45 protein-coding genes (1 of these 45 running past the window's edge) are annotated in these 47,220 nt (G+C 63.9%); 25 read left to right on the forward strand and 20 right to left on the reverse strand.

The genetic code is table 11. From position 1 onward, the window contains the following. Both AC5E6W_RS06635 and AC5E6W_RS06640 read left to right on the forward strand, forming a co-directional pair. A protein-coding gene (locus AC5E6W_RS06635; RefSeq protein WP_491751480.1) for an iron-containing alcohol dehydrogenase crosses the window boundary here: on the forward strand, nt 1-275 show its final stretch. 877 nt of this gene lie to the left of the window's left edge; the window shows 275 of its 1,152 coding nt (coding positions 878-1,152); the start codon falls outside the window, past its left edge; it ends in the stop codon at nt 273-275. 57 nt (nt 276-332) lie between these two features. Then, on the forward strand, nt 333-881 hold the full coding sequence (locus AC5E6W_RS06640) for an adenine phosphoribosyltransferase (RefSeq protein WP_491751481.1): 549 nt from the start codon (nt 333-335) through the stop codon (nt 879-881). A gap of 74 nt (nt 882-955) precedes the next feature. Here AC5E6W_RS06640 and AC5E6W_RS06645 read toward each other — a convergent pair whose 3' ends face one another. Further along, nucleotides 956-2,230, reverse strand: a complete 1,275-nt coding sequence (locus AC5E6W_RS06645) for a GGDEF domain-containing protein (RefSeq protein ID WP_491751482.1) — start codon at nt 2,228-2,230, stop codon at nt 956-958. 220 nt (nt 2,231-2,450) lie between these two features. On the opposite strand from AC5E6W_RS06645, the gene AC5E6W_RS06650 reads away from it, so the two are divergent. Continuing rightward, entirely contained in the window at nt 2,451-3,155 is a 705-nt protein-coding gene (locus AC5E6W_RS06650; RefSeq protein WP_491751483.1) for an anthranilate synthase component II, read from the forward strand. Nucleotides 3,156-3,308: 153 nt separating this feature from the next. Here the strand turns inward: AC5E6W_RS06650 and AC5E6W_RS06655 are convergent, their stop codons facing one another. From AC5E6W_RS06655 to AC5E6W_RS06685, 7 genes are all read right to left on the reverse strand, one after another. Then, nucleotides 3,309-4,526, reverse strand: coding sequence for an MFS transporter (locus tag AC5E6W_RS06655; RefSeq protein WP_491751484.1), 1,218 nt, complete (start codon nt 4,524-4,526; stop codon nt 3,309-3,311). Nucleotides 4,527-4,637: 111 nt separating this feature from the next. Continuing rightward, nucleotides 4,638-5,021: a VOC family protein gene (locus tag AC5E6W_RS06660; protein WP_491751526.1), complete on the reverse strand. Its 384-nt coding sequence runs from the start codon at nt 5,019-5,021 to the stop codon at nt 4,638-4,640. 81 nt (nt 5,022-5,102) lie between these two features. After that, complete coding sequence (locus tag AC5E6W_RS06665) at nt 5,103-6,083, reverse strand: type II secretion system protein (RefSeq protein ID WP_491751485.1); 981 nt, start codon at nt 6,081-6,083, stop codon at nt 5,103-5,105. 24 nt (nt 6,084-6,107) lie between these two features. Further along, nucleotides 6,108-6,803, reverse strand: coding sequence for a hypothetical protein (locus AC5E6W_RS06670; protein ID WP_491751486.1), 696 nt, complete (start codon nt 6,801-6,803; stop codon nt 6,108-6,110). Next, the gene (locus tag AC5E6W_RS06675; protein WP_491751487.1) at nt 6,800-7,486 is read right to left on the reverse strand and encodes a hypothetical protein; all 687 of its coding nucleotides are present in this window, start codon (nt 7,484-7,486) and stop codon (nt 6,800-6,802) included. The genes AC5E6W_RS06670 and AC5E6W_RS06675 overlap by 4 nt, the downstream gene beginning before the upstream one ends. Continuing rightward, nucleotides 7,483-8,244, reverse strand: a complete 762-nt coding sequence (locus AC5E6W_RS06680; RefSeq protein WP_491751488.1) for a PilN domain-containing protein — start codon at nt 8,242-8,244, stop codon at nt 7,483-7,485. The genes AC5E6W_RS06675 and AC5E6W_RS06680 overlap by 4 nt, the downstream gene beginning before the upstream one ends. Continuing rightward, the gene (locus tag AC5E6W_RS06685; RefSeq protein ID WP_491751527.1) at nt 8,244-9,455 is read right to left on the reverse strand and encodes a hypothetical protein; all 1,212 of its coding nucleotides are present in this window, start codon (nt 9,453-9,455) and stop codon (nt 8,244-8,246) included. Before AC5E6W_RS06685 ends, AC5E6W_RS06680 begins: the two co-directional genes overlap by 1 nt. 282 nt (nt 9,456-9,737) lie before the next feature. On the opposite strand from AC5E6W_RS06685, the gene AC5E6W_RS06690 reads away from it, so the two are divergent. Then, complete coding sequence (locus AC5E6W_RS06690) at nt 9,738-9,866, forward strand: hypothetical protein (RefSeq protein ID WP_491751489.1); 129 nt, start codon at nt 9,738-9,740, stop codon at nt 9,864-9,866. Next, nucleotides 9,863-10,186, forward strand: coding sequence for a type II toxin-antitoxin system HicB family antitoxin (locus AC5E6W_RS06695; RefSeq protein ID WP_491751490.1), 324 nt, complete (start codon nt 9,863-9,865; stop codon nt 10,184-10,186). Before AC5E6W_RS06690 ends, AC5E6W_RS06695 begins: the two co-directional genes overlap by 4 nt. Nucleotides 10,187-10,189: 3 nt before the next feature. On the opposite strand, the gene AC5E6W_RS06700 is transcribed toward AC5E6W_RS06695, so the two are convergent. Further along, the gene (locus AC5E6W_RS06700) at nt 10,190-11,824 is read right to left on the reverse strand and encodes a GspE/PulE family protein (protein ID WP_491751491.1); all 1,635 of its coding nucleotides are present in this window, start codon (nt 11,822-11,824) and stop codon (nt 10,190-10,192) included. Nucleotides 11,825-11,979: 155 nt separating this feature from the next. Here AC5E6W_RS06700 and AC5E6W_RS06705 point away from each other — a divergent pair, with 155 nt between their 5' ends. Continuing rightward, nucleotides 11,980-13,167: a glycosyltransferase gene (locus AC5E6W_RS06705; RefSeq protein ID WP_491751492.1), complete on the forward strand. Its 1,188-nt coding sequence runs from the start codon at nt 11,980-11,982 to the stop codon at nt 13,165-13,167. A 46-nt stretch (nt 13,168-13,213) separates the two neighbouring features. Here AC5E6W_RS06705 and AC5E6W_RS06710 read toward each other — a convergent pair whose 3' ends face one another. Next, nucleotides 13,214-14,404, reverse strand: a complete 1,191-nt coding sequence (locus tag AC5E6W_RS06710; RefSeq protein WP_491751493.1) for a type II secretion system F family protein — start codon at nt 14,402-14,404, stop codon at nt 13,214-13,216. A gap of 311 nt (nt 14,405-14,715) precedes the next feature. Between AC5E6W_RS06710 and AC5E6W_RS06715 the strand changes: the two genes are divergently transcribed. Further along, a complete protein-coding gene (locus AC5E6W_RS06715) occupies nt 14,716-15,081 on the forward strand; it encodes an ArsR/SmtB family transcription factor (protein ID WP_491751494.1) in 366 nt (121 codons plus the stop codon). After that, a complete protein-coding gene (locus AC5E6W_RS06720; protein ID WP_491751495.1) occupies nt 15,081-15,557 on the forward strand; it encodes an SRPBCC family protein in 477 nt (158 codons plus the stop codon). Before AC5E6W_RS06715 ends, AC5E6W_RS06720 begins: the two co-directional genes overlap by 1 nt. A 64-nt stretch (nt 15,558-15,621) precedes the next feature. Here the strand turns inward: AC5E6W_RS06720 and AC5E6W_RS06725 are convergent, their stop codons facing one another. Both AC5E6W_RS06725 and AC5E6W_RS06730 read right to left on the reverse strand, forming a co-directional pair. Beyond that, nucleotides 15,622-17,292, reverse strand: coding sequence for a hypothetical protein (locus AC5E6W_RS06725; RefSeq protein WP_491751496.1), 1,671 nt, complete (start codon nt 17,290-17,292; stop codon nt 15,622-15,624). Nucleotides 17,293-17,394: 102 nt separating this feature from the next. Further along, complete coding sequence (locus AC5E6W_RS06730; RefSeq protein WP_491751497.1) at nt 17,395-17,772, reverse strand: HesB/IscA family protein; 378 nt, start codon at nt 17,770-17,772, stop codon at nt 17,395-17,397. A 274-nt stretch (nt 17,773-18,046) separates the two neighbouring features. On the opposite strand from AC5E6W_RS06730, the gene AC5E6W_RS06735 reads away from it, so the two are divergent. Both AC5E6W_RS06735 and AC5E6W_RS06740 read left to right on the forward strand, forming a co-directional pair. Continuing rightward, nucleotides 18,047-18,217, forward strand: a complete 171-nt coding sequence (locus AC5E6W_RS06735; protein ID WP_491751498.1) for a hypothetical protein — start codon at nt 18,047-18,049, stop codon at nt 18,215-18,217. A gap of 312 nt (nt 18,218-18,529) precedes the next feature. After that, a complete protein-coding gene (locus AC5E6W_RS06740) occupies nt 18,530-18,814 on the forward strand; it encodes a hypothetical protein (protein WP_491751499.1) in 285 nt (94 codons plus the stop codon). Nucleotides 18,815-19,078: 264 nt separating this feature from the next. On the opposite strand, the gene gnd is transcribed toward AC5E6W_RS06740, so the two are convergent. After that, nucleotides 19,079-20,539, reverse strand: a complete 1,461-nt coding sequence (gene gnd, locus AC5E6W_RS06745) for a decarboxylating NADP(+)-dependent phosphogluconate dehydrogenase (RefSeq protein WP_491751500.1) — start codon at nt 20,537-20,539, stop codon at nt 19,079-19,081. Between the two features lie 332 nt (nt 20,540-20,871). Between gnd and AC5E6W_RS06750 the strand changes: the two genes are divergently transcribed. After that, nucleotides 20,872-21,663, forward strand: a complete 792-nt coding sequence (locus tag AC5E6W_RS06750; RefSeq protein ID WP_491751501.1) for a hypothetical protein — start codon at nt 20,872-20,874, stop codon at nt 21,661-21,663. A 49-nt stretch (nt 21,664-21,712) separates the two neighbouring features. Here AC5E6W_RS06750 and AC5E6W_RS06755 read toward each other — a convergent pair whose 3' ends face one another. Further along, nucleotides 21,713-22,594: a prephenate dehydratase gene (locus tag AC5E6W_RS06755; RefSeq protein ID WP_491751502.1), complete on the reverse strand. Its 882-nt coding sequence runs from the start codon at nt 22,592-22,594 to the stop codon at nt 21,713-21,715. 191 nt (nt 22,595-22,785) lie between these two features. On the opposite strand from AC5E6W_RS06755, the gene AC5E6W_RS06760 reads away from it, so the two are divergent. Then, nucleotides 22,786-22,935, forward strand: a complete 150-nt coding sequence (locus tag AC5E6W_RS06760) for a lmo0937 family membrane protein (protein WP_491751503.1) — start codon at nt 22,786-22,788, stop codon at nt 22,933-22,935. A gap of 180 nt (nt 22,936-23,115) precedes the next feature. Further along, a complete protein-coding gene (locus AC5E6W_RS06765) occupies nt 23,116-23,424 on the forward strand; it encodes a CsbD family protein (protein ID WP_491751504.1) in 309 nt (102 codons plus the stop codon). 136 nt (nt 23,425-23,560) lie between these two features. Here AC5E6W_RS06765 and AC5E6W_RS06770 read toward each other — a convergent pair whose 3' ends face one another. The 5 genes from AC5E6W_RS06770 to AC5E6W_RS06790 all read right to left on the reverse strand — a co-directional run bounded on the left by AC5E6W_RS06770 (nt 23,561) and on the right by AC5E6W_RS06790 (nt 34,410). Beyond that, the gene (locus tag AC5E6W_RS06770; RefSeq protein WP_491751505.1) at nt 23,561-24,427 is read right to left on the reverse strand and encodes a UbiA-like polyprenyltransferase; all 867 of its coding nucleotides are present in this window, start codon (nt 24,425-24,427) and stop codon (nt 23,561-23,563) included. Between the two features lie 121 nt (nt 24,428-24,548). Continuing rightward, a complete protein-coding gene (locus AC5E6W_RS06775) occupies nt 24,549-25,316 on the reverse strand; it encodes a BON domain-containing protein (RefSeq protein WP_491751506.1) in 768 nt (255 codons plus the stop codon). Nucleotides 25,317-25,630: 314 nt separating this feature from the next. After that, nucleotides 25,631-30,169: a translocation/assembly module TamB domain-containing protein gene (locus AC5E6W_RS06780; RefSeq protein WP_491751507.1), complete on the reverse strand. Its 4,539-nt coding sequence runs from the start codon at nt 30,167-30,169 to the stop codon at nt 25,631-25,633. Continuing rightward, nucleotides 30,166-30,918 carry a peptidylprolyl isomerase gene (locus AC5E6W_RS06785; protein WP_491751508.1) on the reverse strand — a complete coding sequence of 251 codons (753 nt, stop codon included), beginning with the start codon at nt 30,916-30,918 and terminating at the stop codon, nt 30,166-30,168. The genes AC5E6W_RS06780 and AC5E6W_RS06785 overlap by 4 nt, the downstream gene beginning before the upstream one ends. A gap of 42 nt (nt 30,919-30,960) precedes the next feature. Next, a complete protein-coding gene (locus tag AC5E6W_RS06790) occupies nt 30,961-34,410 on the reverse strand; it encodes a BamA/OMP85 family outer membrane protein (RefSeq protein WP_491751509.1) in 3,450 nt (1,149 codons plus the stop codon). A 361-nt stretch (nt 34,411-34,771) separates the two neighbouring features. Between AC5E6W_RS06790 and AC5E6W_RS06795 the strand changes: the two genes are divergently transcribed. From AC5E6W_RS06795 to AC5E6W_RS06830, 8 genes are all read left to right on the forward strand, one after another. Next, nucleotides 34,772-35,971, forward strand: a complete 1,200-nt coding sequence (locus AC5E6W_RS06795) for a ThiF family adenylyltransferase (protein ID WP_491751528.1) — start codon at nt 34,772-34,774, stop codon at nt 35,969-35,971. Between the two features lie 230 nt (nt 35,972-36,201). Next, nucleotides 36,202-36,846, forward strand: a complete 645-nt coding sequence (locus AC5E6W_RS06800) for an RNA polymerase sigma factor (protein ID WP_491751510.1) — start codon at nt 36,202-36,204, stop codon at nt 36,844-36,846. After that, nucleotides 36,843-37,151, forward strand: a complete 309-nt coding sequence (locus AC5E6W_RS06805; protein ID WP_491751511.1) for a hypothetical protein — start codon at nt 36,843-36,845, stop codon at nt 37,149-37,151. Before AC5E6W_RS06800 ends, AC5E6W_RS06805 begins: the two co-directional genes overlap by 4 nt. 335 nt (nt 37,152-37,486) lie before the next feature. Further along, a complete protein-coding gene (locus AC5E6W_RS06810; RefSeq protein WP_491751512.1) occupies nt 37,487-38,110 on the forward strand; it encodes a shikimate kinase in 624 nt (207 codons plus the stop codon). Nucleotides 38,111-38,269: 159 nt separating this feature from the next. Further along, complete coding sequence (locus tag AC5E6W_RS06815; RefSeq protein WP_491751513.1) at nt 38,270-39,430, forward strand: AI-2E family transporter; 1,161 nt, start codon at nt 38,270-38,272, stop codon at nt 39,428-39,430. A gap of 141 nt (nt 39,431-39,571) precedes the next feature. Next, on the forward strand, nt 39,572-40,201 hold the full coding sequence (locus AC5E6W_RS06820; protein WP_491751514.1) for an RNA polymerase sigma factor: 630 nt from the start codon (nt 39,572-39,574) through the stop codon (nt 40,199-40,201). After that, complete coding sequence (locus tag AC5E6W_RS06825; RefSeq protein WP_491751515.1) at nt 40,198-40,845, forward strand: hypothetical protein; 648 nt, start codon at nt 40,198-40,200, stop codon at nt 40,843-40,845. Before AC5E6W_RS06820 ends, AC5E6W_RS06825 begins: the two co-directional genes overlap by 4 nt. A 160-nt stretch (nt 40,846-41,005) precedes the next feature. Further along, nucleotides 41,006-41,566 (forward strand): hypothetical protein, encoded by a 561-nt coding sequence (locus AC5E6W_RS06830; protein WP_491751516.1) that lies wholly within the window; start codon nt 41,006-41,008, stop codon nt 41,564-41,566. 14 nt (nt 41,567-41,580) lie between these two features. Here AC5E6W_RS06830 and AC5E6W_RS06835 read toward each other — a convergent pair whose 3' ends face one another. After that, the gene (locus AC5E6W_RS06835; protein ID WP_491751517.1) at nt 41,581-42,639 is read right to left on the reverse strand and encodes an aldose epimerase family protein; all 1,059 of its coding nucleotides are present in this window, start codon (nt 42,637-42,639) and stop codon (nt 41,581-41,583) included. 128 nt (nt 42,640-42,767) lie between these two features. On the opposite strand from AC5E6W_RS06835, the gene AC5E6W_RS06840 reads away from it, so the two are divergent. The 4 genes from AC5E6W_RS06840 to AC5E6W_RS06855 all read left to right on the forward strand — a co-directional run bounded on the left by AC5E6W_RS06840 (nt 42,768) and on the right by AC5E6W_RS06855 (nt 47,027). Continuing rightward, a complete protein-coding gene (locus tag AC5E6W_RS06840) occupies nt 42,768-44,006 on the forward strand; it encodes an SGNH/GDSL hydrolase family protein (RefSeq protein WP_491751518.1) in 1,239 nt (412 codons plus the stop codon). Between the two features lie 69 nt (nt 44,007-44,075). Next, nucleotides 44,076-45,896 carry an alpha-amylase family glycosyl hydrolase gene (locus AC5E6W_RS06845; protein ID WP_491751519.1) on the forward strand — a complete coding sequence of 607 codons (1,821 nt, stop codon included), beginning with the start codon at nt 44,076-44,078 and terminating at the stop codon, nt 45,894-45,896. A gap of 184 nt (nt 45,897-46,080) precedes the next feature. Then, the gene (locus tag AC5E6W_RS06850) at nt 46,081-46,452 is read left to right on the forward strand and encodes a hypothetical protein (protein WP_491751520.1); all 372 of its coding nucleotides are present in this window, start codon (nt 46,081-46,083) and stop codon (nt 46,450-46,452) included. 140 nt (nt 46,453-46,592) lie between these two features. Next, complete coding sequence (locus tag AC5E6W_RS06855) at nt 46,593-47,027, forward strand: hypothetical protein (protein WP_491751521.1); 435 nt, start codon at nt 46,593-46,595, stop codon at nt 47,025-47,027. Nucleotides 47,028-47,220 lie beyond the last annotated feature (193 nt).

Consider the following 47,220-nt stretch of genomic DNA (forward strand, 5'->3'; position numbering starts at 1 on the left):
CCACTCCCGCGCGCCATGCGGAGGTCGCGATAGCGCTGGGAGCGGAGCACCAGCGGACCGACCTTGAGACGGCCTACGAAGGCGCACGCAAGCTTGAGGAACTGTCGCGAGCCTGCGGCCTCTCCACGGATCTCTCCGCCTATGGCATCGAGCCAGGCAAGATTCCGCAGATGGCGCGAGCCGCTCTCACCGTGCAGCGCTTGCTCAAGAACAATCCTCGCGAACTCACGCAGTCCGACGCGGAGCGGATCTACACGGAGGCGCTCTTCACGTAGCGGCTCTACAATAGAAGGGTTGCGCTGAATCAACGCCAAGGAGTACGTACAACCCTCATGTCCAACGAGCCGAAGGTCATCAACTGCGAGCCGCTCAAGAGCCTCATCCGTTCCGTTCCTGACTTTCCAAAGCCCGGGATTCTCTTCTACGACATCACCACCGTGCTCAAGGACAAGACCGGCTTCGCCGAGCTCATCGACGCATTCGCGCAGTACTACATCGGCAAGCACATCGACCTGGTGCTTGGCATCGAGGCGCGCGGCTTCATCTTCGGCCCCGCGCTCGCCTACCGCCTCAACGCCGGCTTCGTGCCAGTGCGCAAGCCGGGCAAGCTGCCCGCCGAGACCATCACGGTCAAGTACGACCTCGAGTACGGCTCCGACTCCCTGCAGATCCACAAGGACGCCATCGTTCCCGGACAGCGCGTCATCATCGTCGACGATCTGCTCGCCACCGGCGGCACCATGCAGGCCACCATCGACCTCGTAAAGCAGATGGGCGGCGACGTCGCAGGCATCGCCGTCGCGATCGAGCTCGACTTCCTCAAGGGCCGCAACCGCTTCCCCGAATACGACGTCTTCTCGCTGCTGCACTACAACGATTAGCTGCCCAGCGACAGCACAAGAAATGCAAGAGGGGTGATCTCAACGAGATCACCCCTCAATGTTTCTATGCCCGCTTAGCGTGCGATATGCCGAGGGAAGACCCTGACATCCCGAGGGTCGCTCTTGACCGGCAGCGGCGTTGGTAGCGGCGTTGCCGCACGCAGTTCATGCGGCTTCTGGAACAGCGTGATCACGCGATTGCGTCCCTGAGCCTTGGCCTGGTACAGGCAAGCGTCCGCGCGCTCCACCATGGACTGAACGTTATCCACGGCGCCTGTATAGGTGGCCACGCCGATACTCGCCGTGACGCGGACGGCCTCGAAAGCTTCTTCTTTACGCGTCTCTCGCGCCGGCAGCAGGATGCGTGCAATGCTCGCGCGAACGCGCTCGGCGACCAGCAAAGCAGCCTCAGCCGAAGCATGCGGCAACAGCACCGCGAACTCTTCACCACCCCAGCGCCCAAGCACATCGATGCCTCGAACCGAGTCCTGCATCTTCTCTACCGCCGCGCACAACGCTTCATCGCCGGTCTGGTGCCCATAGCGATCGTTGATGTGCTTGAAGCGGTCAAGGTCGACCATCAGGATGGAGAACGGGCTCTCGTTGCGGCGGCTGCGTTCCAACTCGCGCTCACACCACATCAGGAAGACGCGGCGGTTATAGATGCGCGTTAGCGGATCGGTCGAGGCCATCTGTTCCAGGCCGGAAGTCAGGATGGTGGTTGCCATCCAGAACAACCCGAAGCCGACAGCCAGAACCATGCCGACGTGGGCAAGAATCGTGGCTAAAATGGCGGCCCGGCCGAATGAGCTTTGGCCAAACATGCCGACCACGATCGACATGCTGCGCAGAGCCACGAGCGTTGCGAACAGATAGAGCGTCACCGCGACATAGCGTGCCGGCAAGCGGGTCTCGCGGCTCGCCTGGCCGTAGAGAAGAGTCGCCGTCTGGCAGGCCTGGATGACCTCGAGCAGCCGCAGGGTCGAAGCGATGAGATCCGTGCTGTGCCACCACATCAGCGAGAGGCCCATCACAAGGACCAGCACGCACATCAGCGTCACCCCAAGCTTGGGGATCCGCACCTTGCTGTCGATCATCTCCAGCACGGCAATCTGCAGCAGCACCAGCGTACTCAGGCTGAGCAAGCTGCACGCTGCGGCATCGAACTTCACGGGGAGATAGCTGGCCAGCAGAAGCGCAGAACATGCGCCGCTGCCCGAGGCGAATGCGGCTCCCACCCAACCCATGCCGCGCAGCAGAGGGTTGCTGATGCGCACCGCCAGCAGGCCCGCGCTGCCACCTGCGAGAAGTACGGCTCCGAGAATGAGAACAACTTCCAGTGCGGACATCGGAACAATCTGCTCGAAAGCCAAGGATGGTGTTGCTCAGAGGGTGGAAAGTGCTAATGGGCCTTCCATTGTTATCAATTGTTTCGACCTTAACCACCACAACACGGAAGTGGTACCCCGTGCCACGGGTGGCGGATGTTTTGTGTGTCGCCGTTCAAGATCTATGCAGTCTTGTTTCAAAGCGGGACATACCGGCGGTGCGGGGATATCCTAGAGCAGTATGGTCTTCGTTCTCGACAACTACGATTCCTTCACCTACAACCTCGTTCAGTACATCGGCGAGTTTGGGACAGAAGTGTCCCCGGATGCGGCAGAAAATAAACGCAAGGGAAGTGCTCTCTCCGGTTTCGGGAATGCGAATCGCGGCAATCTGGCTCAGATCTGCCGCGAAATCATCGTCAAGCGCAACGACGAGGTCACCCCGGAGCAGATCGTCGCCATGCGCCCCGACCGCATCCTTCTCTCGCCCGGCCCCTGCACCCCAAAGGACGCCGGCATCCTCATCCCGCTGATCGAACACCTTGCCACGCTGCCTGCCGAGGACCAGATTCCTCTGCTGGGCGTTTGCCTCGGCCACCAGGCCATCGGCGCAGCCTTCGGTGGCGATGTCATCCGCGCGCCGAAACTAATGCACGGAAAGACCAGCCCGGTCATCCACGACAACCGCTCGGTTTTCCACGGCCTTCCCCAGCCCATGACCTGCACCCGCTACCACTCGCTCATTGTGGCCGAGGGATCGCTGCCGGAAGAGCTTGAGGTCTCCGCCTGGACCGAGACGACCGTAGACGCCTCAGGCAGGGAAGAGGAACCCATCATCATGGGGCTCCGCCACCGCACGCTCCCCATCGAAGGCGTCCAGTTCCACCCCGAAAGCGTCCTCACCGACCACGGCAAACGCCTCATCGAAAACTTCCTGAGGCAATAACCGTCGTTCGGCCCTACGACCGTCATTCCGAGCGGAGCGAGCAACCCTTGTATCTCGCCAGCAGCGGCAGGAATTTTTCCTAGCGTTCAGCGTCAGCGTCCTGAGTCCTGAGTCAGAGATCCTTTGCTTTTTCTTGAGGGCCAAAGGCCCGATCTAGCGCTGCACAGATGCGCTAGGTCGCCCTTCGTACCCCATCCCCCGCATCACCACAAACATCACCACACAAGCCAGCAGGCTCACCCCGCCATCCACAGACAGCATCCCGCTGAGTCCATGCAGCTTCGCATAGCTGCGGCCATCCAGCACGCCCATGTAGCTGATCGGCAGCACCGTCGCCGCCGTCAGCAGGCCAAACTCCGTCGCTGCCAGCGGGTTGTCGCGCCCAATCGCCTTCAAACAGATCGCTACGGCAGCCGTAAAGCTCATCGCCTGGAAGATATTCTCGCCCAGGAATGCGACGGCAAAGGCCGTAGGCGAAAGCTTTCCGAAGTGCGTCATCAGTAGCAGCGAGAGCGTGAACACGCATCCCGCTGCACCGATGCCGAGGTACAGTGCCAGCGGCCGCAGCCGCCTTGCCAGCACCGGCACCAGCAGGCAGCCCGTAGCTCCCGCAATCGTCAGCATCAGCCCACCCACCCGGCTCACGAAGGCATCGCTCGCATGAAAATCCGCCGCCACACCGCCCAGCGTGTTGGTCAGCGAGAACGACCCCGTCGGAGCCAGGAACAGTGCCAGCGTCAGCAGCACCTCGCGCTGCTTCACCAGCGAACGTAGCTGCTGCCAGAACTCCCCAAAGTGAGCCGCCAGCCGCCGAGCTTGTTCCACCTCGCGCTGCGGCACCGGCATCCACAGGAAGATCAACGCCGGCGAAGCCACCAGCCCACCCAGCGCGAGTCCGGCCCAGCCGGGGCTCAGCAGTCGCAGGCTCTCGCCCGCGGCAAGGGTCATGATGCCGTTGCCGCACAGCGTGGCCACCTGGGTCCACGCGCCCAACCGAGCCTCGATGCGGCCACCTTGGTCCTCTTCGGGCACCAGCGTCGCCAGCCAGCCTCCCAACGCGTTGGAGCTCAACGTCGCCGCAGCGTAGGCCACCATGATCGCCGCCTCAAACGCCACCAGATGGGCGCGGAGGACAATGGCGGCCGCAAGCCCGATTCCGGAGATCAGCGCAAACAGCGTCGCATACCATCGCCGCGAGAACCGCAGATCCAGCACCGGCCCCAGCAGGAAGACCCACAGCCCCCACGAAAAGCACACCGAGCTGATCGCCGCGATCCGCGTCATGCTCACATGCTCCGCCGCCAGCAACTGCGGCAGCGGCAGCACCAGGAACCCACCCATGAACCCGAACGTCGCGTTCGAGAGCCCCATCAGCCAATAGGGAGCCCATCGCCGCGAAGGCGTGGCTGCAGGGAGAAGTTGTGCTGTGCCGCTAATGGGAAGATGCTACCGTAGGCTGCCGATCAGTTCGCTAGTATCGGCTTAGTCCGCCAGCGGCTGCCAAAGCTCCACGCGATTTCCGTCGCAGTCCTTGATCCACGCAAACTTGCCGTAGGACGCTTCCTCGCGCTTCGGGTCGATCCACACACCCTTGGCCTCCAGCTCCGCAAGCAGCCCATCCAGGTCATCGACGCGGTAGTCGATCATCACCTGCTGTGGCCCGTTCTCGCCCCCAGGGCCAAAGTAGGGCGTGTCGGCAGCGAACGCCGACCAGGTGGTCGAGCCAGTGCCCGCGGGAACCTCGTCCTTCCACTCGAACGTCACCCCACCGTACGCGGTCACCTCAACGTGCAGGTGCTCCGCGTACCAGGCAGCCATCGCCTTCGGGTCCTTGGAGCGAAGAAATACACCGCCGATGCCAGTCACTCGAGCCAAAGTCAGTCTCCTGAAACTACCTGTTGCGTGGGGTCAGCCTAGCAGGGTTTTCGACATGGAGGAAAGGGCCATCTACGGAGGCGTCGTCCCTGTAGCTCCGGTCGCGCCGGTGCTCCCAGAGGCGCCCGTCGTCCCCGTGGCTCCAGTAGATCCAGTAGCTCCACTCGCCCCGAACCCGTTCCCCGAGGTCCCCGTCGCTCCCGTTCCTCCGGCTGGTGCATTCGACTGCCCATTCAGTCCCTGTCCGAAGCTGCTCGCATCCGTCGAGGACATGCCCGTGGAGCTTCCGCTGGAGCTAGGAACCGTCCCCGCCGGGCCGCCGCCGCCCAGGATGTTCACATTCGTCTTCAGCAGCTCAATCCGCGGGTCGTACCAGAACTCCCACTTCTCGTAGGTCGTCTGCTTGTTCGGCGTCAGGATGGAGTTGCCGCTCTTCGCCGGACCCACGCCATAGATCACGCCGCCCGAGCTATCGCCAAACATGCCCCCGCCTGTACTTCCTGTGCTACCTGTCGCAGCGGAGCTTCCGCTGGTGGGGGCACCCACCGTCGCGCCCGTCAAACCGCTCGTCAGGGCGGTGCCGGAGCTGACAGTCGTGGTGGCGCTTCCCGGCGTCGTGCCCGTATTCGATACCATCCCCGCAGCCGACCCCAGCCCCGTGCTCAGCCCCTGCAGCTCCTGCCCGAAGAATCCCTTCACTGTCGTCTGCGGAGTATGGATCAGCCGCCAGTCGCTCTTGCCCGTCAGCGGATCCACGTAATGCTGACGCAGAAACCGCACCGTCGTCGACTTCTCCAGCGCCTCCATCGAACCCGGATAGCTGCGGCACTTGCACGCCCGTTGATACAGCTGCAGCGCCCGGACATACTGCTCCGCGCGATGCTCGCTCTCCACTTCCTTCTGCCGCAGCAGATCCTTGGCAATGACTGGCGCCGCTACCGCCAGAGCAATCAGCACCAGCGCCGCCATCACCACGACGGCCATCAGCATGTAGCCGGACTCACCGTTGTGGCGGTGGCTGCGTTGCTTCGCGGATTGGATCGGGAGCTTCATCGGTAGGAATCGCTCGCAAGCGAATTACTGCGTCGACATCGGCAGCGTCTGCTGAAAGTGGTTCGTCAGGTCTTCCATCTGCACGCTGTTGGCGTTGATAGTCAGCACCTTGTACCGCCGCGCCACGATGTCCCCCTGCGAGGCCAGGTACACATCTTCGCCCGAAAGCAGGAACGCCTGCCGCACCCCACCCCGCGTCGCCGTGCCGAAGAACTTCAGCGGCATCGGTGGGCAATTCGGCGGGCAGGGAACTGGCGGCGGAGGTGGCGTGTAGACCACCGGCGCAGCAGCCTTCCCCCGCACCTTGGGCACGTTGGTTGGAATAGCTACCGGCGGCGTGTAAATCAGCGAGAAGATGTTGCGACCCGAGCCCGTGTACACCAGGCTCTCCGTGCGCAGCATCGCGCTCTGGTCCAGCGTCGGATCCAGGCTCGACGACGTGCTCGCCACCCGCTTCGCGGCCACGCCCGGCACCGCGCCCAGGCCGCGGCTTCCGGTCGAGGACGCAGCTCCTGCCTGAGCATCGCCCCCATTGTTCAACAGCTCGCGCGTCGTCGCCGTGTTAGTCGAGGTTGCGGCAGGTGCCGTCGCAGCTGCAGGCCGTGGCGCGTCGGACTCGATGAACTCCGTGTAGATGAAGCGCACGAGCAGGATCGACGCGAGGGTGATCAGCACGCCCGCGGCAATCGTCTTGTTGCGGTTCTGCGTTCCGGCGTTCACTGTGTGCCTCCGGAACTTGCGCTGTTGCCGCCGCTGGCCTTCTTGTCCGAGGCCTCGGCCTCGCCCACCGCTGGCGAGCGCAGGTACGTAGTCATGCGAATGCGCAGGTTCACCAGCCCGGTCTGCTGGCCCGTCAGGTTGATGCCGTTGATCACGAAAAAGCTCTTGTCCCGCTCAAGGGCATTGATGAACTCCACGATCGGCCGATAGTCTCCCGCGACCGAAGCATCGATGCGCACCTGCGTCAGCGCATGCGGCCCCACCAGCACCGGATCATACGCATACTGCGCGCGCACCAGCCGAACGCCGCTGCCCGTCAGGTGTCCCAGCTCGGCCGCCACCTGCGACGTCGCATACGGCAGCCGCTTGGCATAAAAATCATCAGCCTGCCGCGTCGAGCTCTCCAGCTTGGCATCAAGTCCCCGCAAAGGCTTCGCGGCAATCTCCGCCGCATGCAGATGCATACGCTGTGCCGCCAGCGCGTTCTCGTCGTTCGCGTTCAAGCCGCGCCATACAAAGATCAAATGCACAAGCAGGTAAAGCACCAGCACGCCCAGCGCGGCTACCCCCGCAAAGTGCAGGTTCAGCTCCGTCAGCAGGCTCTTGGCACGCTCCGTCAGCTTCGGCACGGGCCGCGTCAGCGACGAACTATTCGGCGGTGGAACGATGACGGCAGTGCTCATCGCGCACCTCCCTGGGGCATTGGGCGAGGCCGGTTATACGGCGATCCCGGCGCGCCATACGGCGGCAACGTCACGCCGGGCCCACGCGATCGTGGACCCGCAGGAGCTGTAGGCTCAGCCGGCGCAGCAACACTCACAGCCTTCGCCTTGGGGAACGGCTGCCCCTCAGGCAATGGGTTGTAGTCGGCCAGGATCTCGAACTCCACGCCCGCCGGACCTGCGGCAGCCATCTGCTGCGGTGTGCCCTGCTTGCTCTGCTGCGTCTCGCTGTTCAACCGCGGACGAAGAAACCGCTCCGAGCGTTCGAGGTTGCGCACCAACTCCACAGCCCTGCCGCGATCTCCCGCCACGCGCAGCCGGATCACCACGCTGCCGTCCGGGTTCACCTGCGGCTCAATCGAAGTGACCTGCACACCCGAAGGAAGCACTCGCTCCAGGTCCATCATCACCGCCGTCCAGCTGAAGCTCTTGCGCAGAAACAGCGCGTTGAGGAAGTGCGCGCGCTCCAGCACTGCCGCATTGTCCGGCTGGTGCATGCGCCGCTCGTTGGAGGCCTTCTCATTCTCGAAGACCAGCGTGCGCGCCTGCAGCTGAGCCATCTGTGCCTTCTGCACATCCAGCTTCTGCTGCATCATGTGCGAGGCCACCGCGATGCCGACGCCCGCGACCACCAGCGCCCCCATCACAATGCGCAGCCGCATCAGGTAGGGCCGCAGCTCCACAAACGGCCGCGTGGCGAGATTGACCGTAATCCGCATTAGCCCTTCAGCGCCCCCACCACGCCTGCCATCCATCCCCGCATCACTCCGCCGGTAGCGGCATCCGCGGCCAGCGCGTCGGTCGCCACCACCTCACGCACCTTAAGTCCCTCGGCCTCGGCGATGCCCTGCTCGTTCAGAATATGGCGCAGCCGGTCAGCGCCCAGCGGCCCCGCGCTCCAGATCGTCTCCGGAGCCACCGCCAGGGTGTCTTCAAAGTATGCCGCGCCCTTGCTCACGGCCTGCGCAATCTCCTCCGCCATCTCCTGCGAAGTCATCTTTCCCGGCATCGGGACCACAACCGTTGCGCTCTGCTGCAGCGCCGCGTGCACGATCTCCGTCACGGCACGCCCGCTCGCATCCTCCGTCAGCGTCCCCATCGAGGTCGGCGCAATCAGGATCGCGTTGTGCGGCTCCGCACTCAAGTCCGCCAGCACCATCGGTCCGTTGTACGCAGAGTCCGCCGGAGAGTTCGTGCGCAACACCGGCTGAACATCCTCAACCGGCCCATCCTCATCGGCCATCACCGCCGGAATATCCGGCAGGTCCGAAGGCGCCAGGTCCACACCCAGATGCAGCAGCAGGATCCCCTCACGCACAATCGCCGTCGTCACGCCCAGCGTGTTCGCATTCACCAGCAGCACCGGCGACGTCGTATCCGCTCCGGCCAGCGCCGCCAGCGTCGAGGGCAGCACAGCTCCCGGCTCGAACCCCGCCTCGCGCGCCACCGTCTCGTACTCGCTCAGCACATCGCGCGGAATCGCCACCGCCAGCACCCGCACGCCCGCCTTGCCCGAGCTCATCACCTGGTAGGTGATCATCGCCTCGTCCGCGTCAAACGGCACCAGCTTCTTCAGCCGGAACCGCACCAGCGGCAGCGCCTCGGTAATCTTGTTCGGCAAGGCATCGAAGTCCAGCAGCAGCACCCGCACCGCGCCATCGGGAATGATCAGGGTCAGGTCCGCGCCGCGCGCGTGGGGCTTGCCGCTCACGCTTTCCAGCGCCCGCCGCAACGCCGCTGTCACAGCCACGCGGTCAACAATATTGCCCGGCTTCAAGCTCGGCAAGACAGCGCCCTCAGCCAGATCCACCTTCGCAACCGCAGCGACAAGCGCTGCAGCTTCAGGCGACCGGGCGGCAACGACGCCTCGCGGACCAATCTCACACGCCAGCCGCGGCCGCGTCCCGGATGCTTTGGGCAAAAGATTCATGCTCAAGAAAAGACTCTACCTAGAGAGTACCGTGCAGCGCGGCTGTTTCGGAGCTCTTGTCCTTTGGACGCTCCCGAACCCTCTTCCGTTATTGAAAGGGAGCGCAGAACGATGAAGATTCACTCTTGAGGAGTGGTGTCACTATTGATACCATTGGTTGTGGCTTCCGTTGAGAAGATCATCGAGCGCATGCTTGCGGAGCCCTCCACCGTGAGGTTCCAGGAACTGAGAAAGGTTTGCGAGGCGTTGTTCGGACCTCCCCGCCAATCCGGTAGCAGCCACATGATCTTCAAGATGCCATGGGCAGGTGACCCGCGCGTCAACATCCAGAATGATCGCGGCAAGGCGAAGGCCTACCAGGTGCGGCAGGTGCTCGCCGCTATCGAGAAACTCCAGAGGGAAGGGAAATGAACAAAGACCACTACACCTACCGCGTCACCTGGTCGCCTGAGGACAAGGAATACATCGGCCTCTGCGCTGAGTTCCCATCGCTCTCATGGCTGGCCTCGACCTCGCAGAAAGCCCTCGCCGGGATCCAGAACGTCGTAGCAGAGGCCGCGAAGGACATGGAAGCCAACGATGAGCCTGTGCCGGTGGCGCTGGCCGACCGCCACTACAGCGGAGAGTTCCGTGTCCGCATCCCGCCGCATGTGCACCGTGCGCTCGCCGTCGAGTCCGCGGAGCAGGGCATCAGCCTCAATCGGCTGGCCAGCGCTAAACTCGCAGGCTGATCTCTACCGTCCCGTCTCAATAAACGTAACCTTGTTGATCTCCCGCAGCGTCGTAATCCCCGCCCGCACGCGCTCCAGCGCCGAGTCCCGCAGAAAATTCATCCCCTTCTGCTTGGCCTTCTTGCGGATCTCCGACCCTGGCTTCTTCTCCAGCAGCATCTCGCGGATCTCATCATCCAGCTCCAGCAGCTCGTGAATCGCCGATCGCCCGCGATACCCCGTCCCGCCGCACTCAATGCACCCCAGCCCCTCGCGGAAGGTAATGTCCCGCCAGTCCGCCGGGATCAGGCCATTCTCCACCAGCTCCGCGTCCGTGTAGTGCACATCGCGCACGCAGAACGCGCACACCTGCCGTACCAGCCGCTGCGCCAGGATGCAGTTCAGCGCCGAAACGAAGTTGTACGGCTCCACGCCCATGTTCAGGAAGCGTCCCAGCACGTCGACCACGTTGTTCGCATGGACGGTGGTGAACACCAGATGTCCCGTCAGTGCCGAGTTGATCGCGATCTGCGCCGTCTCCGCATCGCGGATTTCACCCACCAGGATCTTGTCCGGGTCATGCCGCAGGATCGACCGCAATCCTCGCGCAAACGTCAGACCCTTCTTCTCGTTCACCGGGATCTGCGTAATCCCGCGGATCTGGTACTCGACCGGGTCCTCGATCGTGATGATCTTGTCTTCCTCGCTCTTGATCTCGTTCAGCGCGGCATACAGCGTGGTCGTCTTACCCGAACCCGTCGGCCCGGTCACCAGCACCATCCCGTACGGCTCCTTGATGTACCGCCGGAAGCGCCGCAGATCGTCTTCGCCGAAGCCCACCACGTCCAGCGAGAGGTTCTTGAACTTCTCCGACATCGACTCTTTATCGAGCACGCGGAGAACGCAGTTTTCGCCATGCACCGTCGGCATGATCGACACGCGGAAGTCGATCAGCCGCCCCTTGTAGCGCACCCGGAAGCGACCGTCCTGCGGCACGCGCCGCTCCGCAATGTCCAGCTCGCTCATCACCTTGATGCGGCTCAGGATCGTCTGGTGATGCTCGCGCGCGATGGGCGCCATCGCCTGCTGCAGCACGCCATCAATGCGGTACTTCACCTGCAGTGAGTCATCGTACGTCTCGAGATGGATATCCGACGCCCGCCGCTCCAGCGCCGTGAAAATGGTGGTATCGACAAGGCGAATGATCGGCGAGATGTCATCGTCCGCCGTCAGCTTCTCGATCGAGATGTTCTCGTCGGGATTGTCCTCGCTGGTCAGCACGTCGAACGCCAGCCCCTCGGAGGCCTCGTCCAGCACCCGCTGTGACTGTTCCGTCTTCTTCAGCAGGTCCGTGATCTGCGAAAGCGTGGCGACCCGCGTCACGATGCGCGTCCCCAGCAGCCCGCTGATCTCGTCGATCACCATCAGCTTGGAAGGATCCGCCACCGCGATCGCCAGCTTCCCGTCCAGCTGCTCCAGGGGCACGAAGTTGTACCGGAACATGATGTCCACCGGAACCCGCTTGAAGAGCTCATGCTGAATCCGGAAGTTTTTCAGGTCCACGAAATCGGCGTGATATCGCCGGGCGAGCATCTGGGCTCGCTCGACCTCGGTCATGGCTTCGGGACTGTAAGGCTGTGCGACGGGGATGGTGGCCATAGTGTGTGTGACGGTTCCCGAAAGTAACTGTAGCGGAAATAATTGAGGTTCCACAGCAACTCAGGGGAGCTAAAATTTGTCTGTACGCGATGAAAGGCGTACAGCCTCCGGGCGGACGACCCAAAACATTGCGATTCCTTCACTTGATCGGCACGATGGACCCGGCGGCCGGTGGCCCTACGGAATCCGTGCGTCTCCTCCTAAGTGGTGGATACCACGGCGAAGTTGTGAGCCTCGACCCCCCCGACGCTCCGTACCTGAGCAATTACAGCTTTCCCGTGCACGCGCTTGGCCCGGCTTTGGGCCGCTATGGCTTCTCGCTCAGGCTCAATCTTTGGCTGCGCGCCAATCTGCACCGCTTCGATTGCGTCATCGTCAACGGTCTCTGGGGTTACCCTGGCGTCGCCGCGCTCGACGAGGTCCGCGGCCGGCTGCCCTACTTCGTCTTCACCCACGGCATGCTGGACCCCTACTTCAAGCATCGCTTCCCGCTCAAGCACCTCAAGAAATGGCTCTACTGGCTCCTCGTGGAGCGCCGCGTGCTCGCCGATGCCGACTACGTCCTGTTTACCTCGGCGGCTGAGGCGGCCCTCGCCAAGCAGACCTTCCGGCTTCATCGCTGGCGCGAGTTGATCGTCCCCTACGGCTGCGGCCAGCCGCCCGAGACCACCGCCGAGATGCACGACGCCTTCTTCGCCCGCTGCCCAGAGGTAAGCGCCCGTGGCCTCAAGCGGAGCGCCTGCGGCCATGAGGGCGCCCGCCGCTTCCTGCTCTTCCTCGGTCGCCTCCACCCCAAAAAAGGCTGCGACCTCCTCATCGAGGCCTTCGCCAGGACCGCGGCTCTCGATCCCGAACTCGACCTGGTCATGGCTGGCCCCGACGAGGTCGGCTGGACGCCGCAACTGAAGGCCATGGCTGCCAGGCTTGGCATCGCGTCCCGCGTCCATTGGCCCGGTCTCTTGCAGGGAGATGAGAAGTACGGCGCTCTCTACAATGCGGACGCCTTCATCCTCCCCTCCCATCAGGAAAACTTCGGCATCGCCGTCGCCGAGGCTCTGGCCTGCGGCGCTCCCGCGTTGCTCTCGGACAAGGTAAACATCGCCCCAGAGATCGAAGCCGATGGCGCCGGACTCATGCAGCCCGACACCCTTGACGGCACCGAGAAGCTCCTGCACGCCTGGATGACGATGTCTCCAGAAGCCCGCGACGCCATGCGCGCCCAGGCCCTGCGCACCGCGGAGGCTCGCTACCGCATGGACCGCACCGCCGCCATCCTTTTGGAACGTGTCAGGATGGTCCGCAGCGAGCACGCTCTCGGCAACCCGCACCTCTCGCGGGTGTAGGCGGCTCACCGCCGGCCCGGCTGCGCTGCCGGCCTCCAGCGCGCCCCTACGCCGACCCGTTCAAGCTGAAGATCGGCAGATACAGCGCGATCAAAATCGTCACCACCACCAGTCCCATCACAATCAAAATCACCGGCTCGATCATGCTCATGATCGCCGCCAGGCTCGTCTGCACGTCTTCCTCGAAGAACTCCGCGACCGAGTTCAGCATCTGCGGCAGCGCACCGGTCGACTCGCCCACCTCGATCATCTCGATCGACAGCTCCGGGAAGACCTTCGTGTTCTCCAGGCTCACCGAGAGCCCCTTGCCCTCACGCACACCCTCCACCGAGTTCCGCACCGCCCGCGCAATCTGCTTCGACTCAATCGATCGCGCCGCCGTCTCCAGTGAGGGCACCAGCGGCAGCCCGCCTGTCAGCAGCGTCGCCAGCGTGCGCGAAAACAGCCCCACCTGGTACTTCAACCACACCTGCCCGAAGATCGGCAAGCTCACACGAACCTTGTCCACGAACAGGTCGCCCGCCTCCGTCTTCGTCCAGCGGAAGACCAGGTAGCCGACCACCGCCAGCACCGGAGCCACGTACAAGCCATAGTGCTGCGCCCCCTGCCCCAGCGACAACAGCAGCAGGGTCATCTGCGGAAGCTGCGTCCCCAGCTGGTCGTACAGCTGCGCAAACCGTGGCACCACGAAGCTGATCAGGAAGATGAACAGCCCGATCACCATCAGGATCAGGAAGCTTGGATAGATCAGGCTGGCCCGCACCTTCTTCCGGAACGTCAGCGCCACGCGCTGAAAGTCGAGGAACCGTTGCAGCACCTCTTCCAGGTTGCCGGAGCGCTCACCCGCCAGCAGCGTCGTCGTGTACACCAGCGGCACGCCACCCTGCGCTTCAAACGCCGTGGAGATGCTCTCGCCCGTGCGCACCCGCGCAGCCACGTCCTCCAGCTGCGCCTGGAAGCTCAGGTCCTTCTGCCGCTTGGCCAGTAGCTCCAGCGAGCTCAAAATCGGCAGACCCGCCTTGATCAACGTCAGAAACTGCTGGTTGAAGATCAGGAACGGCCCCAGCTTGACCTTCTTCTTCGTCCCGCGGCCAAAGTTGGACTTGGCTTTCACGTCATAGACCAGGTACCCGGCCTGCGTGAACCGCGAACGCAGCTCCTCTGCGGTCGCTGCCGTATGGACCTGCTCCAGGATGCGTCCGCGTTCGTCAGCGAGTTTTACGGTGAACTCAGTCATTGCTCTTGTTGCCCTTGCCCTGCCGTTACAGCCAGCCGCTGCTCAAATCCCGGCTTTGTCGGGGCGGGACTTCAGTCCCGCCGTAAGTGAAGTGAATGCAATGCGGCCTTAGCCACTGGGGGATGCGCGGGACCTGATCTGACCTTCCCTAGCTTAGACGGGAGCTGGCCCAGTTGGCACGCATACCCCGGATTGTCGTCGCCCTTGAACCCACAGAGGCGAGAACCCAATTCTTTCTGCCTTCGCTAGCGAGAAGTTAAATTCAACCATCCAGTTGACAATCGCCAAATCTCTGCCCTATATTCAACCGCATGGTTGAGCAAAGCACTCCCGACCTCGATCTCGTCTTCCAGGCCCTCTCCGACAAGACCCGCCGCGCACTGCTGCACACCATCGCAGGTCGCAGGCTCTCGGTAGGCGAGCTGGCCGCGCCCTACGCCGAGATCATGTCCCTGGCCGCCGTCAGCAAGCACCTCGATGTCCTCGAGCGCGCCGCCCTCATCCGCCGCGACCGGGAAGGGAAGTCACGCATGGTCTCGCTCCAACCCCGCCCCCTTGAGGCCGCGCAGGACTGGCTCGCCTTCTACAACCAGTTCTGGAGCGACAACCTCGACCGCCTCCAGGCCCACTTCGAATCCCAAACGGAACTGGAATCGCACCCGGAAAAGGAGTCCTGATGTCCGTCCTCACCTCGCCACAGGCCACGGCCACCGCGTCCGTCAAGCTGACGCGTATCCTCCGCACCAGCCGCCAGCAAGCCTGGGACGCCTGGACCTGCCCCGAAATCCTCAGGAAGTGGTGGGGGCCCGCCGACCGCATCTGCATCGGCGCCGAGGTCGACCTCCGCGTCGGTGGCGCCCTCAGTCTCACGGATGACACCCCTCCCCACGCAACGCCGTTCCCGAACGTACCGCGCTCCGTCACCGGGACTGGCGTCTTCACCGAGATCGTTCCCCTCGAGCGCCTCCAGTTCACCTGGGTCACATCCTTCCGGCCCGAGGAAGAGTCGCTCATCACCGTCACCTTCCGCGACGTCGAAGGTGGCACCGAGATCACCGTCCTCCACGAAAAACTCCCCTCCGACATCGCTCCCGCCTACGACAACGGCTGGTCCGACACCCTCGTCAAGCTGGAGGCCCTGTACGCGGCCTAAGGTAAAGGCCGACGACAAAGGCCCGCAACGCGGCGGGCCTTTGTCTCGCCGCTGCAAGGCAGATTCAGCGCTCTTCGGAGGTGAATTTCCTCTGCCACTCGGCGCCTGAAACCTTGAAGAAGCCCCTCCCCACCTGGGGCGAGGTGCTCACCGACTGCACCTCGATTTTGAGGCCGAGCGCACCTGACCTGCTGCGTCCGAGGATCAGGCGCGGGTACGATCCTGGTCCGAAGGGCTGCAGATTTGTGTAGGTGAAGAAAGTGCTGTTGTACAGGGCCTGCACCAGCCTGTGGTCGGCGTCGAACCAGTACCCGTTTGCGTGGGAGAGATCGACATCGGGCTCCCCGCCACGATAGACGCGGACGGTGCTCGTCCCCTTTAGATCTTCGCGCGTGATGCGCCAGTCGGATTCTGTCATTGTGTCGAGCGTTGGGATGGGCTCGACGGCCTCGAGTACAAGGCTGCAGATGTTGGCCATCTGGCCCTCGTGCTTCCAGTAATACTGCTCTCCGTCGCGGCTGCGGACCGCGATGCTTGAGCCGAGCACAGCTTCGCGTTTCCAATGCTTCGTATCGACGAATGTGTCGGTGTAGGTCCCCGTCTGCGAACCGCTGGGAGTGCCGACGGTGAACTGAGCCCTGAGCTCGTACGGCCCGACACCTGCCGAGGCGGGACTTGACCCCTTTCTCCCAAGATCGAAGTTCTGCCGTGCGGTGCCAAGGTCAACAAAGCCCTCTGGGCGCTTGAGGGTAAAGGGAATCGCGATGCGGCGGACGATCTGGACCGGAGCCCCATCGCGGATCACCGGCTTGAAGACCAGGCTCTGGAAGTAAGCCTTCGCGGCCTCGTTGATCGCTGGGTTATCGCTGATCGGGTTCATCGAGTCGCGCACATGGCCGGTAGCGTCGAGCACCAGCTCGGTCCAGACGACCCCGTTCAGTGGAGTGTTGGTGACCGCAGGCCATGCGGGTGTCGGCGAGCCCGAGGCCAGGTCTGGAGCATAGGGCGCATTGTCGATGACAATGGTGCGCAGCGGAGCGCCTCCTGTCGGCGTGTCGAAGTCGGCGGGCATGCTGGATAGATCCTCTAACGTGACCTTTGCCTTGACCTCCGGTGAGCCGCAGGTCACCGTGTGGGCGATGAGCCGGCCGTGGAAGTCACTGAAGTCTTTCAGCTGGAAGTCCCAGCCGAGTCCGCCGCCATAGAAGAGCAGGCCGGAATTCTCCCAGATTGAGATGTCCTCCTTGGCTGGCTGCTGGTCGACTGGGAGAGACTTCTCCCAGTTGAGGTATGTGGCCCCGGCCATAGACTTCATGATGTCGGGCTTTATCCCATGCAACGCGAGGGCATCCGGCGATACCGGATGTAGCAGGGCCTCAGCCATTTCTCGAGCCCACTCTGGAATGTAATCACCCTCATTGATCTCCCACGTGCGGCCGCCACTGACGACTTGCACCTGGTGAAACTGGGGCGTGCGGATCTCACGGCGCATCTCCCCGGGAGCTTTCCACCAGATCTCGATCGTTCCGGTTCGACCGGAATCTTTATCACGATCGAATGACGGCGCGAGCGTAGCGCTCAGGTGAAACGGGTATGTGCCCTTCTGGTCCAGGGTGCTTCGCTCCACAGCCTTGCGGACGCGGGCAAGCTCGTCTTCAGCGTGGGCGCGGGGAGCAGACGTAAGGGCAAATGACAGTGCAACGCAGGGAAGGCTCAGCAGGCGCAGGGAAGACATACACGCCAATGTAGCAAAGCATCTGAAAGAGAGCCGCTCATGGCCTAAACGCACGAAGGCCCCGCCGCAGCGGGGCCTTCGTCAAATGGGAACAGCGTGCGGTTACACGCTGAAGCTGGAGCCGCAACCGCAGGTCGACTTCACCTGGGGGTTGTCGAACTTGAAGCCGGCGGCCTCGAGTGTCTCCACATAATCCACCGTGCAGCCGTTCAGGTACATGGCGCTGGTCGCGTCCACGAACACCTTCAGGTCTTCGAACCGGACGACCTTGTCCATCATGCCGGCCGCGTTCTCAAAGCTCATCGAATACTGGAAGCCCGAACAGCCACCACCCACAACACCGATGCGAAGACCGGCGGGGATCGGGTCCTGCGTGGCCATGATTTCCTTGACCTTCGCGATCGCCGAGTCGGTCATCAATACAGGCTGGGAGCTCTTCGGAGCTTCCACAACTTCGGGGGTGACGGCAGCAGTAGCCATGGTTTCCATCTCCTTCGCAATACTCAAGCGCGGCAGCCCGCGCGATCCTGCGACCTCTAGTCTACCGCAATCCTCACCTATCGAGGACCACTTTAGTGCGAGATCTTCTTCTCGCGTCTCGAAGCCGCACATCCGGGGCAATGCCGGACCCGGTTGCGGTGTGGGCAGGTTCGCCCGCGGTGCCGCAAAGGGCCCAAGCTAATCAGTTAGATGACCTCCGAACCATCCGGATTCACTTCACTCGCTCCGGCAGGGCGTACGATGAAACATCCCTATGCGCCTGATCGAAGCCCTCGCCGACGCGTTCATCGCTACCTTCGGCATCACGCAGCCCGACGAGAGAACGCGCAAGCACGCCTCCTGGTTCATCCTCGGCCTGATCATCGCGACCCTCCTCGCGGTCGCCGCGGTAGGGTTTACGCTCTACCATTTCATGCATAACTAGGCCGTCTCGACAGGCTCTGGGCCAACGCCGCAATCCCTGCAGGATGTGTCATCCCGAGCGAAGTCGAGGGACCTGCTGTTTGCCGGTGCTGGCACGGAAGCCCCCGAGGGATCGGCCCTCTCGAAGACCCGCCTTCCGCAGTCCTCAGCTCCTGCTTCCCCGCGCGGGAATCCCAAAAGAATCGTGAGCGAAATCACTTCCCCCAGCACCGCACCAGCGCTATGATTCTGGCGCTGAAGAGCCGGGTCTCCTGCCGGTGGTGAACGGGCAGGTACCGCCGGGCCCTTGGCAGATGCTTCAAGGAGGTCCACCATGACCACACTTGTTGTCCTATCGGTCGTTTGGGGCGTAATGATCGCCGGTTTCCTCGCCCTCATGATCTATCGCGCGCACCTCACCAACATGGAAACGGATCAGCTGTTTCTTTCCGACAGCACCGGCACCGCTGCCGTGCATCAGGAGCAGGACATGATCGTCCACCGGGTGCAGGCCCTCACGCCGGTCGTGCGGATCTTCGCGCTCGCCATTGCTGTTATGACGGTGGTGGTGGGAGCCATGTACTTCGTGCAGGTCATCAAGCCCGCCGCTGGCTTCTAGCGCGGGAACCGAACCGGCGGCCTTGGCCGCCACTCTGTGCGCGCGCCGCGAAGTGCGGAGCGTGGTGAAGAGACCCTGTCCCCCGAGTCGCGCTGCAGCTTCTGCCCGCGACACTGAACGGGAGCCCGTTCCCCCTCGCCACGCTCCGCAGGTTGAAGGTAATCTCCCTTGCGGCTGGACCAGGTTCATCAGCTGCTCGGCGCGCATCAACGGCAAGGCCCGCTCGGAGGAGCGGGCCTTGCCTGTTTCTGTTTGTAGCCTGAACTACGCGTTGTACGTCGAGGACGACACGCGTCCCCCGCGGCCCGTCCAGTTCGTATGGAAGAACTCGCCCCGCGGCTTGTCGATGCGCTCATACGTATGCGCTCCGAAGAAGTCGCGCTGCGCCTGCAGCAGGTTCGCCGGCAGCCGCGCGCTGCGGTAGCCATCGAAGAACGCCAGCGCGGTCGAGAACGCCGGAGTGGGAATCCCCATCTCGACGGCCGCAACCAGCGCCTTGCGCCAGCTCTGCTGGTAGTTGTTCAGCACCGTATAGAAGAACTCGTCCTGCAGCAGATTTTCCAGCTTCGGGTTCTTGTCATACGCGGCCTTGATGTTGTTCAGGAAGATCGACCGGATGATGCAGCCGCCGCGCCACATCAACGCGATGCCGCCCATGTTCAGGTTCCACTTGTATTCCTTCGCGGCCTCGCGCAGCAGCATGTAGCCCTGCGCGTAGCTGATGAACTTCGAGCAGTACAGAGCGCGCCGCACGTTCTCGATGAACTCCTTGCGGTCGCCCGTAAAGGCATCGCACACCGGCCCGTTGAGAACCTTCGACGCCGCCACACGCTCATCCTTGATCGCCGACAGGCAGCGAGCAAACACGCTCTCACCAATCAGCGTCACGGGCATGCCCATGTCCAGCGCCGAGATCGCGGTCCACTTGCCTGTACCCTTCTGGCCGGCCGTGTCCAGGATCTTGTCCACGATCGGAGTCCCATCCTCATCCTTCTTCGCAAAGATGGTCGCGGTGATCTCGATCAGGTAGCTGTCGAGCTCGCCCTTGTTCCACTCTGTAAAGATCTCCGCCAGCTCGTCCGCCGAAAGCTTCAGCGTGTCCTTGAGGAGTTGGTACGCCTCGCCGATCAGCTGCATGTCGCCGTACTCGATGCCGTTGTGCACCATCTTCACGTAGTGGCCGGCGCCGCCCTCACCCACCCAGTCGCAGCAGGGAGTGCCGTCTTCCACCTTCGCGGCGATCCCCTGGAAGATCGCCTTCACTGCAGGCCATGCCGCGGGATCGCCGCCCGGCATGATCGACGGGCCGAAACGCGCACCCTCTTCGCCGCCCGAAACACCGGTGCCGATGAAGTGCAGACCCTTCGCTGCCAGGTCCTTCGTCCGGCGCTCGGAGTCGGTAAACAGCGAGTTGCCTCCGTCGATGATGATGTCGCCCTTCTCCAGGAAGGGAACAATCTGATCGATCGTCTTGTCAACGACGTCGCCGGCCTTCACCATGATCATCACCCGGCGCGGTGTCTTCAGCTTGGAGCACATCTCCTCAATGGAGTGCGATCCTTCCACCTGGGTGCCCTTGGCTTCCTGCGCCAGGAACTCGTCGACCTTGCTCGTCGTGCGGTTGAAGACGCACACCTTGAAGCCGTGGTCGTTCATATTGAGGACCAGGTTCTGGCCCATCACTGCCAGCCCAATCAGGCCGATGTCGCAGCTTCCACTTGCCATCTCGTCTTAGTCTCCTTGCATGTGCGCCCGCATCGGCTCACGCTGCAAATTCGGGTTTGGAATGATCTTAGCCGACGCGGTATGAGCGCTAGTTAGCGCTGACAGACAGCGTACCCCGCATCCCTCCCTGAAGGATGTGAGCGGGAGCACACAAGACACACCGGCCTCCGCGAAACCCTACGCCCGCGATGCAACGACTGTAAAGTCGTGCGATGACCGCGCGAAGCCCTCGAAAGTGTCGTTCTCAAGCCACCTTCCCGTTGCGGAATGGAGACCGCGCGATACACTTCCCGCAACCGCTTCCGCCCAACTCCGAGCCCCGCGAGCCGATCATGACCCTCGACCCCAACAATCCAGCTCCCAGCTATCCCGACCCCATCTATCCCGGCGATCCGACCCCTGTGCCTTTCTCCCGCATCCCCACCGTCGCCGAGCGCCGGCCCTCCGGAGTCATCCTCGCCGCGATCACCCTCGGCTTTGCCTCGCTCGGTGTGCTCCTCATGGCAGGAATCTCTGTCGTCGCGGCCGTCGCGATCTCCCACTCACCCGGCCTCGTCGCCGCAGCCCAGGCCCACAGCGCGCCGCCCGTCGTCATTCCCGGTGGCATGCCCGGAGCCGTCCCCCCAGCCGCGCCTCCCAGCGCCACCGCCCTCGTGATGATCTATATCGTCATGGCCGTGATCGCCCTCGGCCTCGCCGCATGGGGCATCACGACAGTCGTCGGCCTCCTCCGCCTCAAGCAGTGGGCCAGGATCTCCATCATGATCCAGGGAGGCCTCGTTGCCATCTGCGCGGGCTTCTTCACCATGGGCGCGGTGCTCGCTCCCATCATGATGAAGTCCATGCAGATGCCCTCCAACGTCAACCCGAGCCAGATGCACATCGTCTTCGCCGCGTTCGCGCTGATCTCCGGCCTCATCGCGCTGATCGGCGTCTGGTGGATCGTCTACTTCGCGCTCCGCGGTCCCCGCGAAGCCTTCGCGCCCACCCCACAGTCGCTGGCGCCGGGAACCTTCGCCCCGCGAGCCATCGCCCAGCCCATCCCCATTCGCCCCACCGGCCCCATCACCGACTTCACCGTAGCCCAGCCCCTGGCCCAAGACGAGCAGGAACCTCACAACTAAGAGCTAAGACGTAGAACGATAGAACGCACAACGTCTTTCGCCCCCAGCCCTACGCCGCAGCGTACCGCCCCAGCTCCTTCACCATCGAACACACCGGCCGGATCGCTTCCAGCGCCGCATCCGCCGTCGCCTCGTCCTCGAACCGGAAATCCACGTAGAAAACGTACTCCCACGGCCTTCCCGGCACCGGTCGCGACTCGATCTTCATCAGGTTCACCCCAGCCCCCGCCAGCCCCTGCAGCGCCGCCACCAGCGTGCCCGGCTTGTGCTCCACCGCGAACGCCGCGCTCAGCTTGTTCGGCTTTGGGAGGTCCTCAGGCTTCGGATCGCTCGCCCTCCGCAGCAGGTGGAAACGCGTGTAGTTGTCCTTGTGGTCCTCGATCCCCGCGACCAGGATCTCCGCCCCATACAGCTCCGCCGCCAGCGCCGGGGCCACGCCCGCCACGTCGCGCAGCCTCTCCGCCATCACATGCTTCACGCTTCCCGCGGTGTCGTAAAAGGGAACCGCGTGCGCCTGCTTCATCCCCGCAAGGTAGTTGCGGCACTGCGCCAGCGCCACCGGGTGCGAGTACACCTGCCGAATCTCCTCGATCGTCACCCCTGGCAACGCCATCAGGTTGTGCCGGATCCGCAGCAGCCCCTCGCGGTCGATCCGCACCGGGTTCGCCAGCATCAGGTCGTAGTGCTCATGCACGCTTCCATGCAGGCTGTTCTCGATCGGCAGCACCGCCCCATCCACCCGCCCCGCCACCACCGCTTCGATCACCTCGGCCGATAAAGCGCACGGAACCACCTCCACCGCGCCCAGCATCTCCAGCGCCATCATGTGGCTGTTCGATCCAGGCTCGCCCTGAATCGCGACCGACCGGATGCCGTCCGGCCCGCGGTCCGTCGCTCCACGATCTCCAACTTCCATACTGTTTGCACTCACTTCCAGCCGTATCCGCGTGTTTTTTGCCACGAACTTGGGCAACCCTGTTGATACAACAGATTATCGCGGCAGCAGGGGACAACCTCGACCCCCACCCCGGGCTCTTATCCAGTACGCACCGGCGCGGAGGCCGGAAAAGATCTTCGGCGTCGATCCTCGCGATCGCGCCGCATCGTTAGGAGAACGACCGAATGCTCTGGACCATCACAATCATCCTTGTCATCCTCTGGCTTGTTGGCGTCGTCAGCGGTTACACCCTCGGCAGCTGGATCCATGTTCTGCTGGTCCTCGCCATCATCGTTCTCATCTTCAACCTGCTCTCGGGACGCCGGGGAATCTAACCATCCCCTCCGGGCTCGCAGAAACTTCGCGAGCCGCCTCCCGTTACGGCGAGCCGGTTCAGCTTTGCAACTCCGGCCCGTGCTTCAGTCCATACGTCAACGCGCCGCGCTCTTGATTCACTTGATTCAGATTCACTTGATTCATCAGCTACGCGGCGTCTTCACCGAAGGGGTCCCGACATGAGCACTACGACAAGCGAAAGCACCATCAAGGGCAAGCTGAATGAAGTTGCCGGCCGCGTCAAGCAGAGCGTCGGCGAAATGACCCACAACGACACGATGGCCAACGAAGGCGCAGCCCAGCAGATCAAGGGGCACGCCCAGCAGGCCTGGGGCAGCGTCGAAGAAGCTGCCAAGGACACCAAGGCCCGCCACGAGCCGGAGGCCGAATCCAAGGCTCACGACATTCGCGAAAGCATTGTCTCCACCGCGCAGAACGTCAAAGAGCACGTCGAAGCCTTCGCCGAGAAGCACAAGAACCACTCCTAAATCGCCTGCTCGCTCATCACTCGCAGGAAAACAAAAGGCCCGCCGAAGCGGGCCTTTTGTCGTGTGCGCTCCATAATTCACCAACGAATCTCAGCGGTTGAGCGCCAAAGGCCCGACCTAAGTCAGCCACGAAGCCCTACCGCCGAATCAAAATATCCGCCGCCACAAACACGAAGAACACCACCGAGATAATCCCGTTCAGCGTGAAGAACGCCGCATTCATGCGTCGCATGTCGCTCGGGCGGATGATCGCATGCTCATACGCCAGCAGCGCGCCCACCAGGCACATGCCGGCGAGGGCGATCCACCCCAGCCCAAACACATGCACCAGCACAAACAGCAGCGCAAACATCGCAACGTGCATCAACCGTGCAATCCAGAACGCTCCCTCCAGCCCGAAGGCCGCGGGAATGCTGTTCAGCCCCACCTTGCGATCATGCTCGAAGTCCTGGCACGCATACAGCACATCGAACCCACCCACCCACAGCAGCACGATCGTCGTCATAATCAGCATGCGCGCGTCATATGTGCCGCGCACCGCAATCCACGCCGCCGAAGGCGCAATGCCCAGCGCCAGTCCCAGCACCAGGTGTGACCAGCGCGTGATCCGCTTCATGTAGCTGTAGCTCAGGATCACTGCCAGCGCGATCGGCGCCAGCATCAGCGTCAGGTGATTCAGCATCGCCGACGCCACCAGGAACAGGCACGCCGAGAGCAGCGTGAATGCCGCCACGAATGTGATCGTTAGTTCACCCTTGGCCAGCGCACGCATTGAGGTCCGCGGGTTCGCCGCATCCAGCTTCGCGTCCACCAGCCGGTTGAACGCCATCGCCGCCGACCGCGCGCTCACCATGCACACGATAATCCACCCCAGCACATGCAGCGGAGGCCATCCGCCCGCGGCCAGCATGGCCCCCGTAAGCGCAAACGGGAGCGCGAAGATCGAGTGCTCCCACTTGATCATCTCCAGCGTCACACGTGTGCTGCGAAGGATGTTTTCCATCTCTTCCATGTTACGGGAAAGCCGCAAACGGTTGTGGGTGTCGGTCGCCGGATGATGGGCGTTCAGCCCAACACACAACGTCCGACACCCCACAACTGACAACTGACAACGCGTTCCGCTCTTATCGTCCCGGCCCTTGTCCCGCAACCTGCAGGTCATTGGTCACCGAGAACACTCCCGGGACGCCATTCGCGCGCATCCCCGCCATCTGCTTGTCCGACTGGCTATCTACCGACCCCACCAGCGTGGCATGGCCGTTGATCACGACAATGCGGATCTGCTTCGCCGGATCCAGAGCATAGCGGTTCAGCGCCGCGTAGCCATAGATCGCGTTGAACAGCGCCCGCCGCAGCTGGTCGTCATTGTTCGAGAGCGGAGCCACCTTGATGTTGTCCACCAGGTCGCGCACACCCGCCGTGTCGGTAATGTCCGCGATCACCTCGTCCTTATCCTCAGGACGAACCGCCACGCCACCCACCGTCACCACGCCGTTATGGACACCCAGCGTGAACGCATTGAACGGCTGCGTCCAGTAGCCCTCGCGGGCGTAGATGATCTTCTTCGTGAGCTTGTCGGTGAGCTGCTCATCGCTCACGGTCGGCCCGCCGTTCATCGTGACCTGGATCTGGTTGCGGACCTCGACCGGCTTGAAGTGATTCGCCTTCCTCGCCGCGTCGATCTTGTCGTTTAGCCGGTTCACTTGCCCAGTTAGCGTCACCACTCCCTGGGCCACCTGCACCTGCACATCGGAAAATTGCTTCTTGCTAAGTGCCTTCTGAACCTCCGCCTGCAACTGCGGGTCGGGGTCGGTCTGCTGCGCATGGATCGCGGGGCTCGCCGTCAGGACAACGGCCGCCACCGCCAGGATTCCGTATCTCTTGAACCACATCGTCATTCTCCAAAATTTGCGTTGACCGCTCGACGGTCTCAACGCGTTGGATGCCTTCAACTTGAGACGGGTTCAGCAGCGAATCGGAGAAGACGTTCCTCGCAGCCACAACCCCATGAAGCCGCTGGCCCTTGACACCCTTCATACAATAAAGACAGAGAGACGAACCCTGCCCGGCCCAGCCGGGCGTTTGCATTTGCACTGTGGCCCTTGGGCCCGCAACCCTGGGCCCTACAACAAGGTCCGGAGCTAAAGTCTCCCGAATGAACACTTGACAAAAAACCGGGGGGGGGGGAGGGGGTACCTGGCCAGCGCTACTTGTACCGCTTTCGAATCTTGTACACGATCGAAAACACGCCCGACTCGTCGCGCGTCGCCACAATCGACCGGTTCTCCGAAACCTGCCACTGCACCTGGATCAGCTGCTGCGCCGTCTGGTTCACGTTGGTCGCGAACACCAGCGTCAGCTGCTTCGAGAGCGGCTCCTGCACCGTAATGCGCGCCGACGAGTTGCCCAGTGTGCCCACGAACGCCGGATCGATCTTCACCGAGCCCGCGCCGAAGAGCTTGCCCACGCGGCTCGACACCGTCGCATTCAGCGCGCCGCCCAGCAGGGCATTGGTCGTGGGATCGGTCCCCGCCTGCACCTGTTGCTCCTGGTACAGCTGTGCCTCTTCCTGCGTGCGCCCCAGCGCCAGCAGGTTGAAGATGTCCGCCTCGGTCAGCGGCGGCTCCGAGCGATACGTCGGCTTCAGGTTGGTCATCGTGCCGTTCAGCCCGATGGTCAGGTCGTAGTTCTCCACGCGAGCACTCGCCGTCAGGTCGATGATCGGGTCGATGCGCACCGGATTCGAGAAGTAGATGGTCCCCCGATCCAGCTGGTACTTCGTGCCCGCGAACGTCGCGCTGCCTTCCGTGATCTGGATCCGCCCCAGGATGCTCGGCACCGCTGCCGTGCCGCGCACCGTCAGGTCCACCGTGCCCGCCAGCTTCGCATAGCTGTTTTGGAAGTCCAGTTGCGGCGAGCTCGTAATCCGCACATCCAGTCTCACTTTGTTCGCAGCCGACGTCGGGTCCGGTGGCAGCGACACCCCACCTGCCCCCGCAAAGCCCGCAAAGTCCACATCCGGCCCCACGTTGAACCGCGTAATCAGCACGCTGCCCGAGAACAGCAGCGACTGCGGCCCACCCTGCAGCCGGAAGCTGGAGTTGGCCGTAGCGCTCAACCCGTTGTAGCGCACGCGGACGTTCTCGCCAGTCGCCGTCAGATCCGCCACCAGTCCCTTCTGGTAGTAGATCGAGCCGCCAATCTTCAGCTCCCCGCCACCCGAGCGGCCGGTCAGGGACTGCACGTCAAGCCGGTTCTCGTTGAACACCAGCGTGCCGTTCATCGAACTCAAGCCGTTGGGAACGCCGTCGATCGCGAGGTTGACGTTCTGGAACTGCACCTTGCCGTTGAGCTGCGGATCCTTCATCCGTCCGCTCGCGGCCACATTGAAGATCACCTTGCCATTCGTAATCAGGTCCGGATCGAAGACGTGCGCCAGACCCATGTTCACGCTGCCGCCCGCGTTGATGCTCAGCGTCCCGCCCTTGGGGTCGGGATCGCCGAACAGCACCGCCGATCCGCCGGCGCGCATGTCCGTGTCCTGCCCCGTGATGTGCAGCTGGTCGATCGACAGCGAGCCATTGCGCAGCGAAGCCCGTAGCGGCTCCGCAGTCTTCAGATTGATGCCCTGCAGATTCAGGTTCGCAAGATTCAGCTCCGCATTGCCTGCCAGCTGCTTCGGCTGCGCCGCGGGTCCCGTCACCGTCACCGTGCCACTGATCTTTGACGTAGCCTTCACGCTTCCCGGAGCGAACATCGCAATCGCGTTGGCCAGGTCGAAGTCCGCAATTGTTAGTTTCGCATTCGTCTCGAAGTTCCCCGTCAGCGCGGTCTGGCCGTCGGCCACCAGCTGCGCGCCCAGCGCATTCGAGTGCACATCGTAGGAAACGATGTTCTTCGTGCTGTACGCCGTCGCAGTCACATCGCCCAGAGCCTTGCCCTGGTACACAATCTTCGCAAGGCCCAGCTTCGCATGCAGGTTCGGCTCCTCCAGCGTGCCGTTGGCGTCCGCCGCGATGGTCAGCGTTCCCTCGGCACCTGCGTCGCGAACCTGCTGCAGCTTCGCCAGCTGCAGGTTGTTGCCGGCAATCTGCGCGACGATGTGCTTGGTCTCGTAGTTGTAGCTGCCGGAACCCGTGATCGCCATGTCATACGCCTGCACCAGCAGCTTCGATGCATTGATCTGCGGCCCCTGCATGTTGAACGCAACGTCCAGCGTCTGGTACTGCTCTCCATAGGCCGCACCATTCTTCAGCGTCAGCTCACCCCCGCCGGAGAGAGACTTCACGGTACCCGCCACATGAGCGTTCAGCGCCACCGTTCCCGTCAGCGGCACCTTGCTCTTCTGTCCCGCGATGTCGAGCAGGTCCGCGGCTTGCGCAGTGTCCAGCTTCAGGTTGGCGCTGATCTCGCCACCCTCGTCCCACACATAGTTCACCGCGCCACGCCGCGACACCACCTTGCGCGGCCGATACGTTCCCGCAACATCGAGCACCGCCGTACCACGCTTGATCGTCGACGAGCCGACCGCAAGCCCTGAGTCAGGCGAGTACTCCGCGTCCGCGACCACCGAGTCGATGTGTACGTCCGCTGTCGTGCCCAGATGTGCCTCGAAGTTATCCGCGTTCAGGTGTCCCTTCACATCGAGGTTCTTCACCGCTCCATGCGCCGTGCCGTTGAACGCCAGCGACCCATGCAGCGTCACCGGGATCGCCGCACTCCCGCGCTTGCCATTGTTCTCAAAGCCCAGCGTCTGCAGCACCGAATCGAACTCCGCGAGGTCGTGCGCCTGCAGGTTCAGCGCCAGCTGCGTCAGCGGATCGCCCTTGTTGACGCCCAGCACGCCGCTCGCCTGCAGCGCCGTCGCCGGTGTCTGCAGGTTGATCGACGTGATCTTCACTGTCTCGTTCGCGCCGTCGTAGTGGCCCAGCACATGCCCGCTCACCGGAATGTTCTGCTTGCCCTTCGTCTGCTTGCCCGTCGGGATAAAGTCCAGGCTCGCATCCACCTTCACCGTCTCCGAGACGTCCGTCGCTGGTCCGCCCCACTCCACTTCGACCGGACCCGAGATGGAGGTATCGAGTCCAAGGTCGCCGTAGTGCTCCGGAGCCGTCATGTCCATGATCGTGCGCAGCGAGATGCCCTGCACCTTCACCGTGATGTAGGTGTGCGTGCCCGTGATGGGAGCATCCGTAGCCGCCGCGGTCTTGGGCAAGACATCCTTCGGCTTCACGGCCTTCTCGTGCTCGACCGGCGCCTTCGCGCCAATGCTCTTGGCGGCGTTGTTCGCGACCTTCTCGCTCGCGACGGTCGTTGCCGAGGCCACCGGCGAATCCGGTGGCACCTCGCCCAACCAGTTCTCGATCTTCATGTCGCCCGAGATGCGTCCACCGCCAGGCAGCGTCGACGTGATCGAGGTGAACAGCAGCTCCGCCGGCGTGACATTCAGCTTCGCGACTGCGTCCACATCGTGGAAGCGCACCTCGGGAATGCGATAGGCCACGCGATGCGCCTTGACGCTGCCCACCAGCAGGTAGCCCTTCTGGCAGTCCGGGCTTGGCGGCAACACCTTCGCCGAAGGTGATGGCGTCTTGCGGTTGCGCTGCCAGAAGTGAGGCTTCTGCTGCGCCTCCTGCGGCGACACATTGCACGAGTGCCCATTGACATCCAGCTCCACCGTGCCCGCGCTGAAGCCCTCGATGCCTGCCAGCAGCCCCAGCTGCTTCAGGTCGATGTCGCCCTCCACGCTCGCCTGCCATATCGGCTTCGCAAAGTTCCGCAGAAACATGTTGCCGCTCATATGCGTGCTGCGCGCCGTCGTGAAGTCCACCTTATTCAACGCGAACATATCGCGGCCAAGTTCCGCGTTGAGGTGCAGCTGCGACTGCACCTCGGGCTGCTTGCTGATCTTCGTCCGCAGGTCGTTGAGGTCCACCGTGGCGCCGTAGTGGTCGGTCTTCGCGATGTAGTGCACCTCGGCCGCGAGGTCGCGCGCCTCCATCTCGAAGGGAATCGCCTTGTCGTTGATCACCGCCAGGCCATTGGCCAACTGCACCTCGCCCGCCTGCAGGTCCAGCAGCGTGTTCTGCACCGGCTCATTGCTCGGCGTGGGATGCTTCGGCGTCGGCTGGTTCGTCGTGCCGTCCTTGCTCACGATCAGGTGAACATGCGGCTGTTCCACCCGCAGGAAGTTGAGCCCGATGTGCGACTGCGCTCCCTTGCCCACCGTGTGCGAGACGAATGTGTTGATGCGCAACCGCAGGAAGATCTTGTCCGCCGAGAGGTACGGCATCTGGCCCGCAGGCTCGGTGCCGTGGATGATCAGCCCATCCACCTCGATCGCAAGATGCCACAGGCTGAAGCCGATGTGCCCGACATCGACCCGCCCCCCCGTCGACTCTTCGAGAACCTGCTTCACTTCCTGGCCCACGCGGCGCTGGAAGTCATCCGTCCCCGTGTACCAGGTCGCCGCGCCCACCATCATCAGCAGCAGCGCCAGCAACGACGCGGACACATAGCCTACCCTGCGCCAGAAGCTGCGCCGCTTCGCCGGAGGAATCTCCTCATACCGTTCACGGCCTTCCTTCAGCTTTTCGTGGACCTGCTCCTTCAGGTGCTCGCCTTTGTCCTTCAGGTGCTCGCCGGCCTCGTGCAAATGCTCGTGAACTTCGTGCAGGTGCTCGCGCAGCGTCTCGTGCGGCTTGGGGTCCTTACTCTCGGGGCTGTTCGGATCGAAGTCGCTCATGGCGCCGCCTCCCCGGGATGCAGCACCACCACAGAGCCCTGCGCGCGCAGGCTCTTCAGCCAGTCATCCAGCAGCGCCGACACGCGCTGCGCCAGCAGCACCTCCTGGATGCGCTCGGACAGCGTGTCCAGCTTCGGAGCCGCAACATGCTGCGCCGCATACTCCGGCAGCATGGTCTTCGTGTAGTAGTCCTGGATCTCCTGCGGCATGATGCGGATGCCCATCTTGAAGCGCTGCTCGATGTAGTCCAGCACCTGCATCCGCTGTGCCCACAGCGCCTGCAAGGATTCCTCGGTAAAGCCGTTGTCCGCGAGGAACTTGTCCCACCCAGCCTTGGTCGCGCAATCGTAGCGCTTGCACGCCGGGATGTTCTTTCGCAGCCCGTCCAGTTCCTTCTCCACCTCGTCGGCGGGGATCGCATCATCGTTCTGCAGCTTCACCTGCTGCAGGATCAGGTCACGGTTGATCAGCCGGTTGATAGCCTCATCGCGCGAACCCTCACGCGTAGGGTTGTCGTAAGGCTCCAGCGCCTCCAGCCGAAGCTCCTGGTCCACATCGCTGTCCAGGATCAGGTCTCCATTGACGATGGCGTCGATGCGATCGACAGGCGTCCCTGCAGCGCTCGGTGCGTCCACAGCCTGCGGCGACGGAGCAGGAGTCGCCGCGGCCACAGGCGGAGTTTTGCTCTTCGATGGCGCGGCCTGGCCCCGCAGCAACCCCGCACACAGGCACAACGCCGCGAGCGTCATCGCTGTCCTTGCTCCACCGTGTTGGCTGCGCCGTGTCATCGTTTAGAAAGTCTGTCCAATGCCGAAGAAGAAGTTGAAGTGGCTGGCCTGGCCCACGTAAGGAGCCCTGCCGGTGTAGTCGTCGTACACCGGATACGTCGGCGGGTTCAGGTTATAGCTGAAGTCGACGCGGATCGGTCCCACAGGCGTCTTGTACCGCGCACCCATGCCGATCGCATGGGAGTAATAGTTGAAGTTGCATGTGCCGGTCAGCGTGCTCACATCGGTCGTGCCCGCGGGGACGCTCACGTTCTCGCAGGCCTTCTTGTTCGGCTGGCTGAAGTTCTTGATGCTCGAAAACATGTCCGTCGGATAGCGGAAGACATTACCCATGTCATGGAAGAACACGAAGGAGATGCTGTCGCCCACCAGGGGCAGCACCGGCGGCGGCATCCGCAGCTCAAACGTGTTCACCACCGCGCCTGAGCCGCCGACAGGGTAGCCCGTGGTCAAATCGCGCGGTCCTGCATCGTTGATGCCGAAGCCTCGATGCGAGTTTGCGCCACCCGCATACAGGCGCTCCGGCAGCGGGATCGGATTGCAGGTCGCGTTGGTGTACAGCAGTCCACCCGCGCAGTTCGCAATGGCGCCAATCGTGGCCAGATCGCTCACGCCGCTGGAGCCGCCATAGAAGTTCTCGAAGCCCACCCGCAGGTTGCGCGCGAACGTATACTTCCGCCGCTTGCCGAACGTGTAGTAGCTCGAGTGCGAGAAATCTGTCCGGCTGAAGTTAGACTGCGCGCCGAAGGTAGAGTACGAGAGGAACTCCTGTGCGCTGAAGTACTGCCCATGCTGCGCATCCAGCGGCGAAGGATCGCGCGTGTCGTGGAAGAACGTAATCCCGGGGCCTCCCACCGTCACCGGCTCCGACAGCTGCGGCACCAGGTTCGGCGTAATCTCCAGCGAATCCGAGTTGACCGAAATCCGGCGATACAGGAAGTCGTAGATGAGGTTGTCCGCGCGCTTCACCTTCTGCGCCACACGGAAGTCGCCCTGCAGCGTGGACGCCTGGAACGTGGTGATGTTCTGCACGTTCGAGTACCCACCCGAGACCGACGCCGTCAGGTTCGGCTTGCCGAGGAACTGCGGCACGTTGTACGTCAACGTCGCCACGCGCTCCAGCAGGCCATAGGTGGTATGCAGCGTCAGCGACTGCGTCGTCCCGCGCAGGTTGATGCGCGAAACATCCAGCGAAACCCGTGGGCTAACGCCTGCCTGTCCATTCTGCGCGGCCGTGTTGCCCTTCACCTGTCCCGGGCCTACGCTCGGCGTTCCGGTCTGCGCCTCGAAGCCGAAGCCATAGGTCACGTCCCAGCGCTTGGCTTCGGTCAGCTGCACAATCACGTTCTTCGCGGGAGCCTGCCCGGTAGGGTTCTGCACCGCGGCATTCACCTCGCTGAACAGCGCGAGGTTGTAGAGGTTCCGCTGCGTATCCAGCAACGCGCTCTGGTTCAGCGGGTCGCCCGCATGCACCTTCAGCTGCTTGTCCACCAGCTTCTGCTTGGTGTGCACCACGCCCGAAAGCAGCACCTGTTCGATCGCCACCATGCGGCCTTCATGCACGTTGAAGACCACGTCCGTGCGCGCCGCATCGCCCGATTCCACCGTCTGGACGAGCTCGATGCGCGCGTGGTCGAAGCCATGCGAGACGTAGTAGCTCAGCACCGCATCGCGATCCTGCGAGAGCGTCACCAGCGAGAACGGCTGCCCGGTCTCCGCGCTCAGCAGCTTCTTCACCACGTCCTGACGCGTGGCATCGACTCCTGCCAGCGCGACCGAACCGAACTTCTGTTGCGCACCCTCCACCACAGTGAAGTGCACCTTGATCTCCGGCTTCTTCAGCGTCTGCCCGCCCGCGTTCTTATCGATGTCCTCCACGCTCGAGGTCACCTTGACGTGCGTGAAGCCATTCGCGCGGTACAGCGCCTCGATCGTGGTCGCGTCTGCGTTCACCAGCTGCGTGGAGTACCGCCCCGAGGGCTGGTACGCATCACGCTTCTTCACCCGCAGCGACTCCTCGATCAGCTCCGTATCAAAGTACTTGTTGCCCTTCACCGTCACGTCCGTCACGCGATGCTGCAGGCCCGTCTTCACGTCATACAGCACAGTGACCAGCGGCGTGTCGCGCCCCGTGATCTGCACCGAGTCCTGCACATCGAAGTAACCCTTCTGCTGCAGGTAGTCGCGGATGTTGAACGCGCCCTCGTTGAGCAGGTCGATATCGACCGCTCCCTCTTCGTAGATGGGCACCAGCAGCTTCACGCGCGAGCGCGGCAGCTTCACCCCACGCACCTCGACCTTCACCAGCGGCCCCTGGTGGGCCTGGAACTTGTAGTCCAACTGCTTGCGCTGCGCCGCGTAGGTCGAATCCTCCAGGCTGATCGTGCCCTCCAGCCGCTCCTCTTTCTGGTAATACTTTCGAACGCCGGCCAGCGCATTGCTGGTCGTATCCCGCGTCACCTTGGGCACGCAGTGCCGCTCGAAGACCTTGGTCAGACGCGAGCAGTTCAGCTCGCCCTTCTTTCGGAACTCGTCCTCCGTAATCCCCGCATCGCTGCCGTCCACAACCACATCGCCCACCCGTGCCTGCGGTCCCAGCTTCACCTGGAACGTCGCATTTACCTGCTCGCCCACATCGCTGGTGGTGGTCGGCGTCACCGTCGCCTGGTAGTAGCCGTTCTGCTTCAGCGACTCGGTGATGCCCTGGACGGCAGCCGGAATCTCCGACTCCGTGTATGGTGTCCCCGGCTCGAGCTTGGTCGCGAACTCGAACAGCGACGACAGCCGGTCGTTGGGAACACCCAGGATCGTCACCCGCCCCACGTAGTAGCGCGGCGTGCCGGTAAAGATCAGCGTCATCCCATCGCCGTTGGGCTCGGCATTCACGCTCAGGTCGCGATAGCGCCCACTGGCGAACAGCCGTCGCAGGTCGGCGCGCACCTTCTCCGGATCGAGCGGCTGCCCAGCCTTCTGCGTCATCCGGTCGGGCAGTGGATCGCCAGCCGCGAACGTGACGCCGCTGAACTGCACGGCCTTCACCATCACACCCTTCTTCGACCACAGGCTGGTGCTTAGCTCTGGCAGGGGATTCGTGACCACCGGAGCCTGCGCCGCCGCACTTGCCGGAGCGGCTTGCGAATTGGGCCCGGGCAACGCCTCAGGAGAAGTCGCTGGAGCGCCCTTCGGCGCTGTCGGGGAAGTCGCGGGAGCCGCGGCTTGAGCTGCCGGAGTCGCCTGAGCCGCGCTGGCCGCTCCGTTCGAAAGTGCAGGCGAACTCGCAGCCTGCCCGCTCATGCTCGTCGTGACAGGGGCCGTCGAGGGCGCAGCCACCTGCGCGAGCAGCGAAGGGACGCTCAGGCCGACGGCCAGCATCGCCGCCGCCAGCGACCGAGGCCAGCCCCCGCCGCGCCGGCCCACCGCCGGAAAGCCCGCGAACGGCTGCCGCCAGCCCATCCTGCGCCGGTTTTCTCCTGCCGGACCCGTCACTGCCGATTCCTTTGCGCCAATATTTCCCGCTCGCCTTGTCCGGCCGCAGATCAAGAGACGACCCGCGACATCTGTCTCCGACATACCGTGGAGAAACCGGCTGGAGTGAAACCTCTGATTTCCCGTAGAGATGCAATCCATGGGCGCGGGGTTCGCTGGAGGCCGAAACCGGCCCGAAGCCTATACTTTTTGAGAGGTAGTTTTCCCGTTGTCCGCTTCTGCTCACAACCCGGAGCCCGGTAATTCGTCGCGCAGCGGCCCTCCCGCAAGGCCAGACAGCCCGGCGGGAACCACGGTCGCCGGCGCTTTAAGCCAACCGAATCAGTCTATTCAATCTGCGGACGACGGTGCACTGGCAGAACGATATTCCCGCCAGATTCTGTTTCCAGGCATGGGTCTCGAAGGCCAGCGCCAGCTCGGACTGCGCCATGTCGCCATCGTTGGCGTCGGCGCCACCGGGGCGGTAACCGCCACCTTGCTCGCCCGCGCGGGCGTCGGTCGCCTCTCACTCATCGACCGCGACTTCGTCGAGCCCTCCAACCTCCAACGCCAGATCCTCTACGACGAGGAGGACGCTCGACAATCGCTCCCCAAGGCCGAGGCCGCCCGTAGGCACCTCCTCCGCGTCAACTCCAGCGTCACCGTCGCCGCCCACGTCGCCGACCTGACTCCCGACAACGCCGAAGCCCTCCTCGGCCCCGCCCACCTCGTCCTCGACTGCACCGACAACTACGAGACCCGCTACCTCATCAACGACCTCTGCGTCCGCGACGGCAAGCCCTGGATCTACGCCGCCGCCGTCGGAGCCTACGCCGCCGGAATGAATATCCTTCCGCGCCAGAGCGGGGAAAAGCAGGGTCAAGGGTCAAGGGCCAAGGGTCAAGAAGGCACGCCGCTAGGCGAGCAGGGGTCTCCCGATCCCAAGGCCCCGAACGCTCACCCGCCACTCCCTTGGCCCTTGGCCCTTGACCCTTGGCCCTACACCCCCACAGCTTGCCTAGCCTGCCTCTTCCCCGAACCCCCCACCGGCCCTGTAGAGACCTGCGACACCGCCGGCATCCTCTCGCCTGCAGTCAATCTCGCCGCGTCCATCCAGGTCGCCGAGGCCCTCAAGTTTCTCAGCGGCCAGCCGCAGCTCATGCGCCGCACCCTCGTCGGCTATGAGCTCTGGACCAACGCCGCCGACGGCCGCCAGGCGCACTCGGAGTTGTCTGCCACCGCTCCCCGTCCCGGCTGCGAGGTCTGCGGCCAGCGCATCTTCCGGCACCTCGCCGGCGAGGGCCGTCCCACCATCACCCTCTGCGGTCGCAACTCCGTCCAGATCCACGAGCACCAGCGCCCCGTCGACCTCCACGTACTTGCAAAGAAGCTCGCTGCATCGGGAACCGTCCGCACCAACGGCCATCTGCTCCGCTTCGATCGTCCCCCGCACACTCTCACCGTCTTCCCCGATGGCCGCGCCCTCATCCAGGGCACCACCGATCCAGGGCTGGCCAGGTCGCTCTATGCGAGGTTTGTGGGTGCCTGAGTCAGGGCCGAACGAACCCAAACGACCACGGCCGGAGTCTAAGGACTCGGGCGCGACTGTCCCGATCCCCACAGCCAATCCCGTACAACCCCAATAGCCTCCTCGGCTTCCAACCCCACTGAAACCTTTTGGAGAACCGGTGCGTTAGGCTCAGGACAGGCACTTTGCTGGTTCGAGCGATACTGGGCTCCCACGGACCGCTGCACATGCAAGCTCAGGAAACATCAACGATGCAGACAAAACCCACTCCCGGGTTGTTTAAACGCAACCCACCGATCGCCGGAGAGGCCGAAGCTATTGAGCGCGCGAAAGCGGGCGACGCAGACTCGTTCTCCAAGCTCTACGCCCTGCACAAGCGGCGCGTCTATACCCTCTGCCTGCGCATGCTCGGCAACGTCTCTGAAGCCGAAGACATGACGCAGGAGGCGTTCCTCCACCTCTATCGCAAGCTCGGCAGCTTCCGCGGCGAGAGCGCATTCTCCACCTGGCTGCACCGTCTCACGGTCAACCTCGTCCTCATGCACCTCCGCAAGAAGGGCCTGCAGCTCGTCTCGCTCGAGGAGACCATCAATCCCAGCGAGGATGATGCCCCCAAGCGCGACTTCGGCGCTCGCGATCCGCAACTTGCCGGCTCCGTCGACCGCGTCACGCTGGAGCGTGCCGTCGCTGCCCTGCCTCCCGGCTATCGCATGGTGTTTGTGCTGCACGATGTCGAAGGTTTCGAGCACAATGAGATTGCTGCCATGCTCGAATGCTCCACTGGAAACTCCAAGTCCCAGCTCCACAAAGCGCGCCTCAAGTTGCGCGAACTGCTTCGCCAGCCGGAACAGCTTCGCCCCACCGCTGCCGAAGGGGCGAAGGAGGTCATGCAGTGACCGACCTCTCCACCTTGAACTTCGACACCATGACCACCACCGAGTTCTCGGATCTCCTCCCCGAGCTCATGTCCTCCTCCGAGGGCACGCTCGCGGACGATCCCCGTCTGCAGGTCTTCTTCACGACCCATCCCGATGCAGCCGCCCTGGTCCGCGACCTCGAAGCCATCGCCGAGGCCGCCAAAGGCCTCTTCGAGGCTGAAGAAGAGGCCGACCCCGACGATTCCGTCTGGTCCAACATCGCCAGCAAACTCGAGAAGGAAAAGCCCGAAGGCGATCTCGACGACGGCCTGGCCATCGAATAGCACCTCGCAAACCAGCACGCAACGAAAGACGGCGAGGCCCCAGGGCTTCGCCGTCCTTGCATTAGCGCAGCCGATCTTCAACACCATGGCAGTTTCCGCTTGCAACGCTGCCCGTCGCCGGAGTAGGCTCTGTCTTCGATGATCGATCTCCGCACTTCCGCGCGATTTAGCTACTGGTGGTCCTACCGACCAGCGGCCGGGCGGTCTTGCATGCTTCCGTAACACCGAAGCCAGCATCCAGAAATCCCCCGAGCCGCAGCCTGAAAAGGTTGCGGTTTTGCTTTTTGCCCCAAAATCCCGCCGGAACGTGACCGGCCCCAACCAGGGAGACGACAATGGCATCAGCAATCCTGATCGAAGTGGAAACCCCAGGGAACTTGGAAAGCCAGATGGAAGATACCGCCAGCCCCCAGCCCATGAGCGCTTCTCGCACTCCCGCCCCCGCGGGTTGCGACCGCCTCGTCCTGACCGGCTTCATGGGCTCCGGCAAGACCACCATCGGCGCGCTGCTGGCCGCGCGCCTCGGCTGGACCTTCCTCGATCTCGACCACGAGATCGAGCGCCGCACCGGGGAGAGCGTCCCGAACCTCTTCGCACAGCTGGGCGAAGCCCACTTCCGCCGCCTCGAAGCCACCGCGCTGGCCTCGACCCTGGGCCGCAAGCGCACCGTGATCGCCCTCGGCGGCGGCGTGCCCGAGGAACTCGGCAACCGTCTCCTGCTGGAGCAGAGCCCCCGCACCGCCGTCATCTACCTTGAAGCTCCCTTCGAGGAACTCCTCGACCGCTGCTTGCGCCAGCCCAACGCCACCGAGCGCCCCAACCTGGCCGACAGGACCCTCGCCGCTGAACGCTTCGCCCGCCGCCAGCGCCATTACGAGCGCGTGTCCAGCTTCCGCGTCCCGACCACCGGCCGCACCGCCCAGCAGACCCTCGAGGACGTCCTGGCCGCCCTCGGCTAGCTCCTGTCTCGAGGCGTAGCTCCACGCTCGCAACCCACCACTCGCGCGGACATTTTGTTCCGCAACGGCGCGGGAGGATTCGTCCTCTCGCAGGCCCACTGTTTGCATCACAATAGAGACGCCGACCACGAGCTCCGCGTCGAAGCCCGCAACTGAGGAGTGTGCCCGCTGTCCTCCCAAACCCCCGCCGATCCCGCATCGCACCTGGCCGCTGAAACCACGCATGCTGCTGAAACCACCGCGGCAGAAACCGCGGTCGACCAGCGCCAAAGCCGCCGCGTCCGCGGCTACATCCTCTTTACCTTCGCCGTCGCGCTCGCGCTGGCCCTCGCCTGGCAGCTGCGCCAGGTGCTGGAGCTGGTCTACGTCAGCGCCCTCTTCGCCGTCGTGCTCATGCCCGTCGTCGAGCGCGTCATGCGCCTTTCCTTCCGTGGCTGGAGCCCCTCGCGAGGCATCGCCGTCGTGTCGCTGGCGGTCTCCGCCGCGCTGGCCGTCGCGCTGCTCCTCACCTTCGCCATGCCGCCCGTCCTGCACGACGTCAAGCACTTCTCCGAGGATCTCCCCGGCCGCGTCCCCGGCATCGTCGCCAAGCTCCACCACATTCCCATGGCCGACAAGCTCGGCGTCGACCGCATCGCCGAGAAGGTCGAGAACGCCGCCACCTCCTTCGCCAGCTTTGTGCTCAACTCCATGCCTGTCTGGATCGGCCGCGTCCTCGACCTCATCACCGCGCTCATCCTCTGCATCTACTTCATGCTGGAAGGCGAGTTCGCCTACTACTACTTCCTCTCGTTCTTCCCCACGGACACTCGCGATCGTCTCGCCCGCACCCTGCTCGTCGCCGAAACCCGCATGAGCAAATGGCTGCTCGGCCAGGGCGCGCTCATGCTTACTCTCGGCGTCACCAGCACCATCGTCTTCGCCGCCCTCCACGTGCGCTACTTCTTCCTGCTGGGCGTCCTTATGGGCGCGTTCAACCTCATTCCTGTAGCCGGAGGCGTCATCACCATCCTCCTCGCCGCCGGGGTCGCGGCTCTGGATTCCTGGGCCAAGATGGCCGGGGTGCTCATCTTCTACGCGATTTATCTCCAGGTCGAGAACGGATTTCTCACCCCAAGAATCATGCGCACCAGCGTCAATCTCATGGGCCTCAGCGTCATCATCGCGCTGCTGGCCGGCGCCAAGCTCGCCGGGGTCGTCGGCGCCATGGTCGCCGTCCCCACCGCCGCGCTCGTCGCCGTGCTCATTGACGAGTACCTCGTCCAGAAGGATCCCGAGACGGCCGAAGAGATCCGTCGCGCCAAGAAGGCCCAAGCGTAGCAGCGACCTGCGACGACGCCGTCTCCCGGAGTCGCCTCGAGACCCGAAATCGCACACGAAGTTGCGTCCCCGCTTGGCAGCGGCGCAAAATTGCCTGTCCCGGTGTAACCTCGAAACTCTTCCCGGCTCGTCTTGGAAGGTATGCAGCTCGCCCTCGAAGCCACGATGACAACCGTAGACGCGCCCGCCAATAGCGGTATCAAGACCGTCACCGAGTTGGACGACATCGACGCCCTGGTACGCACCTACCGGCCGCGCCTGCTTCGCTTCGTGTCGTTTTCGATCGGCGATCCCGACCTGGCCGAGTCCATCGTGCAGGATTGCTTCGTCAAGGCCTACAACGGTCGCGCGAACTTCCGCGGCGACTGCTCCGTGAACACCTGGCTCACCGGCATCGCGCTCAACCTCGTCCGCGACCAGCAGCGCCTCCAGAAATTCCGTTTCTGGCGTCAGGCTCGCGCCACCGCCATCGACGTCACCGAGGCCGCCAACTTCCTGCCCAGCCACGAAAGCTCGCCCGAGGCCCGCGTTCTGGCCCGCGAGCAGACCATGCAGGTCCAGGCCGCGCTCCAAAACCTCTCGCCCAACCAGCGCTCCATCTTCCTCATGCGCTTCGCCGAGGACATGAGCCTGGCCGAGATCGCCGAATCCATCCACATGCCCATCAACACCGTGAAGACCCACCTCCATCGCGCCTTGAAAGCGGTTCGCGCCCAGGCCGGACCCCAGGCGTCTGCCAGGCCGGCCCCGGGAGGAGGAACAGCACAATGAGTCCTGCAGCCCCCGAGCAGAATCCCATCGCCATGCCGCACCTGAGCGAGTTCGAGCTGGACGAGGTCGTGATGGGCGATCCCTCGCCCACAGCCTTGGCGCACCTCGCCACGTGCGAAGAGTGCAGCACCCGCAGGAACGCCATCGCCGAACCGCTCGCCAGCTTTCGCAAGGTGTCGCTGGCCTGGAGCGAGCGCCGCTCCGCCACCCTGCCTCTGCGCGAAGAAAGCTTCGGCCGCGCCACCGCGTCTCCCAGCTGGCTCCGTCGTCACGGCTGGCTCGCCGCCACTGCCGCTGTTGTCGCCGTAATGCTGGCCGTACCCATGCACTTCAGCAACCGGCAGTCGGACACGCAGCCGGGCCAGCATCACTCCTCCGCGACCGAAACTGCCGACGCTGCGACCCCGGCGACGAGTGCGACTTCCAGGCCCTCGGTGGCGACCCCAACGCACGTCTCCTCCGACGATCTCAGCCGCCAGCGCCAGATCGACGCCGACAACCAGATGCTGGCCGCCATCGACCACGAGCTCGACGCCTCGCAGGCCAAGCTTGCCGCCTACGGCCTGAGTGTCTCCGCCGGGGCCGATGCCTCCCCGTCGCGAACCCGCAGCCGCAACCATGCCGGCGCGCCCGCGCAGGACTAATCGTGGCCGGCTCGGCCACGCGCTGTACGAGTACGCGGACCAGGACAACGACGAGTTCGCGACCTCGCTGAAGAAAAGTTTTTTGGGCCAGATACGAGTGGTTCTAGACTGAAGGACAACCGTGACGCTTTGCTTCTCAATCCGTTCTGTACACCGGGCCATGCTGTGCCTCGCACTTTGCCTGGCGCCGGCAGCGCTCGCGCCGCTGGCCGCGGCCCAGCATCCGGGCGGCGGCGGGCCTGGTGGTGGCGCCGCGCCAGGCATGCAGCAGGGCGGCCAGATGGGTGGAGAGCATGGCGGCAGCCCAGCCATGTCCGGCGTTGGCGGTGGTCCAGGCTTCCGCGGCAACGGCGGCGTCGGTCAAATGCCGTCCATCCGCAGCGGCTCGCAGGCAGCAATCCCCGGCCGCTTCTGGAACGACAGCTCCATGGCCCGCGCCCTCCATCTCCGCCCCGAGCAGCAGCACCGCATGGATGCCGTCTTCGAGGCCAACCGTTCCACTCTGCAGACCCTCTTCACCAACCTGCAGCGGGAAGAAGCGACCCTGAGCGCGATCTCCCCCAAGGGTGCGGACCAGACCAAGGTCTTCGCCGCCATCGATCGCGTAGCCCAGGCCCGCGCCGACCTCGAGAAGGAAAAATCCCAACTCGCCCAGGCCCTCCGCAAGGAGATGGACCCCGATCAGGTGCAACAGCTCCAGCTGCTTTCGACGGCCCACTAGGAAATCTCAACCCCTCACCCCGCGCTGAACGTCCAGGTCGTCACGCTGGAGTACACCTCGCCCGGTCGCAGCACCACGCTCGGGAACTCCGGGTGGTTCACCGCATCCGGGAAGCCCTGCGTCTCCAGGCATAGCCCGCTGCGCCGCACGTACGGTCTCCCCGAAGGTCCACTCACGCTCCCATCCAAAAAATTGCCGCTGTAAAACTGCACCCCCGGCTCGGTCGAAGCCACCTCCAGCCTGCGCCCCGTCGCCGGCTCGGTCACCATGGCTACCGGCCGCAACGATCCAGCTTCCCCGCGCACGACAAAGTTGTGGTCGTACCCCGCACCCAGCGTGATCTGCTCGTCCTGCACCCCAATCCGCTCGCCCACCCGTCGCGGCTCACGGAAGTCGAACGGCGTGCCCTCCACGCTGCGCAGCTCCCCGGTAGGAATCTGCATCGCATCCAGCGGCGTAAACACATCGGCTTCCAGCGTCAGCTCATGGTCCAGTACACTCGCCGAGCCCTCGCCCGCCAGGTTGAAATAAGCATGGTTCGCCAGGCTCACAATCGTCGGCGCATCGGTCGTCGCCCGCGTCTCCAGCCACACTGTGTTGCCCTCGAGCACATAGCTCACGCTCGCGTGCAACTCGCCCGGAAACCCCTCTTCGCCGTCCTCGCTGTAGTACGTGAACCGCACGCCGTTCTCGATCGTGTGCGGCTCCCAGTTGCGCGTATCGAACCCTCCCGGCCCGCCATGCAGCGTGTTCACGCCGTTGTTGATCGGCAGATGATATTCGCGGCCCTCCAGCGTAAAGCGCCCCCGCGCAATCCGGTTCGCAACCCGCCCCACGATGGCCCCGAAGTAGAAGTTCTTCTGCGTCAGGTACGGCGCCAGCGTCGTGTAGCCCAGCACCACATTGCCCATGGCGCCCGCGCGGTCTCGCGTCTCCAGCGCCATCACGCGCGCTCCGTAGGTCGAGAGGTGCAGCGTGAGATGTTCGTTGCGCAACAGGTATAGCTCCACGCGCGACCGGTCCGGCATCTTGCCGATGGGCTCGCACGCAACGTCGGTAAAGCTTCGCGGCATAAGGACAAGAAAACCACAAACAGGGCAGTGCAAGCCACGCCCCATCGGGCCAGCAGCCGCTGGAGGTCTTTCGAACGTTCCACAGCAAACGCATGCTGCGTTGCCAAACCTCCATCAGGAACGGCATCATGGCTTCCATGCTCAAGACTCGCGTCGCCCGCTTTGCCGCGCTGGCTGTGCCCGCGCTCGCTTTGGCCCTTACTGCCTCCGCCGCCACGCCGCCCTCCCCGCACTGGGTAGGAACCTGGGCCGCCTCGCCCATGCTCGCTCCCAACAACGGGGGCAAATTCGACTCGCAAACCCCCGACGGCGTCACCCTGCGCGAGATCGTTCCCATCTCCCTCGGCGGTTCCAGCTTCCGCGTCGTGCTCACCAATGAGTTCGGCGCGTCCGCGCTCACCATCAATGCCGCCACGCTCGCCAACGTCGGCCCTGGCGGCGCGCTCACCTCCACCGCCATGCCCGTCACCTTCGGCGGCCAGGCCTCCATCAGCATTCCCGCCGGCGCCCTCGCCGTCAGCGACCCCATCTCCGTCAAGGCCGCCCCGCTCACCCACCTTGCCGTCAGTCTCTTCCTCCCCGCGCAACCCATCGAGGGCTACACGCTGCACCCCGCCGCCTACGAGACGAACTTCCGCGTCCCCGGCAACAGCGTCACCGCGCCCACGCTCACCGAGCCCAAGACCTACACCTCCTGGCTCTTTCTCAAGGGCCTTCTGGTGGATGCTCCCGCCAACGCCGCGGCCATCGTCACCCTCGGCGACAGCATCACCGACGGCGCACACAGCACCATGGACACGGACCATCGCTGGCCCGACACCCTCGCCAGGCGTCTGCAGGCGAACCCCGCGACCCGCAATCTCGCCGTGCTCAATCAGGGCATCGGCGGCAACCGCGTGCTCTATGACACCACCGGCCCCAGCGCGCTCTCGCGCTTCGACCGCGACGTCATCGCTCAACCCGGCGTGAAGTACGTCGTCGTCATGGAAGCCATCAACGACATCGGCCACTCCTTCGACCTCAAGAGCCCACGCGACCCGGTCACGACCGAGACGCTGATCCAGGCCTACAAGCAGCTCATCGAGCGCGCCCACGAGCATGGCATCAAGGTCTTCGGCGCCACGCTGACGCCCTACGTCGGCGCTGGTTACCAGTCGCCCGCCGGCGAGGCCGTCCGCCAGGCCGTCAACGAGTTCATCCGTCACGGCGGTGCCTTCGATGGCGTCATCGACTTCGACCAGGTAACCCGCGACCCCGCCAATCCCGGCGTCTTCCTCCCCTTTGCCGACTCCGGCGACCACCTCCATCCCGGCGATGCAGGCTACAAAGCCATGGGCGATTCCATCGACCTGAAGCTCTTTCGTTGATAGCCAAACGTAACGTGACGGCGCGGTCCTAGGACCTCGCCGTCTCATCTCCGCGAGCATCCAAATCCCATGCCCGATACGCAGTTTCCGGCGACGCAATGGTGGCAGACCGGAGTCATCTACCAGGTCTATCCCCGCAGCTTTCAAGACACCTCAGGCCCCCAAGGCTCACCCGACGGCGTCGGCGACCTCAACGGCATCACCGCGCGCCTCGACTACCTCGCTTCCCTTGGCGTTGACGCCCTCTGGATCTCGCCCTTCTACCCCTCGCCCATGGCCGACTTCGGCTATGACGTAGCGAACTACACCAACGTCGATCCGCTCTTCGGCACGCTGGAGGACTTCGACCGCCTGCTCGCCGCGGCCCACAAACGCGGCCTGCGAGTCATCCTGGACTTCGTCCCCAACCACAGCTCCGACCAGCATCCCTGGTTCCTGGAGTCGCGCAGCTCGCGCGACAATCCCAAACGCAGCTGGTACCTCTGGCGCGATGCGAAGCCGGCCGGAGACGACTGGCAGCCCGCCCGCCTCCGCGTCCCCAACAACTGGATGTCCCACTTCGGCGGCCCCGCCTGGACCTGGGACGAGAAGACCGAGCAGTTCTACCTGCACTCCTTCCTCGCCCAGCAGCCCGACCTCAATTGGCGCAATCCCGACGTCCGCGCCGCCATGTACCAGGCCATGAGCTTCTGGCTCGACTGCGGCTCCGAAGGCAAGGGTGTCGACGGCTTCCGCATGGACGTCCTCTGGCTGCTCATCAAGGACGAGTTCTTCCGCGACAACCCACCCAACCCTACCTCCGACGCCGAAGCACACGACCGCCACCTCGCCGTCCACAACGCCGACCAGCCCGGCACCCACCAGATCGTCGCCGAGATGCGCGCCCTGCTCGACTCCTACCCCGACACCCTGGCCGCAGGCGGTCCGAACCCTGACCCCTCGACCCTTGGCCCTTTGACCCTGGGCCCTCGCTCCAACCGTGTCCTCATCGGCGAAATCTATCTCCCCCTCCCCGAGCTCGTCCGCTACTACGGCTCGCCCACGCTAAACCCCTCGCCCCAGGAGCTCGACTCCACCGCGCCCGCCACCAACCTCAGCGGAGCCAACCTGCCCTTCAACTTCCACCTCATCCAGACCCACTGGGCCGCCGAGGCCGTCGCCAACATCATCCGCACCTACGAAGAACTTCTCCCTCCCGGAGCCTGGCCCAACTACGTCCTCGGCAATCACGACCAGCCTCGCCTAGCCTCTCGCATCGGCCAGAAGCAGGCCCGCGTCGCCGCCATGCTGCTGCTCACCCTGCGCGGCACACCCACGCTCTACTACGGCGACGAGCTCGGCATCGAAGACGTCCCCATCGCTCCCGATCAGGTCAAGGACCCTGCCGAGAAGAATGAGCCCGGCAAAGGCCGTGGCCGCGATCCCGAACGTTCCCCCATGCTCTGGGTCGACGCTCCCAACGCCGGTTTCACCACTCCCGAAGCCCAGCCCTGGCTTCCACTCGACGCCCGCTGGCCGGAGATCAACGCCGCTACCCAGTCGCGCAACCCAAAGTCGATGCTCTCGCTCTATCGCCTGCTGCTTGGGCTCCGCCGCCGCCACGACACCCTGCACTCCGGCGGCATCGCCGACGTCCGCGCCGAGGGAAATCTCCTCCGCTACCGCCGCACCTCTCCACCCGATGGCGCCAGCACCGACTTCCAGGTCCTGCTCAACCTCGGCAACGACACGATCGTCACCCACTGCCCCCCCGGCACGGTCGTCCTCACCACCATGCTCGACGGCGCAGGCGCTCTGGTTGGCAAGCAAGACGGCTCCGACGGCGAAATCACCCTCGAAGGCGGCGAAGGCCTGCTCATCGCGCTGGACAATCCGCTGGACAACGCCTGAGCCGGGCCTCATCCTGAGCCGATCCCCGCTTTGTCAGGGCGGGACTTTAGTCCCGCCATCAACGCGATCGCTCGCAGCGTGGCTTCAGCCACTGAGGGAATGCCCGCTCGCCCCAGGAAAACACCCCCGCAAACCACACTGGGGATACCCACCAGCACGACAAATGCTCTAGACTGACGCGGCCATGCCTCAAGCTCTCAGTGCTCTAGCCATCGCCGCCATGATCGGCGGCTTCCTCGGTTCGCCGTTGCTCGTCATCTGGGAGTGGATCCGCGTTCGTCGCGGCGTCGCCTCGACAGAGCGCGCCGCCCGCGCCGGCCGCATCCTCGTCACCGCTTCCGTGCTCTCCGAGAACCTCTGGTGGATCCCCTCCATCGCCTACAACCACACCAGCTCCGGCATCGCCATGGGCGCCTGGTACGCCTCCATTCCGCTTTCTTTTATCGCTCTGGTGCTGTTCTTCAGCGTGAAGGGCTTCACGCGCCAGCCAGCCTTCTGGGCCTGTTGGCTGAACATCGCCACGGTCGCGTTCCTCATCTCCATCGCCAGCCACTGAGCCGCCTCGGCGGTTGCGAACGGCGCCCCGCCACGTCTATCGAGTGGGCCGATGAAGCACGAAATCACCCGTTCCTCGAAAGGCAATGCATGCAATTTCAAGCTCGTTGGCGGGGTCTTCCCCTGGCTGTTGTACTTCTCTTGGCTGCTCCAGGAATTCGAGCGCAAGCTCCGGCGGCTGCACCCGCGCAGGTCCCAGTTCCTCCTCCGCCCCCATCCAAGGCGGATCTCCCCGCCAACGTTCTTGCCGGGATGGACGCCCTCCGCAGCGATGGCCCCGACGACGCGATCAAGTTCTGGGTAAAAGGCAGTGTCCTCGAGTCCAGCAAGGACGCCCTCACGCAGGCCAGCAACCTCCGCGACATTCAGGCCTACTACGGCCGTTTCCAGTACTTCGACCTCATCCGCCTGCAGGAGCTGTCCTCGCGCGTTCGCATCGCTTATATGGTCATGAACTACGACCGCGGCCCGCTCTTCGCCCGCTTCGTGCTCTTCCACGCCCAGACCGGCTGGGTCCCGGTCACCTTCCAGTTCGACACCGACGACACCAAGATCCTGCCCCTCAGCCAGCAGTGAGCAAGTGGACCTCTGCACGTACCCCGCTTTGTCAGGGCGGGACTTCAGTCCCGCCATAAGGGGATGACTGCTACGCGGCTTCAGATGGGATGAGACGGCTGGCCTCACGGAGGAGCTAGGCTTTCCGTACGCACTCGAGGGTGCAGAAGGAGACCAGCCATGGGACAGGGTATCAAGCGTTGTCAGCCTGCGA

Source organism: Bryocella sp., from assembly GCF_058498515.1.

What these genes read in the sequence shown, in the direction of transcription:
- AC5E6W_RS06650 (WP_491751483.1), top strand. Translation starts at nt 2,451, where the DNA reads ATGGTCTTCGTTCTCGACAACTACGATTCCTTCACCTACAACCTCGTT.
- AC5E6W_RS06750 (WP_491751501.1), top strand. Translation starts at nt 20,872, where the DNA reads ATGACCCTCGACCCCAACAATCCAGCTCCCAGCTATCCCGACCCCATC.
- AC5E6W_RS06715 (WP_491751494.1), top strand. Translation starts at nt 14,716, where the DNA reads ATGGTTGAGCAAAGCACTCCCGACCTCGATCTCGTCTTCCAGGCCCTC.
- AC5E6W_RS06655 (WP_491751484.1), bottom strand. Translation starts at nt 4,526, where the DNA reads ATGGGGCTCTCGAACGCGACGTTCGGGTTCATGGGTGGGTTCCTGGTG.
- AC5E6W_RS06645 (WP_491751482.1), bottom strand. Translation starts at nt 2,230, where the DNA reads ATGTCCGCACTGGAAGTTGTTCTCATTCTCGGAGCCGTACTTCTCGCA.
- AC5E6W_RS06820 (WP_491751514.1), top strand. Translation starts at nt 39,572, where the DNA reads ATGCAGCTCGCCCTCGAAGCCACGATGACAACCGTAGACGCGCCCGCC.
- AC5E6W_RS06765 (WP_491751504.1), top strand. Translation starts at nt 23,116, where the DNA reads ATGAGCACTACGACAAGCGAAAGCACCATCAAGGGCAAGCTGAATGAA.
- AC5E6W_RS06640 (WP_491751481.1), top strand. Translation starts at nt 333, where the DNA reads ATGTCCAACGAGCCGAAGGTCATCAACTGCGAGCCGCTCAAGAGCCTC.
- AC5E6W_RS06850 (WP_491751520.1), top strand. Translation starts at nt 46,081, where the DNA reads ATGCCTCAAGCTCTCAGTGCTCTAGCCATCGCCGCCATGATCGGCGGC.
- AC5E6W_RS06705 (WP_491751492.1), top strand. Translation starts at nt 11,980, where the DNA reads ATGGACCCGGCGGCCGGTGGCCCTACGGAATCCGTGCGTCTCCTCCTA.
- AC5E6W_RS06790 (WP_491751509.1), bottom strand. Translation starts at nt 34,410, where the DNA reads ATGGGCTGGCGGCAGCCGTTCGCGGGCTTTCCGGCGGTGGGCCGGCGC.
- AC5E6W_RS06760 (WP_491751503.1), top strand. Translation starts at nt 22,786, where the DNA reads ATGCTCTGGACCATCACAATCATCCTTGTCATCCTCTGGCTTGTTGGC.
- AC5E6W_RS06740 (WP_491751499.1), top strand. Translation starts at nt 18,530, where the DNA reads ATGACCACACTTGTTGTCCTATCGGTCGTTTGGGGCGTAATGATCGCC.
- AC5E6W_RS06680 (WP_491751488.1), bottom strand. Translation starts at nt 8,244, where the DNA reads ATGCGGATTACGGTCAATCTCGCCACGCGGCCGTTTGTGGAGCTGCGG.
- AC5E6W_RS06700 (WP_491751491.1), bottom strand. Translation starts at nt 11,824, where the DNA reads ATGGCCACCATCCCCGTCGCACAGCCTTACAGTCCCGAAGCCATGACC.
- AC5E6W_RS06780 (WP_491751507.1), bottom strand. Translation starts at nt 30,169, where the DNA reads ATGAGCGACTTCGATCCGAACAGCCCCGAGAGTAAGGACCCCAAGCCG.
- AC5E6W_RS06770 (WP_491751505.1), bottom strand. Translation starts at nt 24,427, where the DNA reads ATGGAAAACATCCTTCGCAGCACACGTGTGACGCTGGAGATGATCAAG.
- AC5E6W_RS06690 (WP_491751489.1), top strand. Translation starts at nt 9,738, where the DNA reads ATGATCTTCAAGATGCCATGGGCAGGTGACCCGCGCGTCAACATCCAG.
- AC5E6W_RS06835 (WP_491751517.1), bottom strand. Translation starts at nt 42,639, where the DNA reads ATGCCGCGAAGCTTTACCGACGTTGCGTGCGAGCCCATCGGCAAGATG.
- AC5E6W_RS06825 (WP_491751515.1), top strand. Translation starts at nt 40,198, where the DNA reads ATGAGTCCTGCAGCCCCCGAGCAGAATCCCATCGCCATGCCGCACCTG.
- gnd (WP_491751500.1), bottom strand. Translation starts at nt 20,539, where the DNA reads ATGGCAAGTGGAAGCTGCGACATCGGCCTGATTGGGCTGGCAGTGATG.
- AC5E6W_RS06725 (WP_491751496.1), bottom strand. Translation starts at nt 17,292, where the DNA reads ATGTCTTCCCTGCGCCTGCTGAGCCTTCCCTGCGTTGCACTGTCATTT.
- AC5E6W_RS06685 (WP_491751527.1), bottom strand. Translation starts at nt 9,455, where the DNA reads ATGAATCTTTTGCCCAAAGCATCCGGGACGCGGCCGCGGCTGGCGTGT.
- AC5E6W_RS06695 (WP_491751490.1), top strand. Translation starts at nt 9,863, where the DNA reads ATGAACAAAGACCACTACACCTACCGCGTCACCTGGTCGCCTGAGGAC.
- AC5E6W_RS06785 (WP_491751508.1), bottom strand. Translation starts at nt 30,918, where the DNA reads ATGACGCTCGCGGCGTTGTGCCTGTGTGCGGGGTTGCTGCGGGGCCAG.
- AC5E6W_RS06730 (WP_491751497.1), bottom strand. Translation starts at nt 17,772, where the DNA reads ATGGCTACTGCTGCCGTCACCCCCGAAGTTGTGGAAGCTCCGAAGAGC.
- AC5E6W_RS06840 (WP_491751518.1), top strand. Translation starts at nt 42,768, where the DNA reads ATGGCTTCCATGCTCAAGACTCGCGTCGCCCGCTTTGCCGCGCTGGCT.
- AC5E6W_RS06810 (WP_491751512.1), top strand. Translation starts at nt 37,487, where the DNA reads ATGGCATCAGCAATCCTGATCGAAGTGGAAACCCCAGGGAACTTGGAA.
- AC5E6W_RS06710 (WP_491751493.1), bottom strand. Translation starts at nt 14,404, where the DNA reads ATGACTGAGTTCACCGTAAAACTCGCTGACGAACGCGGACGCATCCTG.
- AC5E6W_RS06735 (WP_491751498.1), top strand. Translation starts at nt 18,047, where the DNA reads ATGCGCCTGATCGAAGCCCTCGCCGACGCGTTCATCGCTACCTTCGGC.
- AC5E6W_RS06800 (WP_491751510.1), top strand. Translation starts at nt 36,202, where the DNA reads ATGCAGACAAAACCCACTCCCGGGTTGTTTAAACGCAACCCACCGATC.
- AC5E6W_RS06830 (WP_491751516.1), top strand. Translation starts at nt 41,006, where the DNA reads ATGCTGTGCCTCGCACTTTGCCTGGCGCCGGCAGCGCTCGCGCCGCTG.
- AC5E6W_RS06720 (WP_491751495.1), top strand. Translation starts at nt 15,081, where the DNA reads ATGTCCGTCCTCACCTCGCCACAGGCCACGGCCACCGCGTCCGTCAAG.
- AC5E6W_RS06775 (WP_491751506.1), bottom strand. Translation starts at nt 25,316, where the DNA reads ATGTGGTTCAAGAGATACGGAATCCTGGCGGTGGCGGCCGTTGTCCTG.
- AC5E6W_RS06845 (WP_491751519.1), top strand. Translation starts at nt 44,076, where the DNA reads ATGCCCGATACGCAGTTTCCGGCGACGCAATGGTGGCAGACCGGAGTC.
- AC5E6W_RS06675 (WP_491751487.1), bottom strand. Translation starts at nt 7,486, where the DNA reads ATGAGCACTGCCGTCATCGTTCCACCGCCGAATAGTTCGTCGCTGACG.
- AC5E6W_RS06665 (WP_491751485.1), bottom strand. Translation starts at nt 6,083, where the DNA reads ATGAAGCTCCCGATCCAATCCGCGAAGCAACGCAGCCACCGCCACAAC.